General features: G+C 60.0%; 57 protein-coding genes (2 of these 57 running past the window's edge). 39 read left to right on the top strand and 18 right to left on the bottom strand.

Features of this window, described 5'->3' with window-relative positions:
- The 14 genes from BLV09_RS16020 to BLV09_RS15955 all read left to right on the top strand — a co-directional run.
- Positions 1 to 137 carry the final stretch of an ABC transporter ATP-binding protein gene (locus BLV09_RS16020; RefSeq protein WP_146688025.1) on the top strand. Its footprint begins 622 nt before the window's first position, so only the last 137 of its 759 coding nucleotides appear in the window; its start codon lies beyond the left edge, outside the window; the stop codon is at positions 135 to 137.
- Positions 130 to 879, top strand: a complete 750-nt coding sequence (locus BLV09_RS16015; protein WP_146688024.1) for an ABC transporter ATP-binding protein — start codon at positions 130 to 132, stop codon at positions 877 to 879. Before BLV09_RS16020 ends, BLV09_RS16015 begins: the two co-directional genes overlap by 8 nt.
- A 126-nt stretch (positions 880 to 1,005) precedes the next feature.
- Complete coding sequence (locus tag BLV09_RS16010; RefSeq protein ID WP_100383445.1) at positions 1,006 to 1,389, top strand: cupin domain-containing protein; 384 nt, start codon at positions 1,006 to 1,008, stop codon at positions 1,387 to 1,389.
- Between the two features lie 289 nt (positions 1,390 to 1,678).
- Positions 1,679 to 2,647, top strand: coding sequence for a P-type conjugative transfer ATPase TrbB (gene trbB / locus BLV09_RS16005; protein WP_146688023.1), 969 nt, complete (start codon positions 1,679 to 1,681; stop codon positions 2,645 to 2,647).
- Positions 2,644 to 2,970, top strand: coding sequence for a TrbC/VirB2 family protein (locus BLV09_RS16000; RefSeq protein ID WP_244549112.1), 327 nt, complete (start codon positions 2,644 to 2,646; stop codon positions 2,968 to 2,970). Before trbB ends, BLV09_RS16000 begins: the two co-directional genes overlap by 4 nt.
- Positions 2,970 to 3,233, top strand: coding sequence for a VirB3 family type IV secretion system protein (locus BLV09_RS15995; protein WP_146688022.1), 264 nt, complete (start codon positions 2,970 to 2,972; stop codon positions 3,231 to 3,233). Before BLV09_RS16000 ends, BLV09_RS15995 begins: the two co-directional genes overlap by 1 nt.
- 8 nt (positions 3,234 to 3,241) lie before the next feature.
- Positions 3,242 to 5,683, top strand: coding sequence for a conjugal transfer protein TrbE (gene trbE / locus BLV09_RS15990; RefSeq protein ID WP_146688021.1), 2,442 nt, complete (start codon positions 3,242 to 3,244; stop codon positions 5,681 to 5,683).
- Complete coding sequence (trbJ, locus tag BLV09_RS15985; protein WP_146688020.1) at positions 5,680 to 6,414, top strand: P-type conjugative transfer protein TrbJ; 735 nt, start codon at positions 5,680 to 5,682, stop codon at positions 6,412 to 6,414. Before trbE ends, trbJ begins: the two co-directional genes overlap by 4 nt.
- Positions 6,414 to 6,788: a putative entry exclusion protein TrbK-alt gene (gene trbK-alt, locus BLV09_RS15980; protein ID WP_146688019.1), complete on the top strand. Its 375-nt coding sequence runs from the start codon at positions 6,414 to 6,416 to the stop codon at positions 6,786 to 6,788. The genes trbJ and trbK-alt overlap by 1 nt, the downstream gene beginning before the upstream one ends.
- 3 nt (positions 6,789 to 6,791) lie before the next feature.
- Positions 6,792 to 7,997 (top strand): P-type conjugative transfer protein TrbL, encoded by a 1,206-nt coding sequence (gene trbL, locus BLV09_RS15975; protein ID WP_146688018.1) that lies wholly within the window; start codon positions 6,792 to 6,794, stop codon positions 7,995 to 7,997.
- On the top strand, positions 7,997 to 8,677 hold the full coding sequence (gene trbF / locus BLV09_RS15970; RefSeq protein ID WP_146688017.1) for a conjugal transfer protein TrbF: 681 nt from the start codon (positions 7,997 to 7,999) through the stop codon (positions 8,675 to 8,677). Before trbL ends, trbF begins: the two co-directional genes overlap by 1 nt.
- A gap of 50 nt (positions 8,678 to 8,727) precedes the next feature.
- Positions 8,728 to 9,660, top strand: a complete 933-nt coding sequence (gene trbG, locus BLV09_RS15965; protein WP_433994399.1) for a P-type conjugative transfer protein TrbG — start codon at positions 8,728 to 8,730, stop codon at positions 9,658 to 9,660.
- Positions 9,657 to 10,859 (top strand): TrbI/VirB10 family protein, encoded by a 1,203-nt coding sequence (locus tag BLV09_RS15960; protein WP_146688016.1) that lies wholly within the window; start codon positions 9,657 to 9,659, stop codon positions 10,857 to 10,859. Before trbG ends, BLV09_RS15960 begins: the two co-directional genes overlap by 4 nt.
- A gap of 10 nt (positions 10,860 to 10,869) precedes the next feature.
- Complete coding sequence (locus BLV09_RS15955; RefSeq protein WP_146688015.1) at positions 10,870 to 11,106, top strand: DUF2274 domain-containing protein; 237 nt, start codon at positions 10,870 to 10,872, stop codon at positions 11,104 to 11,106.
- Here BLV09_RS15955 and BLV09_RS15950 read toward each other — a convergent pair.
- The 4 genes from BLV09_RS15950 to BLV09_RS15935 form a co-directional block, all read right to left on the bottom strand.
- On the bottom strand, positions 11,085 to 12,077 hold the full coding sequence (locus tag BLV09_RS15950; protein ID WP_244549111.1) for a LysR family transcriptional regulator: 993 nt from the start codon (positions 12,075 to 12,077) through the stop codon (positions 11,085 to 11,087). The two genes, BLV09_RS15955 and BLV09_RS15950, sit on opposite strands and share 22 nt — an antisense overlap.
- 101 nt (positions 12,078 to 12,178) lie before the next feature.
- A complete protein-coding gene (locus BLV09_RS15945; RefSeq protein WP_146688014.1) occupies positions 12,179 to 12,811 on the bottom strand; it encodes an acyl-homoserine-lactone synthase in 633 nt (210 codons plus the stop codon).
- Positions 12,812 to 12,904: 93 nt separating this feature from the next.
- The gene (locus tag BLV09_RS15940; RefSeq protein WP_146688013.1) at positions 12,905 to 13,630 is read right to left on the bottom strand and encodes a helix-turn-helix transcriptional regulator; all 726 of its coding nucleotides are present in this window, start codon (positions 13,628 to 13,630) and stop codon (positions 12,905 to 12,907) included.
- 17 nt (positions 13,631 to 13,647) lie between these two features.
- Complete coding sequence (locus BLV09_RS15935) at positions 13,648 to 14,193, bottom strand: thiamine pyrophosphate-dependent enzyme (protein ID WP_167558753.1); 546 nt, start codon at positions 14,191 to 14,193, stop codon at positions 13,648 to 13,650.
- Between BLV09_RS15935 and BLV09_RS37290 the strand changes: the two genes are divergently transcribed.
- Positions 14,183 to 14,488: a hypothetical protein gene (locus BLV09_RS37290; protein WP_167558752.1), complete on the top strand. Its 306-nt coding sequence runs from the start codon at positions 14,183 to 14,185 to the stop codon at positions 14,486 to 14,488. The genes BLV09_RS15935 and BLV09_RS37290 overlap by 11 nt on opposite strands.
- A 383-nt stretch (positions 14,489 to 14,871) precedes the next feature.
- On the opposite strand, the gene BLV09_RS15930 is transcribed toward BLV09_RS37290, so the two are convergent.
- Positions 14,872 to 15,498 carry an Lrp/AsnC family transcriptional regulator gene (locus tag BLV09_RS15930; RefSeq protein WP_146688011.1) on the bottom strand — a complete coding sequence of 209 codons (627 nt, stop codon included), beginning with the start codon at positions 15,496 to 15,498 and terminating at the stop codon, positions 14,872 to 14,874.
- A gap of 1,190 nt (positions 15,499 to 16,688) precedes the next feature.
- On the opposite strand from BLV09_RS15930, the gene BLV09_RS38615 reads away from it, so the two are divergent.
- On the top strand, positions 16,689 to 17,402 hold the full coding sequence (locus BLV09_RS38615; RefSeq protein WP_146688010.1) for a Crp/Fnr family transcriptional regulator: 714 nt from the start codon (positions 16,689 to 16,691) through the stop codon (positions 17,400 to 17,402).
- A gap of 552 nt (positions 17,403 to 17,954) precedes the next feature.
- A complete protein-coding gene (locus BLV09_RS15920; protein ID WP_167558751.1) occupies positions 17,955 to 18,932 on the top strand; it encodes a SphA family protein in 978 nt (325 codons plus the stop codon).
- An 831-nt stretch (positions 18,933 to 19,763) separates the two neighbouring features.
- On the opposite strand, the gene BLV09_RS15915 is transcribed toward BLV09_RS15920, so the two are convergent.
- The 3 genes from BLV09_RS15915 to BLV09_RS15905 form a co-directional block, all read right to left on the bottom strand.
- Positions 19,764 to 20,153: a helix-turn-helix domain-containing protein gene (locus tag BLV09_RS15915; RefSeq protein WP_146688008.1), complete on the bottom strand. Its 390-nt coding sequence runs from the start codon at positions 20,151 to 20,153 to the stop codon at positions 19,764 to 19,766.
- 223 nt (positions 20,154 to 20,376) lie between these two features.
- The gene (locus tag BLV09_RS15910) at positions 20,377 to 21,267 is read right to left on the bottom strand and encodes a helix-turn-helix domain-containing protein (protein WP_244549110.1); all 891 of its coding nucleotides are present in this window, start codon (positions 21,265 to 21,267) and stop codon (positions 20,377 to 20,379) included.
- Between the two features lie 137 nt (positions 21,268 to 21,404).
- Positions 21,405 to 22,490 carry an ABC transporter substrate-binding protein gene (locus BLV09_RS15905; protein WP_146688007.1) on the bottom strand — a complete coding sequence of 362 codons (1,086 nt, stop codon included), beginning with the start codon at positions 22,488 to 22,490 and terminating at the stop codon, positions 21,405 to 21,407.
- A 193-nt stretch (positions 22,491 to 22,683) separates the two neighbouring features.
- Between BLV09_RS15905 and BLV09_RS15900 the strand changes: the two genes are divergently transcribed.
- From BLV09_RS15900 to BLV09_RS38805, 5 genes are all read left to right on the top strand, one after another.
- Positions 22,684 to 23,841 carry a thiolase family protein gene (locus tag BLV09_RS15900; protein WP_146688006.1) on the top strand — a complete coding sequence of 386 codons (1,158 nt, stop codon included), beginning with the start codon at positions 22,684 to 22,686 and terminating at the stop codon, positions 23,839 to 23,841.
- A 2-nt stretch (positions 23,842 to 23,843) separates the two neighbouring features.
- Entirely contained in the window at positions 23,844 to 24,275 is a 432-nt protein-coding gene (locus BLV09_RS15895) for a Zn-ribbon domain-containing OB-fold protein (RefSeq protein WP_146688005.1), read from the top strand.
- Entirely contained in the window at positions 24,272 to 25,801 is a 1,530-nt protein-coding gene (locus BLV09_RS15890) for a class I adenylate-forming enzyme family protein (protein ID WP_146688004.1), read from the top strand. Before BLV09_RS15895 ends, BLV09_RS15890 begins: the two co-directional genes overlap by 4 nt.
- A 102-nt stretch (positions 25,802 to 25,903) precedes the next feature.
- Entirely contained in the window at positions 25,904 to 26,455 is a 552-nt protein-coding gene (locus BLV09_RS15885; RefSeq protein WP_167558750.1) for a TetR/AcrR family transcriptional regulator, read from the top strand.
- A 533-nt stretch (positions 26,456 to 26,988) separates the two neighbouring features.
- A complete protein-coding gene (locus BLV09_RS38805) occupies positions 26,989 to 27,459 on the top strand; it encodes a thiamine pyrophosphate-binding protein (protein WP_146691142.1) in 471 nt (156 codons plus the stop codon).
- On the opposite strand, the gene BLV09_RS15875 is transcribed toward BLV09_RS38805, so the two are convergent.
- Entirely contained in the window at positions 27,410 to 28,006 is a 597-nt protein-coding gene (locus tag BLV09_RS15875) for a TetR/AcrR family transcriptional regulator (protein WP_146688002.1), read from the bottom strand. The two genes, BLV09_RS38805 and BLV09_RS15875, sit on opposite strands and share 50 nt — an antisense overlap.
- A gap of 332 nt (positions 28,007 to 28,338) precedes the next feature.
- Here BLV09_RS15875 and BLV09_RS15870 point away from each other — a divergent pair, with 332 nt between their 5' ends.
- From BLV09_RS15870 to BLV09_RS15835, 7 genes are all read left to right on the top strand, one after another.
- On the top strand, positions 28,339 to 29,556 hold the full coding sequence (locus BLV09_RS15870; protein WP_146688001.1) for an LLM class flavin-dependent oxidoreductase: 1,218 nt from the start codon (positions 28,339 to 28,341) through the stop codon (positions 29,554 to 29,556).
- Positions 29,557 to 29,584: 28 nt separating this feature from the next.
- On the top strand, positions 29,585 to 30,373 hold the full coding sequence (locus BLV09_RS15865; protein WP_146688000.1) for an enoyl-CoA hydratase/isomerase family protein: 789 nt from the start codon (positions 29,585 to 29,587) through the stop codon (positions 30,371 to 30,373).
- A gap of 366 nt (positions 30,374 to 30,739) precedes the next feature.
- Entirely contained in the window at positions 30,740 to 31,543 is an 804-nt protein-coding gene (locus BLV09_RS15855; RefSeq protein ID WP_244549109.1) for an enoyl-CoA hydratase/isomerase family protein, read from the top strand.
- A gap of 2 nt (positions 31,544 to 31,545) precedes the next feature.
- Entirely contained in the window at positions 31,546 to 33,447 is a 1,902-nt protein-coding gene (locus BLV09_RS15850) for an AMP-dependent synthetase/ligase (protein ID WP_244549108.1), read from the top strand.
- A 13-nt stretch (positions 33,448 to 33,460) separates the two neighbouring features.
- On the top strand, positions 33,461 to 34,237 hold the full coding sequence (locus BLV09_RS15845) for a creatininase family protein (RefSeq protein WP_146687997.1): 777 nt from the start codon (positions 33,461 to 33,463) through the stop codon (positions 34,235 to 34,237).
- Between the two features lie 14 nt (positions 34,238 to 34,251).
- Positions 34,252 to 34,731 carry a flavin reductase family protein gene (locus BLV09_RS15840; RefSeq protein ID WP_146687996.1) on the top strand — a complete coding sequence of 160 codons (480 nt, stop codon included), beginning with the start codon at positions 34,252 to 34,254 and terminating at the stop codon, positions 34,729 to 34,731.
- Between the two features lie 262 nt (positions 34,732 to 34,993).
- Positions 34,994 to 36,220 (top strand): ABC transporter substrate-binding protein, encoded by a 1,227-nt coding sequence (locus BLV09_RS15835; RefSeq protein ID WP_146687995.1) that lies wholly within the window; start codon positions 34,994 to 34,996, stop codon positions 36,218 to 36,220.
- A 200-nt stretch (positions 36,221 to 36,420) separates the two neighbouring features.
- Here the strand turns inward: BLV09_RS15835 and BLV09_RS15830 are convergent, their stop codons facing one another.
- The 8 genes from BLV09_RS15830 to pimA form a co-directional block, all read right to left on the bottom strand.
- Positions 36,421 to 37,563: an acyl-CoA dehydrogenase family protein gene (locus BLV09_RS15830; RefSeq protein ID WP_146687994.1), complete on the bottom strand. Its 1,143-nt coding sequence runs from the start codon at positions 37,561 to 37,563 to the stop codon at positions 36,421 to 36,423.
- A gap of 154 nt (positions 37,564 to 37,717) precedes the next feature.
- Complete coding sequence (pimC, locus tag BLV09_RS15825) at positions 37,718 to 38,902, bottom strand: pimeloyl-CoA dehydrogenase large subunit (protein ID WP_146687993.1); 1,185 nt, start codon at positions 38,900 to 38,902, stop codon at positions 37,718 to 37,720.
- A gap of 114 nt (positions 38,903 to 39,016) precedes the next feature.
- Positions 39,017 to 39,811: an ABC transporter permease gene (locus BLV09_RS15820; protein ID WP_146687992.1), complete on the bottom strand. Its 795-nt coding sequence runs from the start codon at positions 39,809 to 39,811 to the stop codon at positions 39,017 to 39,019.
- Positions 39,808 to 40,638 (bottom strand): ABC transporter ATP-binding protein, encoded by an 831-nt coding sequence (locus tag BLV09_RS15815; RefSeq protein ID WP_146687991.1) that lies wholly within the window; start codon positions 40,636 to 40,638, stop codon positions 39,808 to 39,810. The genes BLV09_RS15820 and BLV09_RS15815 overlap by 4 nt, the downstream gene beginning before the upstream one ends.
- Positions 40,639 to 40,711: 73 nt before the next feature.
- Entirely contained in the window at positions 40,712 to 41,794 is a 1,083-nt protein-coding gene (locus BLV09_RS15810) for an ABC transporter substrate-binding protein (RefSeq protein WP_146687990.1), read from the bottom strand.
- A 225-nt stretch (positions 41,795 to 42,019) separates the two neighbouring features.
- Positions 42,020 to 44,119 (bottom strand): 3-hydroxyacyl-CoA dehydrogenase NAD-binding domain-containing protein, encoded by a 2,100-nt coding sequence (locus tag BLV09_RS15805; protein ID WP_244549107.1) that lies wholly within the window; start codon positions 44,117 to 44,119, stop codon positions 42,020 to 42,022.
- 99 nt (positions 44,120 to 44,218) lie between these two features.
- Positions 44,219 to 45,403 (bottom strand): acetyl-CoA C-acyltransferase, encoded by a 1,185-nt coding sequence (locus BLV09_RS15800; protein ID WP_146687988.1) that lies wholly within the window; start codon positions 45,401 to 45,403, stop codon positions 44,219 to 44,221.
- Between the two features lie 15 nt (positions 45,404 to 45,418).
- Positions 45,419 to 47,071, bottom strand: coding sequence for a dicarboxylate--CoA ligase PimA (pimA, locus tag BLV09_RS15795; protein ID WP_146687987.1), 1,653 nt, complete (start codon positions 47,069 to 47,071; stop codon positions 45,419 to 45,421).
- 629 nt (positions 47,072 to 47,700) lie between these two features.
- Here pimA and BLV09_RS15790 point away from each other — a divergent pair.
- The gene (locus BLV09_RS15790) at positions 47,701 to 48,150 is read left to right on the top strand and encodes a MarR family winged helix-turn-helix transcriptional regulator (RefSeq protein ID WP_100383369.1); all 450 of its coding nucleotides are present in this window, start codon (positions 47,701 to 47,703) and stop codon (positions 48,148 to 48,150) included.
- Between the two features lie 3 nt (positions 48,151 to 48,153).
- Positions 48,154 to 48,636 carry a PaaI family thioesterase gene (locus BLV09_RS15785; protein WP_146687986.1) on the top strand — a complete coding sequence of 161 codons (483 nt, stop codon included), beginning with the start codon at positions 48,154 to 48,156 and terminating at the stop codon, positions 48,634 to 48,636.
- Positions 48,637 to 49,013: 377 nt separating this feature from the next.
- On the opposite strand, the gene BLV09_RS15775 is transcribed toward BLV09_RS15785, so the two are convergent.
- Entirely contained in the window at positions 49,014 to 49,481 is a 468-nt protein-coding gene (locus BLV09_RS15775; RefSeq protein WP_146687985.1) for a MarR family winged helix-turn-helix transcriptional regulator, read from the bottom strand.
- A 434-nt stretch (positions 49,482 to 49,915) separates the two neighbouring features.
- Here BLV09_RS15775 and BLV09_RS15770 point away from each other — a divergent pair, with 434 nt between their 5' ends.
- The 8 genes in view from BLV09_RS15770 to BLV09_RS15735 are tightly spaced (at most 4 nt apart) and all read left to right on the top strand, a layout consistent with a single transcriptional unit that may run on beyond the window.
- Complete coding sequence (locus tag BLV09_RS15770; RefSeq protein WP_244549106.1) at positions 49,916 to 52,156, top strand: xanthine dehydrogenase family protein molybdopterin-binding subunit; 2,241 nt, start codon at positions 49,916 to 49,918, stop codon at positions 52,154 to 52,156.
- A 4-nt stretch (positions 52,157 to 52,160) separates the two neighbouring features.
- Entirely contained in the window at positions 52,161 to 52,610 is a 450-nt protein-coding gene (locus BLV09_RS15765) for a CoxG family protein (protein ID WP_146687983.1), read from the top strand.
- A gap of 2 nt (positions 52,611 to 52,612) precedes the next feature.
- On the top strand, positions 52,613 to 53,485 hold the full coding sequence (locus BLV09_RS15760) for an FAD binding domain-containing protein (protein WP_146687982.1): 873 nt from the start codon (positions 52,613 to 52,615) through the stop codon (positions 53,483 to 53,485).
- The gene (locus BLV09_RS15755) at positions 53,482 to 54,012 is read left to right on the top strand and encodes a (2Fe-2S)-binding protein (protein WP_100383364.1); all 531 of its coding nucleotides are present in this window, start codon (positions 53,482 to 53,484) and stop codon (positions 54,010 to 54,012) included. The genes BLV09_RS15760 and BLV09_RS15755 overlap by 4 nt, the downstream gene beginning before the upstream one ends.
- Complete coding sequence (locus BLV09_RS15750) at positions 54,009 to 55,250, top strand: FAD-dependent monooxygenase (protein WP_100383363.1); 1,242 nt, start codon at positions 54,009 to 54,011, stop codon at positions 55,248 to 55,250. Before BLV09_RS15755 ends, BLV09_RS15750 begins: the two co-directional genes overlap by 4 nt.
- Positions 55,247 to 55,963 (top strand): isochorismatase family protein, encoded by a 717-nt coding sequence (locus BLV09_RS15745; protein WP_100383362.1) that lies wholly within the window; start codon positions 55,247 to 55,249, stop codon positions 55,961 to 55,963. Before BLV09_RS15750 ends, BLV09_RS15745 begins: the two co-directional genes overlap by 4 nt.
- Positions 55,960 to 56,850: an alpha/beta fold hydrolase gene (locus BLV09_RS15740; RefSeq protein WP_146687981.1), complete on the top strand. Its 891-nt coding sequence runs from the start codon at positions 55,960 to 55,962 to the stop codon at positions 56,848 to 56,850. Before BLV09_RS15745 ends, BLV09_RS15740 begins: the two co-directional genes overlap by 4 nt.
- Positions 56,831 to 56,955: the start of a leucyl aminopeptidase gene (locus BLV09_RS15735; RefSeq protein WP_100383360.1), read on the top strand. Its footprint extends 928 nt past the window's final position; only the first 125 of its 1,053 coding nucleotides appear in the window; the start codon lies at positions 56,831 to 56,833; the stop codon falls past the right edge of the window. Before BLV09_RS15740 ends, BLV09_RS15735 begins: the two co-directional genes overlap by 20 nt.

Here is a 56,955-nt window from a genome sequence, read left to right as displayed (position 1 = left end):
TGAAGCTGGTTGCGCGCTTCGCGCAGCGGATCAGCGTGCTTGTCGCGGGACAGATCGTGGTCGAGGGCTCTCCTCAAGAGATTGCATCGAACAGCTTTGTTCGCGACATTTATCTGGGGCATCGTCATCATGGGTGATACGAGAGATGGAAGCGGTGGGACGGCTCTTGCCTGCGAACGGGTCAGCGCCGGGTGGGGCGCGACCCAAGTCGTCACGGACGTCTCGTTCGAGCTGCCAGGGGGAGAGACGCTGGCGGTGCTCGGGCGTAATGGCGTCGGAAAAACGACGCTGGTCTCGACAATTGCCGGGCGCGCTGACATCAAAGGCGGCGTCATCAGGCTCGCGGGCGAGCCGATTCAGGACCTTCCGCGATTTACACGTGCGGCCCGCGGTCTCGGCTTCGTCCCTCAGGAGCGAGAGATATTTCCCTCGTTGAGCGTCGAGGAAAACCTCGCGGTGGCTGCGCGGGGCCGGGGCCGTGGTGTGGACGAATGGACCTTGACGAGGGTCTTCGATCTGTTTCCGCGCTTACTGGAACGGCGCAACATTGGTGGCACCAAGCTGTCCGGCGGCGAGCAGCAGATGCTGTGCATCGGCCGTGCATTGATGGGTAATCCTTCCATTCTCTTGATGGATGAGCCGATGGAAGGACTTGCGCCAGTGATCGTGGATCTCATTGTCGACGCAATGAAGCGCATTCGCGCTGAATCCGGCGTCGCAATCTTGCTGGTCGAGCAGCATGTCGATATCGCGCTCGAATTCACCAGTCGGCTTTTGGTCATGGATCGCGGCGCCGTTATCTTCGATGCGGCCGACGGCACGCGTCCGATCGATCAGCGGTTTATCGAGAGCTTGGTCGGCGTCGATGCCCTCGTGTAGGGTCTTCACGGTTGAGCTGGTCGAATTATCAAGCCTTCGATTTGAACCACACGAGTTAATCTTCAATGAGCCCTCGGGCCACTCACTCTTTCCGGACAAACCACTCACCATATCGAAAGGTCTACGATGAACGTTCTCGATCATAACGCCAAGGCGGACGAGAAGTGGCGCGACGGCGTCATGACGCAGATGCGGATGTCGATCATGCTCGGCGGACGTCAGCTATGCATCTTCGAGCAGTTTTGTGACGAGGGCCTCGGTGCACCAATTCATATTCACGCGGTCGAGGAAGTGCTGGAAGTCATCAATGGCAGAGCCGAGATCGTTCTCGGCAACGAGTCCGCTATCGTCACCAGGAACCAGTCCGTACTGATTCCCGCGGGGATGAAACACGGCTTTCGAAATCTGGATAAGACGCTTCTCCATGTGCGGGCGACGCTCGCGGCGCCGATCTTCGAGGCGTCCTACGAGAACAGGGCCGAAATATCGCGCCGCTGGAGCCCGGCCTAGTCAAGAGCGAGCCGTCATTGGAGACCGAGATTCTTTAGCACGCAGAGTTCGTCAATCGTGTTCAGGGCTTCCGCTTATGGCACATTCGGAAGTGGCCCGACGGACTGATGATGTCCGTTCGCGGGACAAAAGCGGAAGTATCTACGGGCCAGTAGACAACTCTCGATCGCTTCTTTTCCTACGCCAGGCTACGAACCCGCCAGTGCTCTCGTTGCACAAATCCATTTCCTGCCTTTTCTAATCATCCCATCTGAGGCCGCTTGAAGCGGCCTCAACTGTTGGGGCGGTGATGGCAATCTATCCTACAGGGTCGGGGGCGATCTCGCGCGGCGTACGGATGCTTCGCACAGCGCTAGGCCCCGTGATCGCGAGCTTTCTGGACGATCCCGCGATCGTTGAGGTGATGCTCAACCCGGACGGCCGATTGTGGATCGATCGGCTGTCGAGCGGTTTGGCGGACACCGGCGAACGCCTCTCCGCCACCGACGGGGAACGTATCGTCCGATTGGTTGCCCACCACGTGAGCGCTGAGGTTCATGCTGGCGCGCCGCTTATCTCGGCCGAGTTACCCGAGACGGGCGAGCGCTTCGAAGGATTGTTGCCTCCGGTGGTTGCTGCTCCAGCGTTCGCGATTCGTAAGCCGGCGGTCGCCGTGTTCACCCTGAATGAGTATGTCGCCGCCGGCATCATGAACTCGTTCCAGGCCGGTGCTCTCAAAGGTGCAGTCGAGGCTCGCAAGAACATCCTGGTCGCCGGTGGCACCTCTAGCGGCAAGACCACGCTCACAAACGCACTGCTGGCGGAAGTCGCCAAGACCTCGGATCGAGTTGTTCTGATCGAAGATACGCGCGAATTGCAGTGCAGGGCACCGAATCTTGTCGCGCTACGAACCAAGGACGGCGTGATCTCGCTGTCTGACCTTGTGCGTTCCTCACTCCGTCTGCGGCCCGATCGTATCCCGATCGGAGAGGTCCGTGGCGCCGAAGCGCTCGACCTGCTCAAGGCCTGGGGCACAGGCCATCCAGGTGGAATAGGCACCATCCACGCGGGCACCGCTCTCGGTGCTCTGCGCCGGCTCGAACAACTTATCCAGGAAGCCGTCGTCACAGTCCCGCGCGCCTTGATCGCGGAGACCATCAACGTCATCGCCGTCCTTTCCGGCCGCGGTGCCGATCGGCGGCTAGTCGAACTCGCGGATGTCACAGGGCTCGCAAAGTCCGGTGACTACAGCCTTGCAGCAATAGGAGACCAGTCATGATGTTTGCTTCTTCGTTTGAGCGAAGGGTCGTCTCTTCAAGTGTGTTCGTGGCCACCTTTTTTGTCGTTAGTCCGGTTTTGGCTGCTGGCTCCAACATGCCGTGGGAGCAACCGCTCAACCAGATCCTGCAATCGGTCGAAGGCCCTGTCGCGAAAATCATCGCCGTGATCATCATCATCGTGACCGGGTTATCCCTCGCGTTTGGTGATACCTCAGGTGGCTTCCGCAGGCTGATCCAGATCGTGTTCGGTTTGTCGATCGCGTTCGCCGCGTCCAGCTTCTTTCTGTCGTTCTTCTCGTTCGGCGGGGGAGTGGTGATCTGATGGAACCACAGATCCCAGGCTTCGTCACGCCCGTGCATCGCGCGCTGACTGAACCAATCCTGATGGGCGGTGCGCCGCGCTCCATCGCTATCGTCAACGGCACGCTTGCCGCGGCGCTCGGTATTGGTCTGCGGCTTTGGGTTGCTGGCCTTGTGCTTTGGTTCGTCGGCCATATGGCCGCTGTCTGGGCCGTCAAGCGCGACCCCGACTTCGTCGAGGTCGTCCGCCGACACTTGCGTATCCCCAGCCATCTCAATTCGTGAGTTCTCCAATGATGAACCTAGCTGAGTATCGCCATTCGAATGCGCGCTTAGCGGACTTTCTACCGTGGGCGGCTCTTGTCGATGAGGGGATCATCCTGAACAAGGATGGCTCGTTTCAACGGACTGCGAAGTTCCGGGGGCCGGATCTTGATAGCGCCGTGCCGGCCGAACTCGTCGCCATTGCCGGTCGTCTGAACAACGCACTCCGCCGTCTCGAATCTGGCTGGGCGATCTTTGTCGAAGCCCAGCGCCATTCAACCGGAGCTTATCCGCCTAACACGTTTCCGGATGCGGCATCCGCCTTGGTCGATGCCGAGCGGAGGGCACAGTTCGAAGAAGCCGGCGCACATTACGAGTCGAGCTATTTCCTCACGTTTCTGTATCTCCCGCCGGCTGAGGGCACGGCGAAAGCCGAACGGCTGCTTTATGAAGGCAGCAACCGCACCGTCGATGCCGATGCGCGTGAGCTCCTCCGCGGCTTTCTCGACCGGACCAATCGCGTTCTGCAGCTCGTGGAAGGCTTCATGCCCGAATGCGCTTGGCTCGATGACCAGGAAACCCTGACTTACCTGCATTCGACGGTCTCGACCAAACGGCATCGCGTCAGGGTACCCGAGATCCCGATGTATCTTGACGCGCTGCTCGCCGATCAACCGATGACGGGTGGGCTCGAGCCGATGCTGGGCGAGGCGCACCTGCGGGTCTTGACGGTCGTGGGATTTCCGACGGCAACCACGCCTGGCATTCTCGACGACCTGAACCGCCTCGCGTTCGCCTATCGCTGGTCGACCCGGGCGATCATGCTCGACAAGAGCGACGCAACAAAACTCCTGACGAGGATCAGGCGGCAATGGTTCGCCAAACGCAAGTCGGTGGCTGCGATCCTCAAGGAGGTCATGACGAATGAGGCCTCGGCGCTACTCGATACCGATGCCCACAACAAGGCCATGGACGCAGACGCCGCCTTGCAGGAATTGGGCTCTGACCAGATTGGAGAGGCCTTCGTCACGGCTACCGTCACGGTATGGGACAGTGACCCCGCTGCCGCAGATGAAAAACTCCGCCTCGTCGAAAAGGTGATCCAGGGCCGGGATTTCACCTGCATGATCGAGACCGTGAATGCGATCGAGGCCTGGCTTGGCAGCCTGCCGGGTCACGTTTATGCCAACGTGCGCCAGCCGCCGATCTCAACGCTCAACTTGGCACACATGATTCCGCTGTCCGCGGTGTGGGCAGGCGAAGCGAGGGACCATCATTTCAAGGCGCCGCCTCTGTTCCTGGCCAAGACGGAGGGATCGACCCCGTTTCGATTTTCACTCCACGTCGGCGATGTTGGACACACGTTGGTGGTCGGACCGACCGGCGCCGGCAAGTCGGTGCTGTTGGCGCTGATGGCGCTTCAGTTTCGCCGATATCCCGAATCTCAAATCTTTGCATTTGACTTCGGTGGCTCGATCCGGGCGGCGGCGATCGCCATGGGCGGCGATTGGCATGATCTCGGTGGCGCGCTCGCGGGAGAGACCTCCGAGTTCGTTTTCCTTCAACCGCTCGCGAAAATCGATGACGTTGCAGAACGCGGCTGGGCAGCCGACTGGATCAGCTCGATCCTGGCTCGCGAACGGATCGAGATCACGCCAGAAGCCAAGGAGCACATTTGGTCGGCGTTGAGTTCCCTGGCCTCCGCTCCGATCGAGCAACGCACCCTGACGGGCCTCTCCGTACTCCTTCAGTCCAACGTTCTGAAGCGGGCCCTGCAGCCCTATTGCCTCGGTGGTCCCTATGATCGTTTGCTCGATGCTGAAAGCGAACGCCTGGGAGAGTCGTCCGTCCAGGTCTTCGAAACTGATGGCCTGATCGGGACCTCAGTCGCGCCGGCCGTTCTTGCCTATCTGTTTCACCGCATCGAAGGTCGCTTTGACGGTCGGCCAACGATGCTCATCATCGATGAGGGGTGGCTGGCCCTCGACGATGCTGACTTCGCTGGACGGCTGCGCGAGTGGTTGAAGACACTCCGTAAGAAGAATGCATCCGTCGTCTTCGCCACCCAATCGCTTGCGGATATCGACGGCTCGGCGATCGCGCCGGCGATCATCGAAAGCTGTCCAACACGAGTGCTGTTGCCTAACGACCGCGCCATCGAGCCCCAGATCATGGCGATCTACCGGCGCTTTGGCCTGAACGATCGCCAGATCGAGATCCTCGCGCGGGCCATGCCGAAGCGCGATTACTACTGCCAGTCACGCCGCGGCAATCGCCTGTTCGAACTCGGTCTTGGCGAGGTCGCACTTGCCTTCACCGCCGCTTCCTCCAAGGCCGACCAGGCGCTGATCGAGCAGGTTCTTGCCGAACATGGCCGCGATAACTTTGTGCCGGGTTGGCTGACGGCGCGCGAAATCGCTTGGGCAACCGATCTCATCCCGCATCTGGCAGAACTGGATGCCTCTCGATGAATCGTCTGCATCGTTTCGCCGCCGCCAGCATGATTACGTTGTCCATCTGCTTCGGTCCCGGACAGGCCTCGGCGCAGTTGGTCGTCTTCGATCCCAACAACTATGCGCAGAACGTGCTGACTGCCGCTCGCGCGCTGCAGCAGGTTAACAATCAGATCGTGTCGTTGCAGAATCAAGCGCAGATGCTGATCAACCAGGCGAAAAATCTGGCGATGCTGCCGTTCTCCTCGCTGCTGCAACTGGAACAATCGATTTTGCGAACGCAGCAACTTCTCGCCCAGGCCCAGCGTATCGCCTATGACATCCAGCAGATCGATCGCGCATTCTCGACGACCTACGCGCCCGCGTCATCGAGCCTGTCAAACCAGGCGCTGATCACGAACGCACAAACACGCTGGCAGAACGCGATGGCCGGTCTGCAGGACGCCATGAGGACGCAGGCAACCGTCGTCGGCAACCTCGATACCAACCGTACCGAGATGTCGGCACTGGTCACCTCGAGCCAGGGGGCGACTGGGGCCCTGCAGGCGAGCCAGGCTGGTAATCAGCTATTGGCCCTTCAAGCCCAGCAACTCGCGGACCTCACTGCAGTGGTCGCGGCCCATGGCCGCGCGCAAAACCTGGAGTCCGCAAAGCGCGCCGCCGCTCAGGACCAGGGCAGGGAGCAATTGCGCCGCTTCTTGACGCAGGGTGCCGGCTATCAACCCACAACCGTACAGATGTTTCACTGATGAACATTAAGACACTCAAACGCCTACCCTCCGTGGCGGCGGTGATGCTGGTCGTCCTGGTAGTTACCGCGTGTGCAATTCGGCTTCGTGGCGACGAAGATCAGATGAATTCTTCGGCGCCCGTTGACCGAGCCGCAGATCCTCTGGCGACGAAGCTCGCGGAGTGCCGCTCCGTGACCTATGAGGAGAAGGACGCTCTGTCCGAGTGTCGAAATGCCTGGGCCGAGAAGCATCGGCAATTCCTCGGGCAGAAGCCATCTGCATCGTCCGAGAAGGGGAATCCCCAAGAGGGCTCTTCGTTGTTCGTGCCGCCAAAGGACGAGGGCCGCCTGTCACCTGGTTACCCTCCAATTCAGCAACCCGGTAAGGAGTGATCGATGGGCGGCACAGGCATAATCGATCAATTCCTCGAAACGTTCACCCGCTACATCGATTCCGGGTTTGGGTTACTCGGAAGTGAAGTCGGATATCTCGCCACCACGCTGGCGGCGATCGACGTCACGTTGGCCGGCCTGTTCTGGTCATGGGGCGCGGACGAGGACATCCTGGCCCGCCTTGTCAAGAAGACTTTGTTTGTCGGTGTCTTCGCTTTCCTGATCGGCAATTGGAACAGCCTTGCCCGGATCATCTTCGAGAGCTTTGCCGGCTTGGGTCTGAAAGCCTCCGGTACCGGCCTTTCGTCGGCTGATTTCCTGAGACCCGGAAAGATCGCGCAGGTAGGGCTTGATGCCGGACGGCCCATTCTCGATTCGATCTCGGGCTTGATGGGCTATGTCAGCTTCTTCGAGAATTTCGTCCAGATCGCGGTTCTTCTGTTCGCTTGGATCGTGGTGCTGCTCGCCTTCTTTATTCTGGCAATCCAGCTCTTCATCACGCTGATCGAGTTCAAGCTGACAACACTTGCCGGCTTTGTGCTGATCCCGTTCGGTTTGTTCGGCAAGACCGCATTCGCGGCCGAGCGGGTTCTGGGTAACGTGATCTCATCAGGCGTCAAAGTGCTTGTGCTGGCTGTCATCGTCGGCATCGGCTCAACGCTGTTTGCACAGTTCACGGCGGGCTTTGGCGGCAACCAGCCAACCATCGATAATGCCATGGCGCTCGTACTTGGGGCACTTTCGCTCCTCGGTCTCGGCATCTTCGGGCCCGGCATCGCCAACGGTCTCGTCTCTGGCGGACCGCAGCTTGGCGCCGGAGCTGCCGTCGGCACCGGCTTGGCGGCTGGCGGCGCCATCGTGGCCGGCGCCGGTCTCGCAGCCGGAGGCGCCGGTTTGGCAGGTGGCGCACTTGTGGGCGGCGCGCGTGGTGCAGCCGCAATGGCAGGTGGAACAGCAAGTGCTTACCGAGCTGGAGGATTGAGCGGCGTCGCGACAGCAGGTGGCTCGGCGATCGTCAGTCCGCTGCGGCGCATGGCTGCCGGTTTCGGTGGTGGTTCGTCAACGGCGGACGCACCACCGGCTTGGGCGCGCCGCATGAAGCGCGCGCAGACCGTGACTCAAGGTGTATCCGCTGCCACCCATGCGGTTCGCAGCGGTGACGGTGCCGGGGGCGGATCCTCCGTTGATCTTTCCGAGGGAGGACACTGATGTTTAAGCGACCATCCGTGCACTATGGCCGTACGCCGGATCCGGTGACGCCCTACCAGAAAGCGGCTCAGATCTGGGACGAGCGTATCGGTTCGGCCCGGGTCCAAGCCAGGAGCTGGCGGTTGATGGCGTTCGGATGCCTGTTGTTGTCCGGAGGGCTTGCCGCAAGCCTCGTTTGGCAGTCCACTCGGGGTACCATCACCCCGTGGGTGGTGGAAGTGGATCATCTCGGTCAGGCCCAGGCAGTCGCGCCGGCGAGTGCTTTCTATCAGCCGACCGATCCGCAGATTGCGTTTCATCTCGCGCGATTTATCGAGGACGTACGGGCCCTCCCGACCGACGCTATCGTGCTGCGTCAGAACTGGCTGCGCGCCTATGACTTTACGACCGATCGTGGTGCCGCGGCACTGAACGATTATGCCCGTAACAACGACCCTTTCGCCAAGCTCGGCAACACGCAAATCTCTATCGACGTCTCGAGCGTCATCCGTGCGTCGCCGGAGAGCTTTCGAGTTGCGTGGACCGAGCGACGCTACGACAGCGGCCAGCTCGCGGCGACCGAGCGCTGGACCGCGATCCTTTCTGTCGTGATCGAAACCCCGCGTGATGCCGACCGCCTGCGCAAGAACCCGCTCGGCGTCTATGTCCATTCCATCAACTGGTCGAAGGAGCTCGGCTAGTGATAAATCCCCTACCGAGATTCGCGAGTCCAAAATGGAACGGGACGCCTGTGCGTCTCGTCTTACTTTTTGCGCTCTCGCTCTCTGGCTGTACGACCTTCAAGCCACCGCAGATCAGTTATGATGACGATGTGCCGCCGTCTCCTGATCTACCGATGCTAGCGGACGACGATGCACCTCCGCTTCATGTCCCGCCATCCTGGACGCCGGCCAGCGGCGGCAAGAAGGGTGAAGTGGAGGCTAAGGACCCGACCGATCGCATCGAGATTGCCAACGATGTAGCGCGGGTCCAGCCTCGGCGCGCAGGGTATTTAAACGCCGTCCAGATCTTTCCGTACAGTCCCGGTGCTCTGTATCAGATCTACGCTTCACCGGGGCAGATCACGGATATCGCGCTCGAGCCAGGCGAACAGCTAACAGGCTCGGGGCCGCTCGCTGCCGGCGATACCGTGCGCTGGATCGTGGGGGACACCGAGAGCGGCAACGACAATACCAGGCGCGTCCACATCATGGTGAAGCCAACGCAGCCTGGCATCGAGACGAATCTTGTTATCAACACTGATCGCAGGACCTATCTGATCGAGCTGCGCTCCCGTGAAAAGCCATACATGCCGTCAGTTGCCTGGTTCTATCCGGAAGATCGATCCAGCCGCTCTAGGGCTTTGCCGCCGATCCCAATCATCCCGGAAGTGGATCAGCGCCGCTACCGTTATGCCATCGAGGGCGACAGCCCACCGTGGCGACCGGTCAACGCCTACGATGATGGCCGCAAGGTTTATATCGAGTTCTCGCCCGGCATCGCGCAAGGCGAAATGCCGCCGCTGTTCGTCGTCGGTCAGGACGGCAAGCCTGAACTCGTCAACTATCGCGCCTACAAAAACGTACTCATCGTCGATCGTCTGTTTGCCGCGGCCGAACTGCGCCTCGGCGGAGAGAAGCAGCAGAAAGTCCGAATTGTAAGAAACGACGGGAGACGATCGTGACGGGCAACGGTCCAAACGAGAGCCTCGGTCCCGCATCGGGACCGCCACCATCACCCGACGAGAGCGCGCAGACCCTGCGTCTGCGCGCAGAACGCCCAAGGATCACAAGGCTCTCTCGCAAAGTCCTTGCGGGTGGCACCGCATTGGCTTTGCTGCTCATTTCTGGCGCAGTGCTGTGGGCGCTGAGGAGCAACCACTCGCACAATCCGGCGCCGGACGAGCTTTACAGTACGGATCATCACAACGTTGCAGATGGCCTGACAAGGCTGCCGCAGGATTATGCCGGGATTCCCCACGACGTCCCCCGGCTTGGGCCAGCATTGCCTGGGGACCTGGGGCGTCCCATCGTTACGGCCGAGGGCCAATCAGCCCCGATTGGCCTTGACGCCGAACAACAGCGTGTCAATCAGGAAACCGAGGCGGCGCGCACGAGCAAAGTATTTGCGTCGACCACTGCGCCAGTTGCGCCACCGCATGCCGCATCCCAGGAAACGGCGACCAAAACTGCGCCATCGTCTGATGAAACCTTCACTCAGAACGGGCAGGATAGCAAACTCCTCTTCGTCAAGGCGCCGGTTGATCGGCGGACGACGGCACCCGATCGGCTCTCACGGCCCGCGTCGCCCTTTGTCGTGCAGGCGGGAACGATCATTCCGGCAGCTCTGATCACCGGCATCCGCTCGGATCTTCCAGGGCAAATCACAGCGCAGGTTACCGAAAATGTTTATGACACGCCTACCGGACGAGCGCGATTGATACCGCAGGGAACCCGATTGATCGGCGTCTATGACAGCCAGGTTGCGTTCGGACAGTCACGCGTGCTGCTGGTCTGGACCCGTCTGATCATGCCTAACGGTCATTCAATTGTACTGGAGCGTCAACCGGGTGCTGATACGGCGGGCTATTCCGGACTCGAGGATGCTGTCGACAATCACTGGGGCGCTTTGTTCAAGGCTGCTCTGCTCTCGACCTTGCTCGGGGTTGGAAGCGAGCTCGGCGCCGGATCTGATAGCGGAACCGGCAACAATGGCGGTCTCATTCAGGCGCTTCGGCTAGGAGCCAGCGATAGTCTAAATCAGACTGGGCAAAAAATCGTTCAGCGCAATCTCAACATTCAACCGACTCTGACGATCAGGCCTGGTTTCCCGGTGCGTGTGATTGTCAACCGTGACCTCGTACTTGAGCCCTACAAAGGGTGAGGACATAAACATGACAAAGCTCAAGCTCGGCGCAATAGCTGACGACAAGCCAGTGAGGCTGACGGTCGAATTTCCCGCACCCGTGCATCGGGATCTGCTCGCATACGCCGAGGTACTTGCGCGCGAAACTGCACAGCCAATCCCAGATCCGCTGAAACTGGTCGCGCCCATGCTGGCGAGGTTCATGGCGACGGACCGTGCTTTTGCAAAAGTGCGGCGCAGGAATCAAACGGCAGGTGAGGGATAGCGCTCCCCCAGCATCTTCAGAAAGCTTGCCAGTGCTGGATTGTCATTATCAGTCCTCCAATGCGCCGAGTAGCGGACGCAGCTTGGCCCTGTGCCGTCGCGTAGCTCTCGATAGATCAGACCAGAGAGGTTGGCGCCAACATCAGATTCCGTCACTAGGCTGACGCCGAATCCGGCTCCAACGAGGCTATTAACATTCCCCCAGCTCGCGGTTTGGCAGACCGCTTTGGGCCGATGTTCCGGTGAGGTGAGCTTGGTTAGGAGCAGTTCTTGGATCTCGGGCCCGGGATCGTGCCGGCTAACTAAAAGCGTCTCTCCCTTCAGATCAGTCCAAAAGATGGTCTCGCTTTCAGCGAGCCGATGGCCTTCTGGCAGTGCGAGAAGAACGCGCTCGTTCCATAGCGGAATCATCTTACTGCCGATCAGCGGAGTTCCTCCGGTGACGATCGCGAGGTCTATCGCACCATTGCGCAGGGCCGTAGCGAGACGCGTCCGCGATCTTTCCATCATGCCGACCTCGATTTGTGGAAATCGCTTTGCATAATCAACGAGCGTTGCGCGTAAATTGCCGGCCGAAAGGGATGTATAGAAGCCGATCGCCACGCGGCCGGCTTCGCCCCGACCGGTGCTATGCGCGCTCGCCAATAGTGTGTCCATTTGCTCTAGAATAGCACGCGCCGTACGAAGAAAGTCCCGACCCGCTTGTGTGGCCCGTGCACCACCACTCGATCGATCGAATATGATCATCCCGATGCGTTCTTCAAGCTGACGAACGCAACGGCTTAGCTTCGATTGCCGAATCAGAAGCGCTTCGGCCGCTCGCCGGAAACTTCCGTAATCCGCGGCCGCTACGGCATATCGGAGATGCACCAGATCCACAGCCGCTGTTAGGTTATGAAGGGGCGCATTTGTCGGTTTGGAGCCGTGATCCATGTGCTTCACCACTTTCTTCCTCAAGTCCAGGATTGCCACTCAAATTGAGTTGCTGTCACCAAGCAGGCGGTGGCGGCGAAAGGGCCGCTCCCCCGCTGGGAGTAGTCCTGTCTGACGGCCTTGATTGTCCTTAGCTTCGTCTACGCTACGGCAAGCCCGACTGGCGCCCAGAGCACTGGGCCCTGAAGACCACCAGCTCCACGGACACGCGCTAAACTGTCAATTGAAACCTCAAGATATCCCGCGACCGCAAGGGTGCTACCCAGCGCGCGAGGTTTGCCAATTCGCCGCAATGGCCAACCCGCTCGCCGCAAGATCCGCTCCATCCGCGCATCGGTGACGGTCACAATTTCGGTGAGCTGTCGCGACAGGCCGAACTCGATCATGCCTGCAAAGAGCTCATATGTTGCGCTGGCGAGGCCATGTTGAGCCTTTGGTGCATCTCCGTGAATATCGAGCGCAAAGCGACTGCTTTCCCAAACGGTCGAACTGGCTGGCGTAGCGCCTCCGTTCAACAGAACAGGAAAAGTGTCGCGCAGCATGGTAGGACCAGTGGATGGAAGCAGGCGTACGCAGCCTTGGATGCGACCATTGTTTGCTCGCTGCAGCAGATAGGCCGGATGAAGGGCATCGAATTCGTCGATCTCCAGTTCGCCGCTGACCTGAACGTCCCACGCGAGCCTTTCTTTGAACACGCGCTGTCGCAGGCGGTGCATCTCCGCGATTTCGTCGATAAAGTCGCCGTAGTAGTCAGCAGTAATCAGCTGCATCATGATGGCCTCCTGGATTGCTGGACATTCAGCATTAGAGGCCAAACAGATCGAGATGCACCTCCCGTTGTTGCAGGAGATGACAAAGCGCGGCGGCTATCGAAGGGTTGATTTGGATTCCATCAGGCGTGCCACCGCTTGAACAGTCGTGCGTACCCCGAGTTTAGTCTTCACGTTCTCAAGGTAAGTGGCGACCGTATGCCGCGAAATGCCGAGAATGCGTCCTATCTCCCAAGTTGATTTACCTTGCGCGGCCCACTCAAGGCATTCGAATTCGCGAGCGGATAATGAAACGCCGTTGATTACCCTCAGATGGCTGATCTTGCGTCTCGCGTGAGCGTGAAAATATATGGCCATCAGCTGGAGCACTCGTGAATGCTCAGCAATGGAGCGTTCGAATTGCGGTCGTCGTTCGTCGGCCGCGAAGGTCATTGCGGCAACTGGGCCGCGATTATCGTGAATCGGGACCGTGAAACCGTAGCGTATTCCAAACCTTGCTGCCTCCTCCAACAGCTCCCGTTGCGGTTCGGTTGGCGTGGATGATCCGACTCCGAGACCCCACTCGAATGGTTCAGGGTGACCGATTGCCTGAATTATTATGGGATCAAAGAGCTCATAATGGTGCCGCAAATAGTGCTTCGTCCAGTTCGACGGGTAGGTTGATATCAATTCTACATTGGCGCTCGGCTGACTGGGCACGGATAGATATGCGAAGCACGAGAGGTCGAGAGCTGTGGATGCCTCTGTCATGGCCTCTCGAAGGGCCTCTGCGTCCAACGCGCTCGATAGTTGCTCAACGAAATTCTGAAAGATGCGGTGCATTTGCGTCTTCGGAGCCTTCACAGTCCCAAGATACTGACTTCAAGAACGGCCGGGCCCCTATGCTCGAAGAGCAGAGGCACGGCCGAAGAGAGATCTGAGATTGTGTCGGCCGACCAGTAGGGCAACGAGAATGTCTCGGCGAGCGCGCAGAAATCTACGGCTGGTTTGTCGATTGTCATGCCTACAAATTGCGAGGCCCGGGCTCGCGTAAATCCCAGATACTTCGCTACTCGCATCAAAATATCGTATTTTTGATTGTTGAAGATGATGAATTTGACGTTCGCGCTGGCGTTCACGGCCGACCAGAGTGCCTGAGGCGAATACATCGAGGCGCCATCGCCGACGAAGCAGGCAACCGGCCGATCCGGATCGTGGAGTGCGATGCCCACGGCAGCCGGCATGCCCCAACCCAGACCGCCACCCTTGACGAAGTAATATTCATCGTCTGCCGAAAAGTGCGCGTACGTGCGCACAGCTTCGAAGGTGCTAGACGCCTCGTTGACGAACGTCGACCCAAACCACGACATAGCTTGCATCAACAAGGCCAATGCGTTGGCAAGCAAAGGCGAGTTCAGCGCAGCCCTGGATGAAATTGCGTTCATCCTAGCGCGCGATCCTAACGACTTCGCCGGGCTCGAAAACCGTTGCACATTGCTCGATCGACAAGATCGAGCGATCGAGGCGCTGGTGGCATGTACAAAGGGCGTCAAGCTATATCCGCACGATCTTTGGCTCCGAAGCACCGATGGTGTCGTCAATATGAAGAATGCACGTCTGAATTCGATGTCCTCGAGTTATCAAGTGATCGGCTTTGGACACTTGGACGAATGGTTACTCGCGGTTGCGATGTCGGAGTAGCTGCACCGAATCATATCATGCTGTCATCGAAAGCAAAAAAAGCCTGGCTTTTCAGCCAGGCCCAAGTCTGGGAGAAAACGCAAAGATGACGAACGTGCCGCGAGCCCGCAATCCATCCGCGATCTTTCGCTCCAGAGGTCCCACAAAGTCCCCGGCATATTATATCGAAGATGAGTCTAAAGTGCGCAAAGTCTCCAATTTTATGTCGCTGCAAGTGAGTTAGTGACTTCGATTTGGCCGATCTGCAGACTTGGACATATGCGTTAAAACGCGAGATCTGACCCGTGCCGGTCGTCGAGGCTTCAAAAATTGCATTTTGTGCGTCGCAATGGTTTCGTCGTGTTCGATTGCACAATCGCTTTGACGGCTCCTGAGTTTGACCGTCACGGTCCGGCTGCGCCATGGCTGAGGTGGTGAAGGGCTTCGCTACGCATCTGGCCATCAACACTAGCCTGGACAGAGGAGTCGTACCGACGGTTCGCTGGCCGGTCCATGTGCCGGGCAGAACTGTTACAAACCTTAACTTTGACCGGCTTGTTGGCGTCGATAGGAAGAACGGTTTTATGAGATATCCGCTTCAACGCCAAGTTCGAACGAATGCTCGAAACCCCGGGGATGCGGGAGATCTTGTTGACGATAAGATCTTCAAGATCTTCTATGTCTGAGGCCATTACGCGAAGGAGGTAATCGCTGTCTCCGGTGATCAGATAGCATTCCATTACTTGGCTGAGGCGGTCAATCGAGCGGGTAAAATTCTCAAGCGATTCCTGGACTTGCTTTTCAAGCTTGATCTGGATGAATGCGGTCACACCTATCCCAAGCAGCGCCGCATCCAGTATCGCAATTCGCCGATCGATCACGCCTAGTTTCTCAAGTTTCCTCACTCGAGCAAGGCAGGGTGATGGTGAAAGGTTCACAAGAGCGGCTAACTCGACATTGCTCAAGCTCGCGTTTTGCTGCAGTTCATTCAGAATCTTTATATCGATCCTGTCGAGGGCCGTCGTCGTCATAGCGTTCTCTCCCTGAGCAAACGGTACGTTTATCGAGGCCCGGCCCCGCGCTTTGTGGTGCGCGGTGACATCTCAATGACTTCGACTCTAGAGCCTATCTGGGTTGTGGGATTTCGATAAAATGGCAAGTTATATCTAAAAACTGACAATCGATTGCAACCCAAGCAATTCGAGGTATCCGCGCCGACCGAAGTGCGGGAATACCAGTGCGGCCCCTCAATCGCTCCAAGCCCGAGCTGCTCAAGCCTAGGCACAAGGGGTCAGAACGAACGACGTCGTCCATCGCCGGTTTGCCTGTCCGAGATTTATGCCTCCACGGCACGATCGGCCGAAGGCTCGTTTCTCCCGCCTCGTGCCCAGTTTCGTGACTTCGGCACATCCGTTGCATGAGCAAAAACATCGTCGATGCCCGCTCGCTCCTCGACGCAAGAGTGCGAAAGATGAAGTTCACTCACGTGCGTGAGAAGAGACCAGCGTGGTGGTCGCTCCGAGGGCGGACGCGGTATCAGCATAAAATGCCGATCGAACGTCGTTGGTGCAGAAGGTTTGAACATTAATGCTGGGAGCGCAGGGCGACTATCATCGGACAAATCGAATCGCAGCCGGAGCGAGCGCATGAATCTCAAGCAAGTGTATACGACGAGAGCGAGGAGAACTTAATCAAGGCCGAAATAAACCAATGAGCGAGATCACACCGTTGCCCGCCAGCTGCTGCCGTCGTCGCCTGTCCGAAGGCCGGCGCAGGAACGGCGTCCAATGGGATGAGTGTGATTGTCGATCGAGGCTAGAAGAAGCGATCAAACGTTCTCGTGCGCAGCCTACCTGAGGCCTTTCAAGGAAAAGTCTTGCAAAACCAGTTGGAGGACTGTCGATATGAAGGACGGGATCCCAAGCCATTGATTTGGAATCGGGAGGCGGCGTTTAGCCGTAAGGGGCTTTGCCGGAAAGGTGGCCTTTGGATCGGGATCCCTTGCAAACTTGATTTGTGATTCACTGGCCTTGGATTGCTTTGCCGAGGGGGCATGATGCAGCCTCGAGAGCGGAGCGAGAAGGAAGAGCAGGATCTTTTCGCTCTCGGCTCGATCAGATCTCACTGCCGCCCTTCGAACCCTGCCAGCCTAAAGCCAACGTTCTTCATGGACGACTGGTTAGGTTGATGCAACGCAAGTTCCGAATCGGGGCACGAGGAGATGCTTACGCTGTCCACCAGACGTTCATCGGCAAGGAATGCAATACTGGCAAATCTGCCCTTGTCGGCTCTCACAGCAATAAGCTCATTTCTTGAGCCGGTTGTCTTGAAAGAACGTGTTGTGTTGCAAGAGCCTAGGAAGACGGTTGATCGCGTCCTTTTTGTCGAATCAGGAGTTGTTTCGCTGAGGGTCGTCTCCGCGGGCACCATGCTGGAGACTGCGGTGTTGGGGTATCGGGGCGCTGTCGGAGCTGCATCGCTGTTTGGAGGGCACGTTCCGACCCACCAGTCTGTCGTATTGTTTCCGGGAAACGCATTGAGCATTTCGGTTAACGATTTGGGTCAAGTGATGAACGAGCATCCTACAATCCGGGGACATCTAGCGTCATACGTTCAAGCACTCGCCACTCAATGCGCACAAAGCGGATTGTGTGGCGTTTGCCACCGTCTCGAGCAACGATTAGCGTGTTGGCTCTGTCTAACACGCGATGCACTAGACAGCGATATCCTTCCGGTAACTCACAATTACCTCTCCGTCGCACTCGGATTACCGCGCGCAGGTGTAACAAGAGCACTTATCCGCTTTGAGAGTGAGGGCTTGGTTCGGAAGATGCGAGGCGTCTTACAATTGCATGATCGCAGACGTCTCCTGCAAAGGGCCTGTCGCTGCTACACCGTGGTTGCGAGCGCTCATATGAGACAAATGAACATCTAACTCGGGTGGAGCGGGAGACCGACGTTCTTCCACTTGGACCACCAAATAGAGTATCCGCATCCGACCTAAAGCTTGCCGTGACGGCCGAAAGGCTACTCGTCGGCCGAGCGTCCGATGAGAAATAGATGTAATCGACAAGCCGCTGCACCAGCAGCGGCGATCATGTGAGCTTGGGTCTCCTCGCGCCCTAGCCGGAGTTGCCAAGTTTCACAGCGCGATTGGTGTAAAAGACACCGATCTGTTGACTCGAGAACACACTTACGAAGTTGGCGTAGTCTTAGGTGCATTAGGCACCAAGTTTTCGTGAGCGCTGTTCGCTGCACTTTGGCACTGTCATGGCGGACGTCGTCCGACATCGCCCGCGCAGATCAGACTCAGCGTCTGCTCCTATCGTCGATTGCGGCCACGACAACCACGTTTAGCGACGCGGGTCTCTCGGCCATCAACGCACGTGTTCAATGCTCAACATCCGGCTGAGCACGATCACGGTAAACGAAAAGAATGGCGAGGTTCTGTCGCACTAACTTGATGAAACATCAAAGGGGACTGGAAATGACACTTAAGAGGGTACTCGTCGCTGCGGCGGGGTTGTCAATGTGCTGGAGCGCGGCGAACGCTTATGAATTCTCGCCGTACCAACAACAGAGCGGAATATTGATCGGTGCAAGCGCCGGGGTTCCTCCGGAAGGCATCTACATGTTCAATCAGTTCTTTACATACCAGGCCAAACTCGTGGGCCCCGTAACGAATGCAATCGGAAACAATACTGGCGTTCAGGCTGCGGTCGACGTGCAGGGTTTCCTGTTTGTACCAGGATGGACGTTTCTTGGGGCTACGTATGATGCGGTTCTTGCAACCCCGTTTACGATGCAAAGTCTCGGGAGCCCCGTCAACACGCAAGCCGCGGGCATGCACAACACTTATATCGCTCCAATCGAATTGAGCTGGAAGCTGGCGGATACCGGCTTTCGGATCAAGACTGGATTCGGGATGTTTGTGCCCGACGGGACTGTTACGGGTCCTGGCGGGACCGGAAATGTCGGAGCGCCATATTGGACGCTACAGCCGGAAGTTATCGTGTCGTACCTGAAGGATGGCTGGAATTTATCGGCCGCCGTGTACGCGGAATTCAACACCGCGAATAGCATCACAGGGTACACCACCGGCGACATTCTGCATGCGGATTTTACGGCCACGAAGACGATCGGCAAGTGGACGTTCGGGCCAGTCACATACTACACGGGTCAAGTTAGCAACGACAAGTCGAGCGCATATTACGGCAACCTCATTCAGAATGCGAACCGATACGACCTTTGGGCCGTCGGTGGCCTGGTGGGCTACAATTTTGGAGCTGCCTTTTTCAGTGTATGGGCAACACAAGAGGTCTCTGCGCGCGCTTCTGGCGCGAGCTTTGGTGGGGTCGACGTGTCTGGTGTTTCTAAGGGGTTCACTGCGCTCGCTACGCTTAGCTATCGGCTCTGGGCACCAGACGAGACACCAGCGCCCAAGAATCCTCTCTTCCACAAGTAACCTCCGAAGGTCTTTCGACCAACTTCCTCGTGATGCCCCTCAAGGTTGGCAGTTGGAGCAGGAGAGCGCCGGGGCCGCGAGAAGCAGCGGTCCCGGCGATTGCATCAACTCCGAAGCACCACTAGAAGCAATGGTCTACATGATCCCGAAATCGCCGTCATCGGCGGGTTCGTCAGGTAATACGGTCGCCGAAGTTTTTTAAGAATCGGGTGTCGCGGTCAAAGTCTTCGAGAAGATTCTGACATTGGAATTTGGCGCTGCGAGAGCGATTGTCTGTTCTCGGCGTATGCCCGCCGGCGGATCGACACTTCTCGCGCAGGCTATTCGGAATTCCTCAGACATTTGGAGTCGGCGGAGTATCCCGATGCCTTAGCCTGATCGTTTCGATGTGCGCGAGCGCTTCTATTTCAGGAGCGGACGTAGCAAAGCGGATCAGAACCTGCGCAAGGATGACCCATCGTTGGAAGGCCGGAATCCAAGGGCGCGCACGGGCCCGCTCCTAAGCTGCAGCAAACCCTTCGGAGTTCCTTATCATCTTCTTGACACTCAAGAGAGGAGCGGCGTGTCGGGAACAGGCAGCGCACGAGGCCTAGTACGCGAAAGAGCTCCAAGTGATGATTCGTCATTGCTAAGCTGACTTGTAATGTGCTGTCGCATCCTAGGCGGGCATCACCAACGCTATCGCCAACAAGAATGATATCGACGATGGCTTCAGAAACATGGGCATAACCACTCCGCGAGCCGCGGTCATTACGGCGCGTCGGCCCTGCTTGTTCCCGCCGCTGCAGTGTCGGAACCGCGCTCCTCTCGATCATCGCCCCTGAAATGTATTCATTGATCTAAAGCGCCAGCTGGCGGCCTTCCATATCGAGGGATGCACTCATTTTGCAGTTCCTGCTCTTCGGCAGAGTCCGGCCGATTTTTATTCTCTGCAACAAAAGAAGCGCCGAGTACGATGGCATTTGAACCTGGTGCATATTTTTGCTCTTGCGGGAAGTAGACTAACTGACCGATCTCGGTCAGGGTCAACAAGAGACGAGAAACCGTCGATCGTGGAAGACCGCAGCGATCGGCTATTTCGCTGTTGCCCAGACGCATGTTGCGAGCTTCGAAGCAACGTAAGATGTTGAATGCGCGCAATAAGACCTGTATCACATCTCGATTTTTCCTGCCTTTGGAAGTTCCCTCTTGCACTGTCAGTTTCACAGATCGACGTTCCATCGCTCGCTCCAAAAAAATCTGAATGGCAGTTTCGCGTCAAGGCCGAGCACCGCATGGGCCGCAACTACCTCTGGTCCACCTAGGGCGATGCCGCCACCGCCGTTCTCGCCACCGCCGGCTATAACTTCCGACGACTCATTCGTTGGATCGGCCTATTGCTGCACCGATCCTCTCCGCTCTCACTGCCGCCCTTCAAACACTGCCAGCCTAAAGCCAACGTTCTTCACGGACGACTGGTTTGCTGTTCGTGCCACGAAACCGAAAAAGGGGTGCTGAAGCTCGACCGCTCAGCGAGGAAGCGACCGGGACTCTGGCCCATTGCTTTCTTAAACATCGTAATGAAAGCACTGGGCGTTTCATATCCAAGATCAAGTGAGACGGCCTGTACTGATGAACCGGCCGATAGCCGCTGCAACGCAACCAGAATGTGAAGCCGCTGCCGCCAACGTCCGAACGTCATTCCCGTTTCCTTGAAAACCAAGCGTGAAAACGTACGTTCGCTCATTGCATATCGAGCGGCTAACGCGTCAACGGTACTTCGGTCTGCAGGATTGTTCAGCAATGACGACGCTAAGTGTTGCAGCCGGCTATCCGTAGAGATGGGCAGATACATCTCTTCAGTAGACATCTGAACTAGCTCTTCTAATAGCACGCGCCCCAGGCGGCTTGTCGGTCCATCGACAGGATACAAAGGGGGAAATACAGCCAGCCGGTGGATCAGCTCGCGAACAAGGCTCGATATCGTAAATGTGCAGCAGCAATTTGAAAGCATACTAGCTTGTGGATCGATGAAGACTACGTAAACCTTTCCATGATCTGAGACACAGTTGCTGTGGAGGACGCCGGCAGGAATCCAGACAGCGCCCTGCGGCGGCACGATCCAAAGACCGCCTGGTGCGCGACACATAACGGACCCGTGAGCCGCGACGACAAGTTGTCCCTTCTTATGTGAATGAAGCGGAAGCTCGTCGTTATCCTGACCCGTCTCAATGCAGAATGAAATAATCGGCCGATCGAATTGGTCGGGATCAACGGGATCGTAATTGATCCGGAGATCGGGCAAATCCATCCGGGTAAGGCCGTTGTCGATTTCGAAAGCGTTTGACTTGTGCATTGAACGAACTCACTCTCTAGATGCGACTCCGTCTGACGCTCGAATTCGAAATCAGTGCGGACGTGTAAGATCGATGCATAGTGCCGCCTTGAGTCGCAGCATGCATCGATGTCGTCCAAGACGATCTAGACTGGGGCCTATTTTACCGTGTCGAGGTTGAAAGCTTTTGCTTGCGCAACAACGGCCCGCCGATCGTATTTGTTGATATCGTCGATGAGCTCGTTTGTGAACATCCTCGACGCGGGTACGGGCTTAGAGAGTTGCTGCTCCTGCAGGAGAAATTGACCGAGCAACTCCCAATCCTTCTCGATGAACAAACCGTGCTTGTCGCCGACGTCCGGACTGACGCAGCCTTCCATCTTTGAATTGAGAATTGCGACGCCTTGAGCGAGACGAGCCTCCGGATCAGTGATGTTGGGCTTGGCTTCAGGATATCTGGCCCAGGTAATCAGGACTGCTGCGGCGGGATTGGCCAGGGTGAAATCGGTCGCTTTCGAAAGAGCCCGCGCGAAACCGACCAGCATCCCGGGGCGCGTCTTGATCGTCGCCTGCTTGGCGATCAGCGAAATGTCCGGAATTCGCTCCAGCTTCTCGTCGATCTTCAATTGGCGCAAGCTCAGTCCGCTCAGCTGGAGGCGCGCGACGCCGGCATCCCAGAACACGACCGCATCGACCAGCTTCTGCTGGATCGCCGTCACGGCCTGCGCGCCCGCGCCGATGGGAATCCAGCTCACCTCGCTGTTCGGGTCGACTCCGTTCGAACGAAGATAGGCTTTGCCATAGGTCGTGCCGGCGCTTCCGAGTGATGGGACCCCGATCTTCTTTCCTTTGAGCTCGGCCACCGATCGAATGGGACTGTCCGTCGGGACGGAGATCGACCAGATGTTCCGGTACCCGACATTCATGAAGTAGCGGACATCAAGCGGGGCGGTTACACCCTCCTGCATTCCGATCACGGCTTGCGCGGGGGTTGCCTCGCCGATGTCGCCGTTCCCAAGGCCGATCTGGATCGCGACTTCGTTGGAGCCGCCGACTGCGATCAGATCGACGTCGAGTCCTTCCTGGTCGTAGTAGCCGAGATATTTCGCCACCACGAACGGTGCGAGCGACTCGTCGATATTCTTGACCGGGATGAGGGCACGTATTTTCTCGGCCGCGCTGACCGAGGAAGCGTTGGCTGCGAGAAGCGCTGCTGCCAAAACGATCAAGCGACCGATGCCCATGTCTACTATCCCTTTGCGTGGCCAATGCGATCGAGGGGGCGAGCGGCGACGCAGGCTCGCAACCAAGCCCGCCTACTTCCCTCAGCTGTCGTATCATCGACACAGGAAGCCTAGCCCAACCGAAAACTCTGTCAACCGCAATTGTACAGACGTACGAAAAGGCGTACAAATGTACGACAATCGGGAGTGGCGAATGCGCGATGTTGCGATAGTTGGATATGCCGAGACGAAGATCGATGTTGCGACGGGCCGCAACAGCTACGACTTCGCGGGTGATGTGCTGAACGAGATCAGCATCAAGTACGGTGTCGACAGGGACGATATCGACGGTCTTGCGGTGTCGGAAACGATGAGCGAGACGGGGAATCCATTCTGGGCGCAATACATGGCCGACGTGCTCGGCCTGTCCCCGACATGGCTCGAACTCATGGGGATCGGCGGCGTCTCCAGCATCGGAGCCGTCGCCCGCGCGGCCATGGCGATCCGGGCGGGAATGTGCAGCACCGCACTGATCGTCGCATCCGATGCCCAGTCGAGCGGGCGGACCCCCGAGCAGGGCGCGCAGAGATGGGAGTTTCAATACCCGACCGGGCTGCGCGGGCCGGTCGGCGCGTTCGGCGTGATCATGAAGCGCTACGAGCACCTGTACGGCCTGGACAGGCGGGCGCTCGCGCGGCTCGCGGTGACGCAGCGCAACCACGGCCTCATGAATGCGAACGCCTGCCCGCGGCTGCGGAAGCAAATCACGGAGCAGGACTATCTGGACTCCAAACTGGTGTCCGATCCCTTGCGGATGCTCGACAGCGTCATGGTCTGCGACGGCGCGAACGCGCTGCTCATGATGTCGACGGAGCGCGCCAAGGAGCGCGGCCTGAAGACCATCTTCCCGACATCCTATGCCGAACTTTCAGGCTACAATGCCAATAATCCGATGGCGGAGATCGTTGAAAGCGGGTTTCTCAAGGTCGGACCGCGCGCGCTCGCCAATGCGGGCCTCAAGGCGTCCGATATTCAGTCATTCCATCCCTATGACGATTTCCTCATCGCCATCATGCTGCAAATGGAGCAGATCGGATTTTGCAAGCAAGGGAAGGGCGCTGGCTTCATTCTGGATACCGACTTGTCGTTTCAGGGGAAGCTACCCCTGAACACCGGCGGCGGGCAGATCTCGGCCGGTCAACCCGGTCTTGCCGGCGGCGGCCTGAACCTGGTCGAAGCCGCCCGTCAGATGCTCGGAGAGGGCGGTGAGCGCCAGATCGCGAAGATCGACAACGCGATGGTGACGGGCATCGGGGGAATACCCTACGCACGAAATTGGTGCACCTCGGGCGTGTTGATCTTGGAGCAGTGATCATGACAGCAACAGCAAAACCGTCCCGCCCGGCCCCCGTGCCCGGCTTCTATATCGACACGACGGCGTTCTGGGCGGGCGCCCGGCTAGGGAAATTGATGCTGCAATATTGCACCGTGACCCATCGCTTCCAGCATTATCCCCGGCCCGTCAGCGTCTTCACGAGCAAAAGGACGCTGGAATGGCGCGAAGCGTCGGGTCAAGGTACGCTCTACTCCTGGACGGTGACGCGGTCCCCCTGGCCCGGAAACGAGGCCCGCGCGCCTTATATCTGCGCCCAGGTCGATCTTGATGAAGGCGTGCGGTTTCTCTGCAATCTGGTCGACTGCCGCGACGAGGAGCTGGCGATAGGAATGCGGATGACGGTGAGTTGGGATCGCCTGTCCGACGAACTCTCCTTTCCCGACTTCAAGCCTCTCCGGGGGTCGAAATGAAGCTCGGTACTTTTTTGGCGGCGCAGGCGGTGTCGCAGCCGGACAGGACGGCACTCGTCTGCGGCGACCAGTCCATGACGTTCCGCGAGCTGCACGAGGCGAGCGATCGTGTGGCGACAAGCCTGCGAGACGTCGGCGTCAAGATCGGTGATCGCGTGGCGATGCTGCTGCCGAATCGCTGCGAGTTCGTTCTGCTGTTCATGGCGATCGTGAAATGCGGCGGTATCGCACTGCCTCTGAACCATCGGCTTTCGCCGAAGGAGCTGAGACTGATCATCGAGGATGCCGAGCCGGCCGTGATTTTCTTTGAAGGCGGCGACCGGTCGACGGTCGACGGGCTGCTCGACGGGCTCGCGATCGGGCGTTGCGCCATGGACGGGGCCGCTGCAACAGGCGAACTGTCGTTCCGCGATCTGCTCTCGACGAATCCCGCCTTTATCGAAATCCCGCCCGAATTCGACGATTGCATGATTTCCTACACGTCCGGCACGACCGGACGGCCGAAGGGCGTGATCACGACCCAAGCAAACTATATCGTTTCGAATGGCTATCTGAACGGGCTGCAATGGCAGCTGACCGATGCGGACCGCATCCTCATCACCACGCCGCTGGCTCACCGTGCGGGCTTCGCGAGGGTGGGCAACGTCATCGCCCTCGGTTGTACGCTGTTCATGCAGCGAGGCTTCGATGTCGCCGAGCTAATGTCCATCATCGAAACGCAGGCGATCACGGTCATCGGGATTGTACCGACGGTCGGCAGGAAGATGCTCCCCGCCATCGAAGCCCATCCTGATCGCTTCAGATCGTTGCGGATTCTCGTCGCCACGGGCGAAGCATTCCCGACGGACATCAAGCAAAGGCTCCTTACGGCGCTCCCGCAACTAAACATCTTCTCCTTCTACGCCATGACCGAAGCCGGAGCGATCGCGACGCTGCGGCCGGAGCAGCAGATTGATCATGCGGCGTCGATCGGTCGTGCCACGCCGGGTGTGGAAGTACGGCCGGTCGACGACGATGGACGAAACGTGCCGGTCGGCATAGCCGGAGAGATCTGGGTTCGATCAGGCCTGCCGGGTCAGTACCTGATATTCCGAACCTACTTTCGTCAGGAGCAGGCCACCCGAGATGCATTCGAGGACGGTTGGTTCAAGACCGGCGACATCGGACGCATCGACGATGAGGGCTTTCTCTATATCGTAGATCGCAAGAAAGACATGGTCGTCACGGGCGGTTATAATGTCTACTCGAAAGAGGTCGAACTCGTCCTCAGGCGACATGCGGCCGTGGTCGATGCCGCGGTGATCGGCGTGCCGGATTCCGAGTTCGGCGAGGCCGTCGCGGCCTTTATCGAGTGTGAGCCGGGCAATGACGTTCCCGCGCAGGAGCTGCTGGAATGGTGCGCGGAAGAAATCGCAGGTTACAAGAAACCAAAATATATTATTCCGATTCGCGAATTGCCTCGCAACAACCTAGGTAAGGTGCTCAAGCAGGAACTCAGGCAATTGTTCAGGAACGAGCATCCGTAATCCCAGCCCAACCGAGTCATTATGCGCCCTTCTTCGATAAGGAAGTCCATCGAGCCTCCCGCGCCTCGCAGGGAACAGCAGCAGAAATACATCGCGGGCGTGGTGTATGACCTCATTAGCGAGTACGGCATCGAGAATTTGACGATGCGTCAGATTGCTGATGCCGCTAAAGTAAGCTTGGGCACCATCACCTATCATTTCTCAAATAAGAAAGCGCTGATAACGATGGCGCTTGATGCTGGTTATGCTCTTCCCGAGGATTGGGATTCTTTCAGCGGATCGCCAGTTAGCCAACTTAGACGGATCGCACAGTTTTACGCCTTTGAGACACCAAAAAGTCGTTGGTGGAGATTTTGGGTCAATCATCTCGCTATGAGCACCCGCGACGGTGACTTGCAACTGAGCCAGGGTAGGCGCCTCGAGAGGCAGCGAAAATTTTGGGTCAAGCTCATCGAGGATGGCATTCGGCTGGGCGAAATTAAATCTGAAGTAGATCCAGAGACATTGGTAGACGAAATGTTAGTCGAGCTTCATGGGCTGGTAACAATGCAACTTCTGCGACCAACTCCCAAAATGCGGGCCTACGCGCGCGATCGGATCAGCAAGATAATTGCGGCGATCTGCACCCCGCAGGCCGGCGAAAAAATCCGATAGATTGAAGGTTTCGAGGCTGCACCGATCGGAATTTTCGTCTTTCGCGGAGGGTGGCTCATTGCTGCTGCGATGACGAAGGTCGTTTTACCTGAAGGGGCGCTTTAGCACCGACTACGCGAGTGAGCTCGAGGACCGCCCAAGTTCGGGGCGCTTGATGGTAACAAGCTTGGCGGTTGTATCGAGCACGGCATTCTATCTCAATGGGCGTATAGGCGCGGGTGGCGAACGCCAAGCCTATGGCGATCCCTACCTTATTGGACATGTCAACTTTACGGCAAATGTTCTCATCCCGGCGTGGGCAGGCGCGGGATCATCCTGTCGGTTGTTGTCGTAATAAACTGCTGCGAAGCTGCGACTGCGGCATTCATTACAGCACAAAATGCTGAGCGTAATAGTCGACACTCGGTGGACGGTTTCCCCCGACCGTGGATCCGCACCTCTCTCATGAGTAGGACTTACGTTCTAATTCTGGGATCAAAAATGGAAGGCAGACCCGGAGAGGCGGATGCAAGTCGCATTGACGGCGGACAGGTATTAGCGACAACGCGGAAGCGTCTTGGCGTCGATACAATCTTAGGCCCTACGGGGGGCATCTCGACTCCACATATCAGGCCGCCGAGCGTAAGGGCTCGCGAATCATTGATCGCCGTCACGAACAGGCGGCCGGCATCGCGGCACCGGGTGACGCCCGCACCACTCGCGAAGTTTGCGTGGCGACGGTGATAGCCGGAAGCGGTGTCCCCAATGTCGTCACGCCGATCGTCAACGCCGATGCCGATTGCGTCGCAAACGTTGGCGGCCGCGACCGCAAGGAGCACGGGTTGCATGACGAGGCGCGCGCGTCGCCGGTTCCTGTACGCCGCGTTGCTCTGCAACGCGCGTGTAGTAGTGCCGCGTGGTGCAACTGCTCGACGTCCACCGCCCGGCCCAGGCGCAGGCAGGGCAGGTCTAGGGTCAGAGGGCGCCGCGGCCGAGCAGTGCGTGCAGCGCGGCCTGCCGCATGATGAAGATGATCGACACCTCGTCCAGGCCCTTCTTGAGAATCGCAGCCGTGTTGAGCATGGAGAACACGCACTGGGTCAGCAGTCGTGCCTCGGGTTCGGACAGATCGGGCCGCAGCGGGATCACGACGGAGACCCACTCCTCGGCGTACAGCGCCATCTCGCGCCGGATCCGTCTGCGGTCGTGTTCGGGAAGAGCGTGCTCGTTCTTGGTGAAGATGAGCGTACTCGGTGGTCCTTGCAGAATCAGCCGGATGTGGGACTCGACCATCTCCACGATGGCTGCCTCGGGTTCGGTCGTCGTCTCCCCGATCCGCCTTGCGGCCTCGTGCACGGCCTGCGTCGGTTCCTCCAGAACCGCGATCAAAAGTGCCTGCTTGTTCTGGAAGTGGCGATAGAGTCCAGGACCGCTGATGCCGGCGCGCGCAGAGATCATCTCGACGGTGACCGCGTCGTAGGAGTGATGCAGGAAGAATTCGGCGGCAACCGCGATCAACTGCTCGCGTCGCCGGTTCCTGGTGCGCTTAATCGGCAGTGGCTGGATGCTCATCGGTACGTACCGCACCACGCGGCGGGCGCGAGGCAACCCGATATCCCTCGCGCCCGCGTGATCCGTCTCGGGCTCAGCGAACGGATCATGTAAACATCTCTTTTCATCCTAATGTAAATCCTTCCTAACCTTATACGTCGCCGCCGGATCGCGAGTGCGACCTTCTTACCATCTTGTATTACGCATTTGCCCTCATGGCCACTACCTATTTAACGAGCGTTTTCGCGTAAATGGCGTTCTGCAGATCCGGGCATTCGGAAGCCGTTGACAAAACGGGGCGCGCGGCTCAATGTTAGTTGAGATTAACATTTGGGTCGAAGGAGACACAACGCATGCGGTTCATCCTTTTTAGCGAGGGAGAGACCCAGCCGGGACACACCCACGCACAGCGCTATCGCGAGCTCATCGACGAGGTGATCTTGGCGGAGAAGGTCGGATTCGACGCGTTCGGGTGCTCCGAACAACACGTCGCAATCGGCACGGCCGCGACCTCCGCCCCCGAAGTAATTTTCCCGTACCTGATGGCGCTGACCAGCAGGATTCAGTTCATCCATCTGATCACGCCGCTGCCCTTGAGGATCAATCACGCGCTGCGCGTCGCGGAGCGACTGGCGACCGAGGACATCCTGTCCAACGGCCGCGTCGCGCTCGGCGTCGGCCGCGGAAACACCACCCTCGCACTGCGCGCCTTCGAGGTCTCCCCCGAGGAAACGAAGTCACAGCAAATGGAGGGCATCGAGGTCATCCGCCGAGCCCTGTCGAACGACATCTTCTCTTTCGTCGGTGAGCACTACAAGATCCCGCCGCGCAGCCTGGTTCCCAAGCACGTTCAGCAGCCCTATCCGCCGATCCTGATGGCGACCGGAAGCATGGATTCGGTTGCCGCCGCGGCGCGGATGGGCATCGGCGCCATGATGGGTGGTGGCTACGGCGGGTTCGGCTCCCTGCAGAGGATGGCCGACCTCTACGACAAGGAGCTGGCGAGCGCCCAGCACGTGTACCCCGTGCAGGCACAGAAGGTGGCGGTCGTGTCCGGCGGGATGCACTGCGCCGAGACGACTGAGGAGGCGGAGCGGTGGGCGACCACCCTGACCGACAGCGTCCTCTTGTCCATAGACGCCTACGAGCGGCTATCGAAGCTGTCTGCCGACTACGGCTCCATGGGAAAGGTCGGAAATATCGACTTCAGAAACCAGCGCTACCTGTTCGATGAGTCGGCCAGCTTCATCGTCGGAAATCCGAAGGCCTGCATCGCGCAGGTCCAGCGGTTCGTCGACATAGGCCTTGACGCGATCGCGATGCGCGTCGACGGCCTCCCGCACAAGGAGTTGATGAAGTCCATCGAGCTATTCGGCAATTACGTTATCCCGACTTTCAAGAACCCCAGGTCGGTCGTGCGCAGGTCGGATGAAATCCTCGCCGACATCCGAACCGCCCGCCCCGCCCATTACGCCGAGCGCGAGGCTTACGAGCGCGCCGCCAAGAAGAATGGTGAGGCCGCCGCCAAGAAAGCCGACGAGAGCGTCCGGGACCCTGCGGCTTTGGCCTGACGCTTATTCGAACAACCTGGAGACTAAAATGAGCGACAAAAAATACGAAGGCTTACTCGTAGAGATACGTCCGAGCGGTGTGGCGATAATAACAATGAATCGGCCCGAAATCCTTAATGCCATCAATTGGCCAATGCACGCCGCGCTGGAAGAGGTATTCGTAGACCTCGATAACAACCGGGCAGTGAAGGCTATCGTGCTTACCGGCGCTGGTCGCGGCTTCTGCTCAGGCGGCGATCAGAACTCGCTCGATCTGGGCGAGCATAAAATATCGCCTACGCGCTCGGGTCGACACCTCATTAGGAACATCCTTGAGGTAGAGTCCCCCGTCATCGCCGCCGTGAACGGCGCGGCGGTCGGGTTAGGCGCTACGCTCGCCCTGTTTTGCGACGTTATCTTTGCCCAGCCGAGCGCTCGTTTCGCCGATACGCATGTTACGGCCGGTGTCGTCGCCGGCGACGGCGGCGCTGTAATGTGGCCGCTTCTTCTGGGCCCGGCGCGGGCCAAACATTACTTGATGACCGGTGAATTCATTTCGGCGGAAGACGCGGCGGCGGCGGGGATGATCAACAAGGTCGTGCCGGAAGGCACGGTTCTTGAGTATGCGATCGGATATGCCGAATTGCTCGCGAGCGGTCCTCGTGAAGCGATCATCTGGACAAAGTACAGCGTCAACAAGATGATCAAGGAACAGGTGCATCTCAATCTCGACACCGCGATTGCGCTTGAGGCGCTCACGTTCAAAAGCCCCGAGCGGAAAGAGGCCGTCGCGGCCTTTCGGGAGAAGCGCAAGCGCTTCGCAGAAGGCAAAAACTGACGTGAGCTCCGTCGAGCCCAGAGAGCCGGTCCTGGACCGAGCGCTGGAGATCGCCACAAGTCTCGCGCTGGGCTCCCAGCAGGCCCTCCAGGGGATTAAGCGCTCGCTAAACATGGGCTGGCTGACCAGCGCCTTGCCCAGCACGAACTGTCGCTGGCCTTGGAGTTCATCGGCCTTACCTCGAGGTCCGACAGGCCTTCCGCGAAAAGCGGCCCCCGCGCTTCCCCTCGGCCCACGGTGAGGCTCGCTAGACCATGATTACTCGCGCGAGCAAGTAGAGGAAAGACGCATTAGATGATGGCTCCATCCACGAGACACGAGAGCGAGGCGGCTACCGGGCTGCGGACGGCCGACCACGACGGCGTCATGGTCGCAACGCTCGACAGGTCTCCGGCCAACGCCTTGAACCGTCCGCTGCTGCTCGCCATGACGGCGCTGTTCCGAGACCGTGGCGAGCGCCACCCGTCGCCGGTGGTGATCACTGGCGCCGGGGAACGGTTCTTCTGCGTCGGCGGCGACATCAAGGAGGCCGATGGGCCCGCCGCCGACCCGATCGCAGACCGGATGCGAGGGTTCCACAACCTGCTCGTTGCGATGGAGCGATACCCGGCTCCGCTGATCGCCGCCGTCAACGGCGACTGCGTCGGCGGCGGCGTGGAGTACGCGCTCTTTGCAGACGCTGTGCTCGCGGCGCCTCACGCCCGGTTCGGATTTCCGGAAATCAGACACGGCCTTCTACCTGCGGATAAGGGCATCCAGCGCCTCGTCCGACTGATCGGGACGCGGGCCGCGCGTGACCTGCTGCTCAGTGGTGAGCTAATCGGCGCTGATCAGGCGGCGCGGTTGGGTCTCGTCGACGCCATCGTCGAGCCGGACCGACTCGTGGCGGAGGCGCTCGACCGGGCTCGCGAGGCCGGGCGACGAGCGCCTGTCCTCTATGCGGCGCTTAAGCATGCGGTCAACGACTACGACGACATCGAGGACCAACAGCGAGCCGAAATGACGCTCGCCAAGGCTGCCTCCTGGTTCAACGACCCCGTGGCCCGGAGCCTGCGCGAAGGATGGAGGAAGGGCCGGACATCGTCGCTGCCCTCCGACGGAAGGCCGCCAGCACTGAACACCACACCACACGCAGGCCCGGTAGGCCTACTTCACGAACCGGAGCGATGACCATGGTCACAAATCCCGCCCCCAAAGCCGCTGCCCACACACGGCAGGTGCCAGTGCTCAGCGGCGTCCCCGACAGCGGCGTCGCCAACTTCGAGGCCGTCAAGCGAACCTTCGCCCAGATGGTGCAGGATCGAGCGGAGGTCGAACCCGAGGAGGTCGCGTTCTGTCAATGGGACGGTACGCGCGCGATCCCGACCACCTGGGCGCAGTACGCCTTGGCCATGCGCGAGGTCGCGCTCGGCCTGACGGCCCTCGGCGTCGCGCGCGGGGACAGGGTCGCCATCATGGCGCCTGGCCGAGGCGAGTGGGTTATAACGGCGCTCGGCATCCTTTCGGCCGGGGCAATCCCGGTGGGCGTTTACCCCATGAGCTCCGCTGCGGAGGTGAGGCAGCTCGTCGGGCACAGCGAGGCTGTCGTCATGGTCGTCGGGGACGAGGCCGACGTCGCAAAGATCGCCGCGGTCGCCCGGGAGCTTCCCGCGCTGCGGGCCATGATCAGCTTCGACGGCGCTCCGTCGGGGCTGCCCGAGACGGTCGTCAGCAAGACTTGGGCCGACCTGCGCGGGGCCGGCCGAGCCCTCGACGCAACCAATCCGGCTCTGTTCGACGAACTCCTTGACGGTGGGGACATCGACCACACGGCGGCCTTGTTCTACACCTCTGGCTCCACCGGAGCCCCCAAGGGGGTCATCCACACCCACCGCACTCTGCAGTACTCCATACTCGGCTCCGCCGTTCTCAACCCGGAGCTGACCAAGACCCGCCGAGACTCGGTCAGCTTCCTAGGCCTGTCCCACGTCTCTCCGGCCTTGTCCGGCGTCTTCTCACCGATCATGACCCGGGGGGTGGTGACCTTCTGCCGCCTGGACCAGAGCTCCGAGGCCCTCCGCGGCGTACGTCCTACGGGGATCGTTTGGCCGCCGCGGCTGCATGAGAAGCTGCTCAGCGGGGCGCTGGCCGCGGTCAAGGCGTCGCCCACATCGTTCCAGGAGGCCTACGAGGACGCGATGCAGGTGGCCCGAGAGGTCGCCGCCGCGCGCCGACGCGGCGACGCAGTGCCTGCCGCGCTGCAAGCCCGCTACGACCGGGCCCAGGAGAAGGTGTTCCTGCCCCTGCGCGCGAAATTGGGCGTGGACCGCGTCGGGGTCGCCTGGACCGCGTCGGGTGCGATGACCCCCGAGGTGCATGCCCTCTGGCAGATGTGGGGCGTGGATTTGCGTGAGCTCTACGGCACCACCGAGACCTGCGGCTGGGTCCTCGCGCAGTGGGACCGCGCCTTCCCGCCCCCTGGGACGGTGGGCAAGGCCATGCCAGACCCGCGATTCGTGATCAAGACCAGCAGCGAGGGCGAGCTCTTGGTGAAGGGGCCGCTGCTGTTCCGCGGCTACTGGAACGATCCCGAGGCGACCGCGGAAGTGATGGACGGGGAGTGGTACCGCACGGGCGATCTCGTGGAGATCGACGCCTCCGGCGAGGTCAAGCTCATCGGTCGGGCCAAGGACATCATCATCACCAGCGGTGGCAAGACCATCAGCCCGCAGCCCCTTGAGGTGTGCCTCAAGGCCAGTCCGCTCGTCGAGGAGGCCGTGGTCGTCGGCGACGGCCGCAAGTACCTCACCGTCCTCATCTGGCCGACCGAGAAGGGCAGCAGGCTCGACAGGGATGTGCTGCAGGAGGGTCTGCGAGCCTTGACCGAGGACCTCAACACCGGGCTCGCGCGTCCCCTTCAGCTCAAGGATTTCCGTATCGCGCCACGTGCGCTCTCGCCCGGCGCAGGTGAGCTCACCGCCAAGGGCACGATCCGTCGAGCTGCGGTGCTCACCTCGTTCAGCGCACTCGTGGATGAGATGTACAGCGCCGCGGAGCATAACGAGTTCGCTGGCCAGGCGCGGCTCCAGGAATGAGGAGGAAGGTGAGATGAAGCATCCCGGGCAACTGCGGGAGCGGCGGATCGAGCACTTGACCAGCGCCGAGATCGCTGAGGCGATCGCTGCCGGCGCCCGCACGGCGATCCTTCCGCTGGGCGCGATCGAGCAGCACGGACCTCATCTCCCGCTGTCAGTTGACAGCGATCACGCCGACGCCCTCGGGCTCCGCATCGCCGAACGGCTTGGCGCTGCACTGGTTTTGCCCACGGTCAGGGTCGGATACTCGCCCCACCATCTTGGCTTCTCCGGCACCCTCTCGGTGCGAGCCTCCACCCTGGAGGCGATCTGCCTAGACTACTGCAGCAGCCTGGCTGCGCACGGGTTCACCCGCGTCGTCCTCTTCTCTGGCCACATCGGAAACTACCCGATCATGCGCGATTTCGAGGCGCGGCTTGCTGCGGCGCTCGCCCCGGCGCTTCAGGTCATCGTCTACAAAGACAATGCCGCGATCCTCGACGCGTGGCGGAAGTCCGCGCAGTCGGTCGCTGCTCTGGGAAGCCACGTCGGTGGTCACGCAGACGTGGCGGAGACCTCGGTAATGCTCGTGCTGCACCCCGAGAAAGTTCGGGCCAACCGGGCGGCGGCGGGGTACCTGGGCACGGTCGACGAAGAGTTCCTGCGTCGGGCGTTCGTAGAGGGCATCGACGCGATCTCGCCCAACGGTGTCCTCGGCGATCCCACCGGGTGTTCGAAGGCGATCGGCCACGCGGCGTTGGACGCCGTGACCGATCTTGTCGTCGAGTACGCCACCGCGCACGGAGCGTGAGTCGCATGCCATTCATGAGCGAGCAGATGAACAGCAGGATGCTGCGCGACGCGTTCGGCGCGTTCCCGACGGGTGTAGTGGCTGTGGCGGCGCAGGTCGACGGGAGGATGGTGGGTCTCGCGGCCTCCTCGTTCACCTCGGTCTCTCTCGAACCCCCACTGGTGTCATTCTCGGTCGCGAAAGACTCGACCACGTGGCCCGATCTGCGCCGAGCCGCGCACCTCGGCGTCACCGTGCTCGCCGAGGACCACGGCGCATTGTGCCGCCAGCTCGCCGGCCCGGCCCGGGAGCGGTTCACCGGCGTCGCCCTCGATATCACCGACAGCGGTGCGGTGATGCTCACCGAGGGGATCGCCCAGTATGACTGCACTGTCCGCGAGGAGTTGGAGGCGGGCGATCACGTTATCGTGCTGCTCCAACTCCATGCCGTCGTCGTCAATAGCCGCGGGCAACCCCTCATCTTCCACCGTAGCGAGTTCGGAAGGCTCGCGTAGCTTACGGAGCCAGGGCACACATGACGGCCCCTTAGCTCGCGCAGATGGATTGGGAAGTTTATGCCGGAGCCGCCACGCCTTGACGAATTGGTGCCGTCTCAGCTTTCCGCCATGCTTCCGAGAATGCCGTGCATATCGTCTTTCGAGTTCAAGCGCCTCGTCTAGAACGCCGTGCACCCGGCTTGAGATAACCGCCCGCCGCACCGTGAAGCTCTGCTTCACATCCCGTTGAGATAAACAAGCTGAGGAAAGGAAATTGCGAATGAGGAATGGAATTCTGAATCTGGCCATGGCAACGGCGCTGACCATGGCGCTGTCGATCTCTGCGGCCAATGCCCAGAAGAAATACGACCGGGGCGCCAACGATACCGAGGTCAAGGTCGGCCAGACCATGCCGTTTTCGGGACCGGCGTCGGCTTATGCCTCGATCGGCAAGACCGAGGCCGCCTATTTCAAGATGATCAACGACCAGGGCGGCATCAACGGCCGCAAGATCAATTTGATCCAGTACGATGACGCCTATTCGCCGCCGAAGGCGGTGGAGCAGGTGCGCAAGCTCGTCGAGAGCGACGAAGTGCTCCTGACCTTCCAGATACTCGGCACGCCTTCAAACGCAGCCGTGCAGAAATATCTCAATTCCAGGAAGGTGCCGCAGCTGTTCGCGGCCGCCAGCGCCTCAAGATTCTCCGATCCGAAGAACTTTCGGTGGACCATGGGCTATGATCCGAACAACTTCGTCGAGGGGCGCATCTATGGCCAGTACATTCTGAAGGAGCATCCGGACGCCAAGATCGGCGTGCTCTATCAGAATGACGACTTTGGCAAAGATTATCTGAACGGCCTCAAGGCCGGCCTCGGTGACAAGGCTGCGAAGATGATCGTGACCGAAGCGTCCTACGAGGTGACTGATCCCACGGTCGACTCGCAGATCCTCAGGATCAAGGATTCTGGCGCCGACCTGTTCTTCAGTGCCACCACGCCGAAGCAGGCGGCGCAGGCGATCAAGAAAATCGCCGAGAGTGATTGGCATCCGGTGCAGATCATCAGTTTGAAGGCTACCTCGGTCGGCAGTGTCCTGAAACCGGCCGGGCTCGAAAACGCCAAGGGCATCATCAGCACCAATTACGGCAAGGAGCCGCTCGATCCGCAATGGAAGGACGATCCGGGCGTAAAGCGCTATTTCGCCTTCATGGAGAAGTATTATCCGGACGGAGACAAGGGCTCGAACTTCAACACCTATGGCTACAGCGTCGCGCAGCTTCTGGTCCACGTACTCGAGCAGTGCGGCAACGACCTGACGCGCGAGAACGTCATGAAGCAGGCGACCTCGCTCAAGGATTTCGAAGCTGACTTAGCGCTACCCGGGATCAAAATCAACACCTCACCTACCGACTACCGCATCCACAAGCAATTCAAGATGATGCGGTTTAACGGCGAGCGCTGGGAGCTGTTCGGCCCGATCCTGGAGGATGCGGGTCCGGCGGGTTAGTTGCCGAGCCCTGAGATCCAATCGGCGACCTGTGGGCCGCCGATTTTTTTCGACGACACCGGAGCTAGGAACGCACTTCGAATAACAGCCTGATTACGCCCTAAGCTTGACAACAAACCGCAATTAAAGGGCAGGATGACATCCTCGGACAGCCAACAGCGCGATGCCATGACTCACATTGGCGCCACGGGCGGCATGAATCACCCGACGACCCCGCCCATCGCGGCGATGCGGGCCAGATGGAAATCGGTGTCACCGAACTGGTGATCGATCATAGTCAGCCGCTTGAAGTAATGGCCGATGCGATATTCCATGGTAACCCCAATGCCACCATGCAGATGAACACCGCTCTGGCCTATGAAGCGCGCGGAGCGGCCGATCTGCACCTTGGCGGCCGCGACAGTCTTGGCGCGCTCGTCAAGATCAGTGAAGCTCGACGCCATCGAGGCCAGGTAAGACATGCTGCGCGCGGTCTCCAGCGCGGTGAACATGTCGGCGGCGCGGTGCTGCAGGGCCTGGAACGAGCCAATGGCGACACCGAACTGCTTGCGCTCCTTGATATATTCGACGGAGATCTTGAGAGCCTCCTCCATCGCGCCGACCGCCTCGGCGCACAGCGCGATGCGGGCGTCGTCGACTACCTGGTTGACAATGGATAGACCGGCCTCAGCATGGCCGATCACCGCGTCGGCGCCAACCTCGACATTGCTGAGTTTGATATCGGCAGCGCGGCTGCCGTCCTGAGTCTCGTAGCCGCGCGTATCGACGCCCTTGGCATTTGCGGGCACCACGAACACACCGACGCCCTTAACGTCACGCTGGCCGCCCGCGGTGCGGGCGGTGACGATAATGGTGCCGGCGGTGTCGCCATGACCGGCGACAAATTTCTCGCCGTTGAGCACATAACCCGAGCCGCTCTTCTTCGCAGATGTGGTGACATCGCCGAGATCATAGCGCGAGTCGCGCTCCAGCTGGGCGAATGCCAAGGTCTTGGAGCCGTCAATGATCCCCGGGAGATGGGCTGCGCGCTGCTCGCTTGACCCACGGCGTAGGAAACCGCCGCCGAGCACCACCGTGTCGAGATAAGGCTCGATCACCAGATTCCGACCGAGCGCCTCCATCACGATCATGGTCTCGATCGGGCCGGCGCCGAAGCCGTCGTCATCCTCCGAGAAAGGCAGGCCGAGCAGGCCCTGTTCGGCGAACTTGCCCCAGATCGCTTTGCTGTAACCACCCTTCTCGGCGCGATATTTCTTGCGGGCCTCGAAATCGTAAGACGATTTCAGCAGCCCGTCGATGCTGTCCTTGAGGAGGCGCTGCTCCTCGGAAAGATCAAAATCCATTTTCTTTTCTCTCGGATCGCGCGCGACGCGCGTGGTGAATGTTCGAAGTCGCCTTCATTGCGAGGCGCTCTTGCGCCGAATCAATCCAGGCCTCGATCGAGGCCTCTGGAACCCTTCGTCGCTGCGCTCCTCGCAATGAGGCCGTTTCGGCAGATCACAGTCCCAAGACCGCTTTCGCGATGATGTTGCGCTGGATCTCGTTGGAGCCCCCATAGATCGACACCTTGCGGTAGTTGAAATAGGTCGGCGCGATCGGCGACGCCCAGTCGTCATTTGTGTTGCGCGCATTGTCTCGCCCGAATGGCAGCGCGAACGGACCGGTGACCTCGAGCAGCAACTCGGTCAACGTCTGCTGGATTTCCGAGCCCTTGATCTTCAGGATCGACGAGGCCGGATCGGGCTTGCCCTTGCCATGCTTGCCCTCGGCAGCGACCACCCGCATCTGCGTCAGTTCCAGCGCCTTCAGTTCGACCTCGGTGGAGGCGAGCTTTTGCCGGAACAAGGGATCCTCGATCAGTGGTCTGCCGCCGGCCATGGTCTGGGACGCCAGCTCCTTGATGCGGCCGATCCGCGCCTTGGAGATGCCGACGCGGGCGATGTTGACGCGTTCGTGGCCGAGCAGGAATTTGGCATAGTCCCAGCCCTTGTTCTCCTCGCCGACGAGGTTCCCGGCTGGCACCACCACGTCATCGAAGAAGACCTCGTTGATCTCTACCCCACCATCAATCATCTGGATCGGGCGTACGGTAATGCCCTTCGCCTTCATGTCGATGAGGATGAAGGAAATGCCCGACTGCTTCTTGGCGCCGGGATCGGTGCGGCAAAGGCAGAAGATCCAGTCGGCATGCTGCGCCAGCGTGGTCCAGGTCTTCTGGCCGTTGACGATATAGCTGTCGCCCTTCTTGTTTGCCGAAGTCTTCAGCGAAGCCAGGTCCGAGCCGGCCCCGGGCTCGGAAAAACCCTGGCACCACCAGTCATCCATGTTGGCGATGCGCGGCAGATAATGCTTCTTCTGCGCCTCGCTTCCAAACGTGTAGATGACGGGGCCGACCATTTTGACGCCGAACGGCAGCGGCACCGGCGCGGGATATTTCTGCAGCTCCTCGAGGAAGATATACTGCTTCACCGCATCCCAGCCGGTGCCGCCATATTCCACCGGCCAATGCGGTACGCCCCAGCCCTTTTTATTGAGCGTTCGCTGCCAGCTCACCTGCTCATCCTTTGTGATGTGCCGGGTTTCTAACAGCTTCCGGCGCACCGCAGGATCGACATTGTCCCTGAAGAAGGCACGCACTTCGTCGCGAAACGTGACTTCCTCGGGAGTGAAGTTCAAGTCCATCGTGAAACGACTCCAGATTAAGCAAAAAAATATTTGTCCGCATCGCCACACTTGCCCCATCTCGGCGAAGCGGGAGCGAGGCTCCGCGCCTCTTTTCGATGCGCGATGACAGTCTTAGTGCGGCATCACCGCCATTGGCTCTCGCCGGATCCAGAAGATGTATCGCCGGCCCGCGAAGCGCGTGATGCTGTGCAGCGTCATACCGATCGCCGAAAGGACGATCAGAACGGCGAATACGCCGGTGATGTCCAGATTGAAATTATAGGTCATGATCAGGTAACCGAGGCCCGCCTGCGCGCCGACGAACTCCCCGACGATGGTGCCGATCACCGACAGCACTGAGGCGATCTCAAGGCCGGCGAAGATCAGCACCAACGCGGATGGAATCCGCAGGCGCACCAAGGTCTGCAGCGTCGTTGCTCCGTAGGCCCTCATCATGTCCAATTGATCCCGATCGGTGGAATGAAAACCGGAGATCACGCTCACAAGGATCGGGAAGAAGCAGATCAAGGCGGTGATGACGACTTTCGAGGTCAGACCGTATCCAAACCAGATGACCAGAAGCGGCGCGACCGCCACTTTCGGGATCGTCTGCAACGCCACGAGGTAGGGATACACGAGCTTCTCGACCGCCGGCACCAGCGACACCAGCGCCCCCACCACGAGCCCTGACGCGATGCCGACGCCAAACCCGATCAGAACTTCGGTCAGGGTGACCATGAGATGCGGCCACACCGATCCTTCGGCGAACATTCCGTACAAGCGAACCACAATGCCGCCGGGCGCCGGCAGCACCAGCGGCGAGACGTGGCCGTAGCGGCAGATGCCTTCCCAGACCGCGAGCAGGACGACCGCGAGGCCAAACACCTGATAGCTGGGGGACATCAGATTCAGACGTGCGTTCTTCATAGCGCGGTCACCATCGGAGCGTCGGAACCGAAAATGGTCCGGATCTGGTCGCAGATTTCACCGAATCGCCTGTTTGCCATTGTCTTCAGTCTTCGCGGCCGTGCGATGTCGACGTCGATGATCTCGGAGATTCGGCCGGGCCGAGGCGACATGACGACCACGCGGTCTCCGAGCAGAACTGCCTCGGGAATGCTGTGCGTGATGAAGAGAACCGTCTTCTTCTCCTCGGAGCAGACACGCATCAGTTCGACATTGAGCGATTCGCGCGTCATGGCATCGAGCGCGCCGAACGGCTCGTCCATCAGCAGGACCTTCGGCTCGCGCATCAGCGCGCGGCAGATCGCAACGCGCTGCTGCATGCCGCCCGACAATTCGAACGGATATTTTTTGGCGAAGTCAGCAAGGCCCATAAACGCGAGCAGCCCTTCGGCCCGGTGCCTCGTCGCCTCGGAACGATCGTTCTTGAGGTGAGGCGACAGCAGGACATTGTCGAGCACCGTATTCCAGGGCAGCAGAAGCGCCTGCTGAAAGACGATGCCGACATCGGATCGTGGACCGCGAAGACTATCGCCGTCGAACTTGACCACGCCGGACGTGACAGACGACAGACCCGCCAATATGCGCAGCAGCGTTGTCTTGCCGCAGCCACTTGGCCCGACGACCGAGACGAACTCGTTCTCCCTGATGTCGAGGTTGACCTTGGCCAATGCCGTCACGACGTCACCGGAATGCGTCGAGAATTTCTTTTCGACATTCTCGATCGTGATGAACGTTCGACCCCGGTGCTGTCCCGGCTCATCGGATGTACTTGAGGAGGAAGTCAGCATGAAGGAATCTTGTTAATTGAATATTGGCGCTGCAAGTTTCTTTCAGGCCCCGAATCTTTGATCGAACGGCTGGTCACTGCAGCGACTTCAGGTCGAATTCTTTCGCCTGCTTCACGATCGCTGCGCGATCGTAGTTGTTGATCCCGCCGATGAACTCGCCCGTATACATCCGCGACGCGGGAACCGGCTTGGTGATCTGGCCGCCCTGAAGAAGGAAGTCACTGAGATCACTCCAGCGGGATTCGATGAATTCGCCTCGTTTGTCGCCCAGTTGATCATCTATCCAACTGTCCAAGGTCGCAATCATCTTCAGACCACGTTCAAGCTTCTGCTCAGAACTGCCTTCCGTGGGCTTGCTCTCGGGATAAACCTTCCACGTCATCAGCACGCAGGCGGGACGATTGGCGAGACAAAAGTCCAGACCTTTCGCTAATGCGCGGCCAAAGCGAATCAGGAGCTTGGGATTGTTCTTGATCGTGTCGTTTGTGGCGAGCAGCGACACGTCCGGCAGAAATGCGAGCTTCTTGTCGATCGGCAGTTGCCTGACTGGCGACCCGGCGATGTCGAAGGTGACGTTGGCAGTCTCCCAGAACACGATGGCATCAACCATCTTCTGCTTCATCGCGGTGATCGCCTGCCCGCCTGCACCGATCGGAATGAAGGTGATGTCGCGATCGGGATTGAGGCCGGCGGCCCGCAGATAGGCCTTTCCGTAGTTCATGCCGGCGCTGCCGAGCGCCGTTACGCCGATGCGCTTGCCCTTGAGTTCCGCTACGGATTTGATGGGGCTGTCCGCAGGTACCGAGATCGACCAGATGTTGCGATATTCGACACTGGAGAAATAGCGCAGGTCCAGGGGCGCAGGTGCGCCTTCCTGCATGCCGATCACGGCCTGCGCGGGGCTTGCCCAACCGATCGGAGCGTTGCCCGTAGCAACCTGGATTGCGACCTCGTTCGATCCCGCCACCAGGATGTAGTCAACATCGAGCCCTTCGTTGCCGAGGTAACCGAGATATTTCGCAGCGATGAACGGTGCGATTGCCTCATTCGCATTTCGCTGCGGAAGCAGGACGTTGATCTTTTCCGCAGCTGCGGCGCTTTCAACTACGCCGCAGGCAGAAACGGTCAGGAGAAAAACAGCGAGAAGCTTCTTCATGTTCTTAAATCCCCGAGTTACGACCGATTGACATTTCGCAGAACGCTAATTCGTAACTCGCTCGTGCACAAGCTTAATGCTCGCCTACGAGTGATAAAGATTTAATCAGATCAGTGTCACTTATTGTTCAGCACAGCATTTACTGCAGCGCGATAGCTCGCGCGTCGACCGGCGCGAGCAAACAGAGCGTGTAGCGGCCTCTTCATTTCGCCGGCTGGAATCCCGTCAACCGGGGTTTGTCGCAGTGTTGAGCGAGGCAAAGGATGCGCCTTCGCCTGCGAGGCGCGCGAGCAGAGCGGTCGGCCTTAACGCCGGCTCGTTCAGGCTCCGTGCATAGAATTCGAGGCGTTCGACGATGGTCTTGAGGCCAACGAGATCCGCATAGAACATTGGCCCGCCGCGATGGATCGGCCAGCCATAGCCGTGCAGCCAGATCACATCGATGTCGCCGGGACGCGCGGCGATCTTCTCTTCGAGGATGCGCGCGCCTTCATTGATCATCGGATAGATCATGCGCTCCAGAATTTCTTGATCGCCGATGGCGCGACGGGTCAGGCCGAGCCGCTTACACGTCCCGTCGATCAATTGTTCGACCTCCGGGTCCGGAATCGGCGCACGCGACCCGGGCTCGTATCGGTAATAGCCCTTGGAGGTCTTCTGCCCGAGGCGGCCGGCCTCGCAGATGGCATCGGCAATGTCCCAGCGAATGCCTCGGTCCTGACGCGAACGCCAGCCGATATCGAGACCTGCAAGATCGCCCATGGCGAACGGCCCCATAGAAAAGCCGAACCGCGTCAGCACCGCGTCTACCTGTTCCGGAAGCGCGCCGCTCTTGAGCAGGGCCTCTCCCTGCAGGCCGCGGACGGCCAGCATGCGGTTGCCGACGAAGCCATGGCAGACGCCGACCACGACCGGCGTCTTGCGGATGCGCTTGGCCAGCATCGTTGCGGTCAGCAGCGCATCGGACGCGGTCTGTTTGGCGCGCACGACCTCGCACAGCTTCATGATATTGGCCGGGGAGAAGAAGTGCATGCCCAGCACGTCCTGCGGCCGGCTGGTGACCGCAGCGATCTCGTTGATGTCGAGATAGGAGGTGTTGGTGGCCAGCACCGCGCCGGGCCTGGCATGGGCGTCGATGGCGGTGAAGACCTCTTTCTTGATCGCCATCGTCTCGAACACGGCCTCAATGACGAGGTCGGCATCCCCTACGTTCTCGATGCCGACCTTGCCGTCGATCAGCGCCATCCGCTTCGTCGGTTCATCCGCCGGGATACCGCCGCGCGCCGCCGTGGCGTCCCAGTTCTTTTGCATCATGCCGAGGCCGCGCGTCAGCTGTTCTTCCCCGGTCTCGATTAGAGTCACCGGAATGCCGGAATTGGCGAAGGACATGGCGATGCCACCGCCCATGGTGCCGGCGCCGATGATGGCGACGCGCCCGACCGGACGCGGCTTCACGCCGTCCGGAACGTCTCGAACCTTGACCGCTTCCCGCTCAGCGAAGAAGGCATGGCGCTGTGCCTTCGACTGATCGTCGGCGACCAGCTTCAAGAAGGCCTCGCGCTCCTTCTTCAGCGCCTCGTCGAACGGCGTGTCCAGCGTCCAGCTCACCGCCTCAGCGCAGGCCAGCGGCGCATTCATGCCACGGTTCTTCCTGGTGGCGGCCGCAGCAGCGGCGGTAAAAAGTGAACGATCAGCCTTGGCGGCCACGAGCTTGGAATCGTCATTGCGCAGCAGCCGCAGCGGGCGCTGTTCCGCCACGACCTTCTTCGCGAATGCGATCGCACCGTCCGCCGCCGGGCCTTCGACGATCTCGTCGATCAGGCCATGGTCGAGCGCTTCGGGCGCGCCGATCGGCTCGCCGGTAACGATCATCTTGACGCCGAACTCCGGGCCGACCGCCCGCGACAGGCGTTGCGTTCCGCCGGCGCCGGGCAGCAGGCCGAGTTTGACCTCGGGCAAGCCGAGCTTGGCGTCCTTGACCGCAACGCGGAAGTGACAGCCGAGCGTCAGTTCAATGCCGCCGCCAAGCGCAGTGCCGTGGATCGCCGCGATCACCGGCTTGCTGGAGCTTTCGATGGCCGTGATCACCTCGTTGAGGGCCGGCGGCTGCGGCGGTTTGCCGAATTCGGTGATATCCGCACCGGCAATGAAGGTGCGGCCGGCGCAGGCGATCACAATGGCCCGAACCGCGGTATCCGCATTCGCGGCCCGAACGCTCTCGAAGATGCCGCGGCGCACGGCCGCGCTCAGAGCGTTCACGGGTGGCGCATCGATGATGATCGCCCCGCAATGATCGACCAGCGCGAGTTTGACGGCGTCGCTCAATTCAAGTCTCCCATCAGAACAAATCTCAACAGGCGCAAGCATGGGAGCCCGGTCCTGATGACCGGGCCTCGCTCCGCCGCGATTTTCTCAGCGCTCGGATCAGTGGATGATCTCGAACAGGCCGGCGGTTCCCATGCCGCCACCGACGCACATGGTGGCGACGCCATATCTGATCTTGCGGCGACGTCCCTCGATGAGAAGATGACCGGCCAGCCGCGCGCCGCTCATGCCATAAGGATGGCCCATGGAAATGGCGCCGCCGTTGACGTTCAGCCTGGCAGGATCAATTCCGAGCTTGTCCCGGCAGTAAAGTACCTGAACGGCAAAGGCTTCATTCAACTCCCACAAGTCGATGTCGTCGATGCGCAGACCGTGACGCGCGAGGAGCCGCGGCACGGCATAAATCGGACCAATCCCCATTTCGTTTGGCTCGCAGCCGGCCGACACGAAGCCGCGGAAAATGCCGAGCGGCTTCAAGCCACGCTTGGCGGCCTCCTTGTCGCTCATGATCACCATCGCGCTCGCGCCGTCCGAGAGTTGGCTGGCATTGCCGGCCGTGATGCTGCCGCCGTCGCGCACAGGCTTCAGCCTGGCGAGCCCTTCCTGCGTCGTATCCGGACGAGGTCCCTCATCCTGAACGAGCGTGACGTCCTTCAGGCTGGTTTCCTTTGTCTCTTTGTTGGTAATCGACATCGTGACCGACAGCGGCACGATCTCGTCGTCGAACTTTCTGCTCGTCTGGGCCGATGCGGTCCGCATTTGGCTGTCGAAGGAATATTCGTCCTGCCGATCTCGCGAGATCACATAACGTTTTGCGACCACCTCGGCGGTGTCGAGCATCGGCATATAGACGTCAGGCTTCATCTCCATCAGCACGGGATCGACGGCACGATAGGTATTGGCATGCTCGTTCTGCACCAGGCTGATCGATTGGCCGCCACCCCCGACTGCGATCTGGACACCGTCATGGATCACCGATCGTGCGGCGATGGCGATAGCCTGCAGTCCTGATGCACACAGGCGATCGACCGTCGTGCCCGACACCGAGACCGGCAGGCCTGCGCGCAACAGCGCCTTGCGGGCGATATTGCCGCCGGTCGTGCCCTGCTGCATTGCCGCTCCCATGACAACGTCTTCGATGTTGCCAGGATCGACCTCGGCCCGCGCCACTGCCGCCTTGATGGCCTCACCCAGCAGGGTGGCACCATCGGTATTGTTGAGCGCGCCGCGATAGGCCCTCCCGATCGGGGTACGCGCAGTGGATACGATAACAGCATCAGCCATGGAACGATTCCCAGTTTAAGCAGAACGAGATGAGAGTTGATCGCGCAGCGCTTGCCGAGACAGCTTGCCGACATTGGTGCGGGGCAGCTCGTCGATGAACTCGAGCGCCGCCGGCAATTCGTGCTTGCCGATCTTGCCGGTCAGGAAGGCGCGCAGGTCGTCGATGCTGAAGCGCGCAGCGTCCGGCCGAAGCGTGATATAGGCCTTGGCAGCCTCTCCGCGATATTCATCGGGAATGCCGATGACCAGCACCTCCTTGACGTCGGGGTGGGTGTAGATCGCCTGTTCGATCAACTGCGGATAGACGTTGAACCCACCCGAGATGATGAGATCCTTCTTGCGATCGACGAGATAGAACCAGCCATCCGCATCCATGTAGCCGATGTCGCCGGTGAGGAAGCGATCGCCGATGAACCATTCGGATCGCCCTTCGTCCCGGTTCCAGTAGCCACGCGTTACGTTCGGCCCACGGATGCGCAATTCGCCGACCTCGCCGATGGACAAGACTCGATGCGGGTCGTCATGCGCCACGATGTCGATCTCGATGCCCGGCAGCATCAGCCCGATCGAGCCGGGCCTGTCTGGCCCGTTCGACGGATGTGTCGTGCCGGGTGACGCGGTTTCCGTCATGCCCCAGCCGCTCCGCAGCCGGAGGCCGGTCTTACGCTCGAAGATCGCGGCCACCTCGACCGGAAGCGGCGCCCCGCCGGAACCGCAATAGGCCAGCGACGACAGATCGCGGCGGTCCAGATCGGGCAGGCTAATGATGGCGATCCACATGGTCGGCACGCCCGGAAACACCGTCGCACGCTTGACCTCGATATCCCGCATGATCTCCTCGAGATCGAAACGCTGATGCAGGGAAATCAGATCGCCGTAACGCAGCCGCTTCATCAGGATGAGCGTCAAGGCATAGATATGGAACAGTGGAAGCGCACAGATGACGCGCTCAGCAACATTCCGCTTTGCCCGGAATGATCGCGTCCAGACTTCCCGGATCGAGACCGCCGCGGTCAGATTGCGATGCGTAAGCATCGCACCTTTCGGCAGACCGGTCGTCCCCCCGGTATATTGAAGCAGCGCCACGTCGTCCAGTTCGACGGCCGGCCAGATCACGGGGAGCTGAGCCTCAGCGATGAATTCGGCATAGGTGACGATCGCAGGCCGCTTGTCGTAGGACGCCAGCTTATTCTTCGCCTCGCCCCATGCCTCATCTTCGCAGACGATGATGCGGTCGATGATGCCGGCCTCGAGAAATTCGAGCGCTCGGGGAAAAATCGACGACAGGTTGCTGGTCACGACCAGACGGGCGCCGCTATCGGTCAGCTTGTGCTTCAGCGTGATCTCGCCGTCGAGCGGACTGAGATGCACAATGCGCGCGCCGGCCTTGAGCGCGCCGAAGAAGTTGATCGGATGATCGGGCGTGTTGCCGAGAAAGAGCCCGATGGTAGTGTCGCGTGCGAGGCCGTCCCGCAGATAAGCGGCCGCAGCCTGTGCGACCTTTGCGTTCAGTTCCCGATAGCTGATCTGACGATCGCGAAATTCAATCGCCGCGCGATCGCCGAATTTGCGCGCCGATTCCTCCAGCAACGCCGGCACCAGACCGACTTCGATCGGTTCGTCCCAGCGGACATCTTCTGGATAGAATTTCTCGCCTGCATATTGCACTGATGTTCTCCGTGGAGCGTCACCCCGGCAATGCCGAGTGATGGAAATGGGAATGTCGCGCTAAGCCTGTTTTGTAACAGCAGCTCTTCTTCGCCACAGCGTGGCAACGGTTGGGCCAACGACCGCCACGACACACAATGCGGACAATGTCGCGCTGATCGGCCGGCTCACGAAGATCGACAGATCGCCGCCGCTGAGAAAGAGCGACGGACAGCGATGTGTCCATCCGGGCGAGCTTGCGAACAACGCGCGTTAGGCCTCCCAAGGGTGCCAATTGAGTTACCTCTCCAGACATTACGTCGGACGATATTTTGCCAATCACTCGTATGCAAGCGCTAAACTTGTTCGCGAGCATACACCTTGCAAGCAAGTGCATTCACGGTGTATCGTCCTGAATGCACTGGCTGTCAGCCAATGTGCTTGGTTCGTGCCGGCGGGCATACGCTGATCCATATGGCACTGCCGTGGCTTGCCCGCTGCGGCCGCTATGGCTCCCACGAGACTTGCGGAAGACTGCGAAGGCTTCATCCCGAGCCCTCGTCGATACTGGTTTTGGCTGACGCCCTCTGTTCAGAGGACGCAAAGCCGCTCAAGACTGAAGGCACCGCGTGACACAGACTGCTCAAAAAATGATCCAACCCGTGACTGCCGCGGACGAGCCAGAGCGTTACGTACTCGACGACCAGCCGGGATTTTTGCTACGCGTGGCCTTGAAAACGCATACTGCGTTCCTCACGGCAAAGATGATCGAGAGTCTGACCGCGCCGCAATTCTCGACTCTCGCGAAACTGCTCGAGGTTGGACCTTGCTCGCAAAACCATCTTGGCCGCCTCATCCACTATGATTCCGCGACCATCACCGGGGTGATCAATCGATTGAAGACCCGGGGCTTCATCGAAAGCATCGTCGACCCCCTCGATCGCCGCCGCATGGCGATCGACCTGACTGACTTAGGCCGGACGGTGGCAGCCGACGCCATCGCGGCGATCAGGGAAATTTCACGGGAGACGTTCTCGCTTCTTTCGGCGGCGGAGCACGCGGCGCTGACGATGTTGCTGAAAAAAGTGATCCGCAGATAGCCGTTGCCGGCATCCTTCCTCGAACAGAAACAACAGGCCAGCTCCTTGACGACGGACAGACAGATGGAGATGTCTCTGGATCAACTCCAGGCACGACTTTCTCGCAATCACATGGCCGCCTGGATGCAGCTCTCAGTCGTGTCCGCCGCGGCCGGCCAGATCATATTGTCTGCTCCGTGGCGCGAGGAATTCATTTCGAATCCGGACCATCGCTTCCTTCACGGCGGCATTCTTGCGACGCTGTTGGACACCGCGGGGTCTTACGCCGTGGCGACCTTGCTCGGGCGGCCAGCTCAGACGGTCGACATGCGCGTGGATTTTCTGCGGCCAGCCTTTGAAGCCGCACTGACTGTCGAAGCCAGAGTTTTTCACTACGGACGTAATTTGGCGACCGTCGACGCGTCGGTGCTCAATCCTCAGCACACAGCGCTCGCAGCCGGCCGGATGGTCTTTCTCACTGCGGATCACCGCTCAACTCAGACATAGTGCTTGCGGAAGCCTAGAAGCGCGGTTTCAACAGAGCGTTGATGATCCACAGGAAGCCATCCGTATCGTCGATCTGCATCTGATGGCCCGCAGTCTCCAGCCACCGCATCCCGATGGATGGAAGTAGTCTGCGGATCTCCTTCTCGTCTTCCGGTCCGATGACCTCCCTCGCCCGGCGATGACCAACGCGGTCCGCACGGTGAGATTAGCTAGATCGAAATGAATGTCGTCATTGTGGAACCCCTTGTGCGCTTCGATCACCGCCCTTTCGTCGCAGGTGTGCAGGCTCAATCGCGGGGTCATTTTGTCTTAGTCCGCTGATACGATTGACCACGAATTCGGCTCATCGACGATCACAAATGTGGACCGGAACCGGCTCAGCGGCGTATGATTTTCTTGAGGATTTCGGTAAGTGTTCGAAATTCTTCCCGGGTCAAGGGAGCGAACGTCTCGCTTGAAATCTCACCGACAGCTTCGATTGCGGTGTCCGCTACTCGTCTGCCCTTGTCGGTTAAATCGATCTCCCGCCGTCGTGGATCTAAAGGATCCTCGGAACTCTTTATAAGGCCGCGTAATTTGAGACGACTAATAACGCCGGTAATGGTGGCTGAGTCGTAGTGTATCAGGCGTCCCAAATGGTTTTGAGAACAAGGTCCGACCTCCCTCAATTTCGCCAGCGTTGAGAATTGGGGCGCCGTTAATTCTTCAATCATCTTCGCGGCAAAAATGGCCGTGTGAGTACGGAGCGCGACGCGCAACAAGAAGCCCGGTGCGTCATCCAGCCTGTATGACAGTACAGCTTCTTTCGGCTTTTCCACGGAGCGCCGCTTCGTTTTCGTTTGCACGACTTTCGTCCCCTTGCGGTACGTTGCCACAACTCATTTGAGAAAAGTTTGACTGATCGGTTCCGGAGTCCTCGGCGCCGATCATTTGTCTACATTCGTTGAACTCAGGAATCCATCTTTGTTGGTCGGAGACCGGCTTTATCGTCCCACCGCCGGGCTGAGGTGATCCGGCACTAGCTGCCCTTTTTCCGGCCCCTCGGTCGTCTGGGTGCCCGAAATCTACAGCCTTGAGAACTGAAACCCGTGCGGCGGTCAACATTTGGCCGCAAGCCGTTTGTCGGAGCGCTGCCCTCAAGTTACGGCGCAGGGCACACCATATTAGATGTGCACGAGCACAGCGCTTGCATACGAGTAATAACTGTCATAATGTCCGCAGATCGCCTAGGGAGGCACCACAGGTACCATCGGTTTCACGGATGTCGGCAACTTACAACATGAGTTCCGTTCGACCCGACCTGATCGAGAAGGTCACTGGGCGCGCCGAATACATCACCGACCTAACGGTCCCGGATATGCTGCACGGCTTTGTGGTTCGCTCGCCGGCCGTTCATGCCCGCATCGTTTCGATCGACACGAGCGCCGCCCGTTCGATGGACGGCGTCGTGGACGTGCTTATCGGCGAGGATGTCGCCTCGTTCGGCTGCTGGGGCGTCGTGCTCAAAGACCGGCCGATCATCGCCGTCGACCGCGTGCGCTATGTAGGCGAGCCGGTTGCCATCGTGATCGCGGAGACGATTGAGATCGCGGAGAATGCCGCCGAGCTGGTCGATGTCGGTTACGAGGAGCTTCCGCGGGCAGCGACTATACAGAAAGCCATGGCGGACGGCGCGCCGCTGATCCACGAACACCACGAAAATCTTCAGGACTTCTATTTCAAGGGTGGCGCCAAGCCGACGCAAGGCAGCAACATCTTCCACACCTACCGCAACAATGTCGGCGACGTCGACGCCGCCGAGGCGGCCGCCGCCTACGTTCATGAGGATCACTTCACGTTTCCAGCCATCTCTCACTTTGCGATGGAGCCGCACACGGTCATCGCGGACTTCAAGGGCGATTCCCTCACGGTCTGGGCCGGTGCGCAGACGCCGACCGCGGTTCAAAAGGTGCTGTCGCGCCTGTTCGGTCTGCAGTTGGCCAAGGTCCGCGTGATCGTCCCTTTCGTCGGCGGTGGCTTCGGCGGCAAGGCCTCGGTGAAGATCGAGCCGCTGGTTGCGGGAGCTTCGTGGAAGGTGCAGCGCCCTGTCCGCGTGGCCCAATCCATTTCCGATTCGATGCTGACCTGCCGAAGGCTAGGGGCCGAGGTCACGATTCGCACGGCCGTGGACGCAAAGGGGCGAATCCTCGCCAAGAGCGCCAAACTGCTACTCGATGGCGGCGCCTATTCCGACACGGGCTCGGCTGTCGCTACCAAATCAGCCAATCGCATCATCGGCCCCTATGCGGTGCCGAACCTGCGCCTCGAGGCCTCGGCCGTTTACACCAATACCGTGCCCGGTGCCGCCTTCCGTTCAATCGGCGGGCCGCAGGCTGTCTGGGCCAAAGAATCCCATATGGACAATGTCGCTGCGGCCATCGGCATGGATCCGGCCGAGTTCCGGTTGAAGAACCTCGCGGCCCGTGGCGAGCGCACGCGGCCCGATCTGCGTGCGCTCGACATGGACATGAGTGAGCTGATGGGCCGTGTGACCCAGTCGTTCGCATCGGAGTCGCAAGCTTCGAACCGGCGGTCTCGCGGAATGGCGGTCGCCGCGACCGATCCGGCGAACACGCCGATCGCCAACGCGATCGTCCGTCTCAAGATCGATGGATCGATCCTGGTTTCGGTCTCCAGCATCGAAGTCGGCCAGGGCGCGCATGCAACCATGGCCCGGATCGCCGCGCAGACGCTGAAGCAGCCGTTTTCCGCAGTCAGCACGTTGCGCACCGATACGGCCGTCGCCCCTTACGACTGGGGCACGGGCGCGAGCCGATCGACCGTCGTGGTTGGCCTGTCCGTCGAGAACGCGGCGCTCGATGCCGCCGATCAGATCCTCGACATGGTTGTGGATGTCTGGGAGCTGCCCAAAGAGAGTCTGTCGCTCGTTGACGGTGGCGTCTCTACCGGGTCCGAGGTTCTGACCTTCCATCAGATTTTCCACCGCACGCTGGGCGTCGACTCCGGGGAGGTCGTCGGGCGTGGCGCGATCACACCGCGCTCGAAGAAAGGTGCGCTGGCCGAGTCACCGCTGTTCTGGGAAACGTCCGCTGGCCTCGCGGAAATCGTCGTCGATGAGGACACCGGCGAGATTCACGTGCCTCGCTACGCGAGCGCCGCCGACGTCGGGCGCGTGATCGATCGCGTCGCCGCCGAAGGGCAGGACGAGGGCGCCGCCGCCATGGGCTTCGGACACGCGCTCTACGAACAGCTGGAATTCGAGGACGGTCAGCCCGTCAACGCGACGCCGATCGACTACACGATCCCGCGCATTTCGGACGTGCCGCCGGTGTTCGACACCATCCTGGTCGAGAATGGCGACGGGCCGGGCCCGGGCGGCGCCAAAGGAATGGGTGAAGGAGCAATCCTGCCCGTCGCGCCGGCGATCGCCAATGCGCTGTTCTCGGCCTACGGCATCCGAATTACCGATCTCCCGATGACGCCCGAAAAGGTATGGCGCGCCTTGCAGAAGAGAAAGTGAATTGATGGAATTCAATATGTCAATGGTGGTGCCGGCGAGTCCAGAGGATCTCTGGAAGACGTTGATCGACGTGCCCAGCATCTCGTCCTGCATTCCCGGATGCGAGAACGTCGAAGAGATCGCGCGGCTGGAATCCTACAAGGCGACGGTCAAGCAGAAGATCGGTCCTTTCAAGGTCGAAGTGCCGGCCGAGATCCTTGTCGAGTCGGTGACGGAGCCGTCTCACGTCCGCACTCGTGCCACGGGCCGCGACAAATTCACCGGGACCAGGCTCGCGGTCATCCTGGACGTCAGCGTGATCCCGGAAGACTCGGGCTCCAAGCTGACCGTCGACGCGAAGGTCGACATCCAGGGACGCCTGGCGACCATGGGGCTCGGCGTCATCAAACGCCGCGTTGACCAGAATTTCGAGGAATTCGAGACGCGGCTCAAGAGCCTTCTGGGCGCCACCTGATCATGCTGCCGACACCCTTCGAATTTGAGAGGGCATCCACCATCGCCGACGCCGTCAGTGCAGTCGGGCAGGAGGGCGACGGCATGTTCTATTCCGGCGGCACCGAATTGCTGCTGGCGATGAAGATGCGTGTCATCCATACCGAGCGGCTTGTCGACATCAAGGGAATCCCCGGTCTCGACCGCATCGTCCTGAACGATGCGAACGAGCTGGAAATCGGCTCCCGGTGTACGCACAAGAAGATCGCGGGCGATTCCGTCATTCGCGAACACGTGCCGGCGCTGGCTTCGCTCTGTGCCAACGTGGCGAACGTCCGGGTCCGCAGCGTCGGAACAATCGGCGGCAATCTGTGCTTCGGCGAGCCGCATGCGGATCCGCCAACGATGCTCGGGGCGCTGGATGCGCGGCTGGTGCTTCAAGGTCCGAACGGCACCCGCTCTGTTCACGCCGATGATTTCATCCGCAGCGAGCTGGAAACGGTGCGCGAACCGGACGAATTGATGATGGTCATCGTGTTTCCGCGTCCAACCGGCCCCGTTACCTATCGCCGGTTCAAGCATGGCGAACGGCCCTCCGTAAATGTCGGAATGGCCTGGTCGATGGAGGCCGGTGCTCATTCGATCAAATCCGCGCGTGTGCGCGTTGGCGCCCTCGGATCGAGGCCGCAGCCCCTGAAAGCTGTCGAAGGCGTGCTGAAGGGACTGCCCGTCCATGACGCGCACAGGGCGATCCAGTCCGTGCTTGCGGAGGCGTTGGACGAGCTCGACGTCAATGAGGACCGGCACGGCAGTGCGGACTACAAGCGGCATTTAGCAGGCGTTCTGCTGCTGCGAAACGCCGAAGAGGCGGTCGCGATGCGGGGGCGCGCCAAATGACGAATGTGCAGCCTATTTCGTTCTCGTTGAACGGACAGCCGGTCGAGATGGAGATTCCCGCCCATACGCTGTTGATTGATCTCATCCGAGATCGCATCGGCCTGAAGGGCACCAAGCGGTCCTGCGATATGGAAGTGTGCGGCGCCTGCACCATGCTCCTCGATGGCGACCCGATTTCGAGCTGCACGACGCTCGCCGTCGATGTCGATGGGAAGGAGATCACGACCATCGAGGGCGTCACGCCACCCAATGGCCTCTCGCGGATCCAGAAAGCGTTCGTGCTCCACGGCGGCCTTCAATGCGGCTTCTGCACGCCCGGCTTCATCATGGCGGTCACCGCGCTGCTTAAGGCGAATCCGCATCCGACCGACGAGGAAATTCGCCACTACCTGCACGGCAATCTTTGCCGTTGTACCGGATACATCAAGATTTTCGAGGCCGTAAAGAGCCTTGCCGCCGAGCAGGTTTCCGAGGACGCCGCCTTACCCGCCGCGCGACAGCGCAATTTTCGTTTGGAGATATCATGAGCATTGCAAAGGTCAGTAAATCAAGCGTCCTCATTGCCGGCGCAGGCATTGGTGGCTTGGCGATGGCGCTGTCGCTGCTTCGTCGCGGCATCGATTGTGACGTATTCGAGCAAGCGTCCGAGCTGCGCGAGGTGGGAGCTGGCCTTTGGGTCTCCATGAACGGAGTGCGTGTTCTCAGGGACCTTGGCCTCACCGAGCAGGTAGAGCAGAACTGCATTGCCGCCGAGCGACGCTCAATCAGGCTCTGGAACACCGGCGACCGGTGGCCCCTCTACAATCGCAACTCCGACGCAGCGCGTAATCAGCCCTATCTGCTGCTCCGCGCTCACCTGCTAAAGATTCTCGTTGACGGCGTGCGCCAGTTGAAGCCGGGCGCTATTCATCTGAACGCCCACGTTGTCGGGTTTAGTCAGGACGACGAAAGGGTTCAGGCCAAGCTCGGAGACGGCTCCGAAGTCGAGGGGCGCGCGCTGATCGGCGCCGACGGTGCTCACTCAAAGGTCCGTCTTGGCCTCATTGGCGATGTCGAGAGCCATTACACCAAGGCTATCGCCTGGCGTGGCCTCGTGCCGGTCGACCGCCTTGCACCGCATCAGCGCGAACCCGAGGTGGCAACATGGATTGGGCCCACCGCGCATGTCACGGCCTACCCGGTCCGCTGGCAGAACACGGTGATGATGACCTTTTCGGGCCAGGTCGACCATAACGATTGGCTTCTCGAATCGTGGTCGGAGAGTGGTTCGGTCGAGGAATGCCTAAAGGACTTCGAAGGTTGGCATCCGGACATCGTCGACTTGGTCAAGAACGTCGATACCCTGAATAAATGGGGCCTGTTCGTGCGGCCGTCGCTGGCTACGTGGTCGAAGGGGCGCGTTACCCTGCTCGGTGACGCCTGTCATTCGATGCTGCCGTACCTCGGGCAGGGCGTGAACATGGCGCTGGAGGATGCATCAGTCCTCGCCCGTTGCTTCGATGAGAATCCTGACGACGTCGCGGCGGTATTCGAGACATATCAGGGTCTCCGGCTCGATCGCACTAGCAAGGTCGTGAAGTCGGCGGCCGGCATGCTGCCGATCTTCCATAACAAAGCGTTGTGCAAGCCGGAGACGGCGGGTGACTACATCAAGACGCAGTGGTCATCGGAAGCAACAGCCGCACGCTACGACTGGATCTACCAGTACGATGCGACCACCATTCCTCTTCACTCCGCCGATGAACATAACTGGAGCGAGCAATGACTGCCGTAAAGCAGCCGTGGGATGATGTACTGCCTCTGGAAGAGCGCGAGACGTATGCGCTCGCAGGGCTGGGTGGTGCGGCTGGATTTGGCAAACGACCTGCACTTCTAGTCATCGATGTGCAGTACCGCTCGGTCGGCGACAGGCCGATGCCGATCCGCGAGGCGATCAAGCAATATCCCACCAGCTGCGGCGAAGCCGGTTGGCATGCCATCGCACATATCGCCGAATTGACGCGATTATTTCGCGAGAAGAACTGGCCGGTGATCTTCCCGCATGTCGCGCGGAAGGTGAACCAGGATCGGGGCGCGTTCTCGGCGAAGATCCCGGGTATCATGCGGATCCCGCCCGAGGGTTATGATTTCGTCCGCGAGGTGGCGCCGAAGCCCGGCGAGTTGCTCCTGCCGAAGACACAAGCAAGCGCGTTCTTCGGTACTCCGCTTGCGACGTATCTGATAGGTGCCGGCGTCGATTCGCTGGTAGTGACAGGTTGCACGACCAGTGGTTGCGTGCGGGCTTCGGTCGTGGATGCGTGCGCGCTGAACTTCAAATCACTTGTGCCGAGCGACGCGGTCTACGACCGCTCGCCCACGTCACACGCTGTCAACCTGTTTGATATCGCCAGCAAGTACGCAGACGTGGTGCCGACGGAAGTGGCAATCGAGCGCCTTCGTCCGCTGTCGGAGTTCCGTACAGAGGATCAGCTGACGTGAGCCGCGCCCCAGCATCCGGATTTTTGTATGGGGCACATGTGCGCGCCAACGGCATCCGTCAGCACTATCTGCGTTTCGGCGGAACGGGACCCGCTATCGTAATTGTGCCGGGCATATCGACCACTGCGGCGCAATGGGCTTTCATCGCGGAGCGCTTGTGCATCGGATACGACGTATACGTGCTCGATGTCCGCGGCCGCGGCCTGTCCGAAAGTGGCCCGCACCTCAATTACTCTCTCGACGCGTGTGCATCCGATCTCGTCTCGTTCGCCGAAGCGCTCGGACTTGGTCCGTACACACTGATGGGCCACTCAATGGGCGGCCGCATCGGAATACGTGCTGCACGCTGGCGGCCATCGTCTGTTGAACAGCTGATATTGATCGATCCACCGGTCTCTGGTCCGGGACGCCGGGCCTACCCGATTCCGATCGAACCCCTTCTCAAATTGCTTCATAGCGCAAAGCTTGGCGAGATCGACGCATTGCTGCGAAGCCCTTCCGCGCCTCGGTGGCCTGAGCAGCACATCCGCACCAGGGCGGAGTGGATGCATACCTGCGACGAGCGCGCGCTCGTCGAAGGTCACAAGGGCTTTCATCACGATGACATTCATCGTGACCTTGCCCAACTCAGCGTTCCCACATCGCTCATCGTCGCGGGACGGGGCGACGTCATTCGACCCGAAGATCAAAGGGAAATTCTCCGATTGCTGCCGTCGATCGTAGTTAAGACGTTGGAAAGCGCGGGTCATCAGATGCAGATCGACGATACGGAGGGCTTTCTTTCGATCGTTCAAGAACTTCTAACGCGACCCCGCGATCGGTTGGACGGCGGTGTACCCACCCTTGATAAACAGGAGATCGGCAAAGATGTCTCGACAACGCGTTGATGTTGAAATGCTTGAGCTGTTCAAGGCCGAGCTTGCGCTATGTAAAGTGAAGGAGGGCGAAGTCGTCGCAGTCTTGAGCGGTGGCGAGGATCAACCGGAATATGC

It is taken from the genome of Bradyrhizobium canariense, from assembly GCF_900105125.1.
GTDB classification, from domain to species: Bacteria; Pseudomonadota; Alphaproteobacteria; order Rhizobiales; family Xanthobacteraceae; genus Bradyrhizobium; species Bradyrhizobium canariense_A.
The sequence above is the reverse complement of the archived record's forward strand: the minus strand, read 5'-3'. Positions and strand labels throughout refer to the sequence as shown.

Coding starts and splice junctions, on each gene's coding strand:
- BLV09_RS16015 (WP_146688024.1), top strand. CDS start 130: ATGGGTGATACGAGAGATGGAAGCGGTGGGACGGCTCTTGCCTGCGAA.
- BLV09_RS16010 (WP_100383445.1), top strand. CDS start 1,006: ATGAACGTTCTCGATCATAACGCCAAGGCGGACGAGAAGTGGCGCGAC.
- trbB (WP_146688023.1), top strand. CDS start 1,679: ATGGCAATCTATCCTACAGGGTCGGGGGCGATCTCGCGCGGCGTACGG.
- BLV09_RS16000 (WP_244549112.1), top strand. CDS start 2,644: ATGATGTTTGCTTCTTCGTTTGAGCGAAGGGTCGTCTCTTCAAGTGTG.
- BLV09_RS15995 (WP_146688022.1), top strand. CDS start 2,970: ATGGAACCACAGATCCCAGGCTTCGTCACGCCCGTGCATCGCGCGCTG.
- trbE (WP_146688021.1), top strand. CDS start 3,242: ATGATGAACCTAGCTGAGTATCGCCATTCGAATGCGCGCTTAGCGGAC.
- trbJ (WP_146688020.1), top strand. CDS start 5,680: ATGAATCGTCTGCATCGTTTCGCCGCCGCCAGCATGATTACGTTGTCC.
- trbK-alt (WP_146688019.1), top strand. CDS start 6,414: ATGAACATTAAGACACTCAAACGCCTACCCTCCGTGGCGGCGGTGATG.
- trbL (WP_146688018.1), top strand. CDS start 6,792: ATGGGCGGCACAGGCATAATCGATCAATTCCTCGAAACGTTCACCCGC.
- trbF (WP_146688017.1), top strand. CDS start 7,997: ATGTTTAAGCGACCATCCGTGCACTATGGCCGTACGCCGGATCCGGTG.
- BLV09_RS15955 (WP_146688015.1), top strand. CDS start 10,870: ATGACAAAGCTCAAGCTCGGCGCAATAGCTGACGACAAGCCAGTGAGG.
- BLV09_RS15945 (WP_146688014.1), bottom strand. CDS start 12,811: ATGATGCAGCTGATTACTGCTGACTACTACGGCGACTTTATCGACGAA.
- BLV09_RS15940 (WP_146688013.1), bottom strand. CDS start 13,630: ATGCACCGCATCTTTCAGAATTTCGTTGAGCAACTATCGAGCGCGTTG.
- BLV09_RS15930 (WP_146688011.1), bottom strand. CDS start 15,498: ATGACGACGACGGCCCTCGACAGGATCGATATAAAGATTCTGAATGAA.
- BLV09_RS38615 (WP_146688010.1), top strand. CDS start 16,689: ATGCTTACGCTGTCCACCAGACGTTCATCGGCAAGGAATGCAATACTG.
- BLV09_RS15920 (WP_167558751.1), top strand. CDS start 17,955: ATGACACTTAAGAGGGTACTCGTCGCTGCGGCGGGGTTGTCAATGTGC.
- BLV09_RS15915 (WP_146688008.1), bottom strand. CDS start 20,153: ATGGAACGTCGATCTGTGAAACTGACAGTGCAAGAGGGAACTTCCAAA.
- BLV09_RS15910 (WP_244549110.1), bottom strand. CDS start 21,267: ATGCACAAGTCAAACGCTTTCGAAATCGACAACGGCCTTACCCGGATG.
- BLV09_RS15905 (WP_146688007.1), bottom strand. CDS start 22,490: ATGGGCATCGGTCGCTTGATCGTTTTGGCAGCAGCGCTTCTCGCAGCC.
- BLV09_RS15900 (WP_146688006.1), top strand. CDS start 22,684: ATGCGCGATGTTGCGATAGTTGGATATGCCGAGACGAAGATCGATGTT.
- BLV09_RS15895 (WP_146688005.1), top strand. CDS start 23,844: ATGACAGCAACAGCAAAACCGTCCCGCCCGGCCCCCGTGCCCGGCTTC.
- BLV09_RS15890 (WP_146688004.1), top strand. CDS start 24,272: ATGAAGCTCGGTACTTTTTTGGCGGCGCAGGCGGTGTCGCAGCCGGAC.
- BLV09_RS15875 (WP_146688002.1), bottom strand. CDS start 28,006: ATGAGCATCCAGCCACTGCCGATTAAGCGCACCAGGAACCGGCGACGC.
- BLV09_RS15870 (WP_146688001.1), top strand. CDS start 28,339: ATGCGGTTCATCCTTTTTAGCGAGGGAGAGACCCAGCCGGGACACACC.
- BLV09_RS15865 (WP_146688000.1), top strand. CDS start 29,585: ATGAGCGACAAAAAATACGAAGGCTTACTCGTAGAGATACGTCCGAGC.
- BLV09_RS15855 (WP_244549109.1), top strand. CDS start 30,740: ATGGTCGCAACGCTCGACAGGTCTCCGGCCAACGCCTTGAACCGTCCG.
- BLV09_RS15850 (WP_244549108.1), top strand. CDS start 31,546: ATGGTCACAAATCCCGCCCCCAAAGCCGCTGCCCACACACGGCAGGTG.
- BLV09_RS15845 (WP_146687997.1), top strand. CDS start 33,461: ATGAAGCATCCCGGGCAACTGCGGGAGCGGCGGATCGAGCACTTGACC.
- BLV09_RS15840 (WP_146687996.1), top strand. CDS start 34,252: ATGAGCGAGCAGATGAACAGCAGGATGCTGCGCGACGCGTTCGGCGCG.
- BLV09_RS15835 (WP_146687995.1), top strand. CDS start 34,994: ATGAGGAATGGAATTCTGAATCTGGCCATGGCAACGGCGCTGACCATG.
- BLV09_RS15830 (WP_146687994.1), bottom strand. CDS start 37,563: ATGGATTTTGATCTTTCCGAGGAGCAGCGCCTCCTCAAGGACAGCATC.
- pimC (WP_146687993.1), bottom strand. CDS start 38,902: ATGGACTTGAACTTCACTCCCGAGGAAGTCACGTTTCGCGACGAAGTG.
- BLV09_RS15820 (WP_146687992.1), bottom strand. CDS start 39,811: ATGAAGAACGCACGTCTGAATCTGATGTCCCCCAGCTATCAGGTGTTT.
- BLV09_RS15815 (WP_146687991.1), bottom strand. CDS start 40,638: ATGCTGACTTCCTCCTCAAGTACATCCGATGAGCCGGGACAGCACCGG.
- BLV09_RS15810 (WP_146687990.1), bottom strand. CDS start 41,794: ATGAAGAAGCTTCTCGCTGTTTTTCTCCTGACCGTTTCTGCCTGCGGC.
- BLV09_RS15800 (WP_146687988.1), bottom strand. CDS start 45,403: ATGGCTGATGCTGTTATCGTATCCACTGCGCGTACCCCGATCGGGAGG.
- BLV09_RS15790 (WP_100383369.1), top strand. CDS start 47,701: ATGATCCAACCCGTGACTGCCGCGGACGAGCCAGAGCGTTACGTACTC.
- BLV09_RS15770 (WP_244549106.1), top strand. CDS start 49,916: ATGAGTTCCGTTCGACCCGACCTGATCGAGAAGGTCACTGGGCGCGCC.
- BLV09_RS15765 (WP_146687983.1), top strand. CDS start 52,161: ATGGAATTCAATATGTCAATGGTGGTGCCGGCGAGTCCAGAGGATCTC.
- BLV09_RS15760 (WP_146687982.1), top strand. CDS start 52,613: ATGCTGCCGACACCCTTCGAATTTGAGAGGGCATCCACCATCGCCGAC.
- BLV09_RS15755 (WP_100383364.1), top strand. CDS start 53,482: ATGACGAATGTGCAGCCTATTTCGTTCTCGTTGAACGGACAGCCGGTC.
- BLV09_RS15750 (WP_100383363.1), top strand. CDS start 54,009: ATGAGCATTGCAAAGGTCAGTAAATCAAGCGTCCTCATTGCCGGCGCA.
- BLV09_RS15745 (WP_100383362.1), top strand. CDS start 55,247: ATGACTGCCGTAAAGCAGCCGTGGGATGATGTACTGCCTCTGGAAGAG.